The organism is Edaphobacter paludis (assembly GCF_039993895.1).
In the GTDB taxonomy this organism is placed as follows: domain Bacteria; phylum Acidobacteriota; class Terriglobia; order Terriglobales; family Acidobacteriaceae; genus Edaphobacter; species Edaphobacter paludis.
The window spans coordinates 3,909,965-3,967,635 of the sequence record NZ_CP121194.1; the positions used below are offsets into that span (position 1 = coordinate 3,909,965).

The window sequence follows — 57,671 nt, forward strand, 5'->3', positions numbered from 1 at the left end:
CCTTCGGGATTCGCGGACATCGGTGCTGGGAGGGCTTTGATTTCCTGTGGAGTCGATGGCAACGACGCGGTAGGAGTAAGTTTGGCCCGTTGTGGCGGTCAGGTCGCTGAAGGCCGGGGCAGGGATTGGTGTCGGAGTCAGGCGGCTGGGCGCAGCAGTAAGCGTGCCGTCAGAGGCAACCGGCTGGCGGAAGACGATGTAACCGGCAAGGTCGGGCTCGGTGTTCGGCTCCCACGAGAGATCGATGGATGCGGTACCGGGAACGGCCGCAAGGCCAGTGGGAGCTGCAGGGGGGAAGGTGTCACGCATCAGGGTGGTGATGGTTGGAGATGGGACGCTGCGTATCTCCAGCGCGTGGCCGCCGAGGGTGACAGCACGGACTCGCTGCGCGGTGTAGCGGTAGGTCTCGCCTCTTTGAGCGGTAGGGTCGATGGTGCCGCCGGGATCGGCGGTTTGTCTGCCGGCTTGCAGATGGACTTCGGCAGGCGTGGCCACAGTGAGTTGGCGTGGTTGCCTGGTCGAGGGCTTTTTGGGCGCGGTGGCCTGGACAAGGTTCCGGTCGAGGTCGATGAAAGATGAAATGGATTGCGGCTTCCACTCGACCATGGCACCGTCGCGGATTGGCGTAATCTTCACATCTTCGACGGGTGGCGGAGCTGCGCCTCCGGCGGCGAAAGCGGGATTGGAGAGACCTGCGGAATGGCCATTGGTATTGAAGATCTGGACGCGGTAGGTAAGCAGCGTAGCCGGATCGGCGGTCAGGGAGGAAGGCAGAGCGTCGGTCGCTCCGCTGGGGCCGGGATGGACAGGGAGATGTTTAACCGGAGTGCAGGTGGCAGGCTGGGTGGCGAGTTTGCGGCAAATCTCCGCAGTCAGAGGAGGCTGAATGTTGAGGCCGTCGGTGGTCTTGTCCGGAGTTGTCCAACGCAGGGCGACTTCATTGCCGGTGCGCGTGGCACTGAGATCAGTGACGACGTGGGGCAGATGCAAAGAAGGCGGACGGGCCGGGCCGGGACTGGCGCAACCGGACGCAAATGCGATGAGGCAAGCAAAGCTCAGAATGGTCACGCTGCGTTGGTCAGGTTGGCTGGGAAACTCCATTGGTCACAGGCTAGCATTTCGAGCATTGGAACTGAGAGAAGAAGAGAGAACTGCAATGCCGGACATCTTTTGATGCGATTTAAACATCTGGTTACGTGACGAAAGTTTCCTGAAAGGGGTGAACCGTGAAGCGTACTTCGGCGATAGCGATGGCGATGAGTGGGGATGCGCCGGCTCTGGCCGCTTCCGATGGAAGCGCGAACACGCCTCTGGAGATACAGAATGTCCAGATAGACGGCGGGGTTGCGGAGTCGGTTATCGCGGAGAAGAAGATCGGCGAGCGGATCAAGCATCTGCGACTAAAGAAATCGATGGGGCTGGTGGAACTGGGGCGCCACACCGGGCTCTCGGCGAGCTTTCTGTCGCAACTGGAAACGGGCCGGGTCGTGCCAACGCTGCGTAATCTTGCGCGGATCGCCATGGTGTTCTCAAAAGATCTCAGCTATTTCTTCGAGGCAGAGCCGCAGACGCTATTCCGAGTGCATCGCCGCAAGGAACGGGTGCGGATGCCGCAGACGGGAGTGGATGACCCGACCTACTTCTTTGAAAGTTTGGGATATCTCGTCCCTGACCGGCAGCTTGACCCTTACTTTGCCGAGTTCCTTCCAGCAAAGCCGGGCCGGGTTCCACGGGCGCACCAGCATGAAGGGTGCGAGTTTCTTTACCTGCTTTCGGGAATGCTCGATGTAAAGCATGGAGAGACGACGCACCGGATCGAGGCGGGCGATGCGCTCTACTTCGACGCGAATACGAAGCATAGCTACGTTTGCCCAGGAGATGTTCCGGCACAGGCCGTCATTGTTTCCCTGCAACATCCTTTGAGCCACCAGCTGGTAAATAGCATGCGGCCTGTCAGCTCAACCAACGGACGGCCGCGCGGCGAAGCGCCCGTGGCGATGCACGGAAAGATTGCGCGAAGCGGCTGAGTCGCAGGTATAGCAGAGAAGTTACACCCAAAACATTGTCATCCTTCGCCGCTGGCGAGGACCTGCTTTTTATCTCCGGTTCGCCTTGCCTAGCGGTTTTCTTGTTCGGCAGGCGGCGGTCCGGTGAAGGGCGAGCAACAGATGGGGCCAGAGGGTTTGAACTCCATGTATTCGACCCGGGTGAGATCGGGATCGAAGAGGTTAAGCTGGATCTTGCCGTCGCGGCCCATCTGAGTCTTGCGGCACTCGGGACCGCTGCAGCCGTTGCGGGCGAGGGCCTGAACGGCGTCGCTCATCTGGGCTACGCCGAGCGAGAAGTGATTCATGCTGCCCAGCGAATGTGGGTTGGGGTTGGGACTGCGGTTGAGCATGTACTCGATCCAGTCGGTTCCGTCGGGAACCTGGCTGCTGACGTAGTCGATCTCGCCGTCGTGCTGGCCACCGAACCAGAGCGGGCGAAAGCCGAGGATATCGCGCCAGAAGTGGTCCTCGGCAGCGCGGTCATGCACCCAGAAGCCAGTGTGAATGATGCGACGCGCGGTGGCGTGAGGCGAGACTTCTTTGGACGAGGCAGCGGGCTGCTGCACGAAGATGACGAGTTGGCCTTCGGGATCGTGGACGGCGAAGCTGCCGTTGTGGAGCGGCTTGTCGATGGCGACGGAATGAGCCTTAAGGTAGCTCTGGAGCGCAGCTGCGTTGCGAGTGGTGAAGGCAATGGCAGCGATGCGGGATTGCGGCGCAGGCGTCGGCAGCGGAGCGACTTCGAGCCATTGCGAGTCACTGACGGCGTAGCGCGCAACGCCGTTTTCTGCCGTCCGGTCGAAGCCTAGTTTGCCCTGATAGAAGGCTGTGGAGGCCGCTGGATCTGCCGTAAACATGCGGACGAAGGCAATGCCTGTGATGGCGGGACGCTTCTGCGCGCAGGCGAAGGAGGCGAGGAGACAAAGCAGAACAGCGGCTTTTTTCATGTCAGCGCCACCTTATTGGGGTGACGGATGAATGTCAATGGGACACCTCTCCCAGGCCGCATAGGCAGGCGGAAGAATTCAGACGCGCTTTGCACCCATGAACAGGTAGTCCATCGGCCAGTCGGGCGCTACACCGTGTTGTCGCACCAAGGTAGCCAGTTGCGCATAGTGGCGGATGCTGTGCATCAGCGCGTGGATCAGTATCGTCTTTCGCGACGCCCGCAGCGTGCCCATGCGACGGGTGGCGAATTCGAGCTCTTGCGTCCAGTCATAGGCAGGGTCGGCCAATAATCCGCGAAACATCTCGATCCCTTGCACGTGGGTTGCGAACAGCGCTGGCACGGTGTCGTATGCGATCGACTCGTATGAAGTTTCCGGCAGTCCGGCAAGCCGCTCGGCGTAGCGCAGTTGGACCGCGACGATATGCTGCATGAGCTCGCCTATGCTCTTTACCCCGGCGATATCGCAGGAGACCGTTAACAGATCCTCATGCGCTTCGAGCAGCTTCTGCCAATGCTGTGCTGTCGTGTCGATCCACGCCAGCAGTTCTTCTCCGGTGAGTGTGACCATGATTTACCTCGGATTTATTTCGGCTCCAATGCGCGATGTCCAATGTCGCGGCGGAATTGCATGCCATCAAACGAGATCTTTGCCAATTGCGCGTACGCAAGATCGAGGGCATCGCGGAGGTCGGGCGCCATCGACGTGATGGCGAGGACGCGGCCTCCGGCGGTGACGAGCTGGCCGTCTTTAATTGCCGTGCCGGAGTGGAAGACGACCACGTTCTCGCTGGGCTGCGCGGGGAGGCCCTGGATGAGCTTGCCTGAGGCGTATTTGCCAGGATAGCCGCCGCTGGCGGCGATGACGCAGACGCTGGCTCCGGGATGCATCTTGATGTCGAGGGCGTCGGCCGTGCCGTCGATGGAGGCGTTGCAGAGGTCGAGGACATCGGTCTCCATGCGGAGGAGGATGGCCTGAGTTTCAGGATCGCCGAAGCGGGTGTTGAACTCGAGCACCATCGGGCCGCGCGGCGTCATCATGATGCCGCAGAAGAGGATGCCTTTGAATGGCGTCCCTTCAGAGGCCATGCCGTCGACGACTTTTTGCGCGACGCTTTCGGTGAGCCAGTCGCGCATGGCGGTTGTGGTGAGGCCGTCGGTGGAGTAGGCTCCCATGCCGCCGGTATTGGGGCCGGTGTCACCCTCGCCGACGCGCTTGTGGTCTTGCGCGGACGCGATGGCGGCGGCGTGCTTTCCGTCGCAGAGGGCGAAGAAGGAGAGCTCTTCGCCGGTGAGGAACTCTTCGAGGACGATCTCGGTCTCGGTGGTGCCGAGGAGCGCTCCGCTGAACATCTCGGCGGCAGCGGTTTCGGCCTCGAGACGGGTCTCGCAGATGACGACGCCTTTGCCGGCGGCGAGGCCATCGGCCTTGACTACGACCGGTAAGGTGAAGTGGCTGAGCTGGTTGCGCACCTCGTCGAGGCTGGTGCAGACGGCATAAGCGGCGGTGGGAATGCCGTGGCGCTGCATGAACTCTTTGGCAAAGGCCTTGCTCGATTCGAGCCGGGCGGCTGCCTGCGTGGGGCCGAAGACGCGGAGGTTACGGCGGGTCAGCTCGTCGACGATGCCGAGGGAGAGCGGGACTTCGGGGCCGATGACGGTTAGCGCCGGGCGTTCAGCCTCAACGACTTGCACCATGGAATCGAGGTTGTTGACGTCGACCGGGATGCAGCGGGCGATCTGGGCGATGCCGCCGTTGCCGGGAGCGCAGACGACCTGATCGACCTGCGGGGATTTGAGGAGCGACCAGACGAGGGCGTGCTCGCGGCCGCCGCCGCCGATTACCAGAACTTTCATTTGCAGATGTATCTCCGTTCTCTCACTTTGAGCGTAGGCAACCGAGTTCGCGGAGTCAACCGAGGGGCGAGCTGGGAAGCGGCTCTCTTCTCCGATCTCATCTGGCTTGCGTATTCTCGATGTCCGGAAGGTACCCCCGGGTGTACTCAAGTAGGTAAAGTATTGGAAATAAAAGACTTAGCTTTCAAAGTCTTCATTCTAAATGACTTATCTGTGAGGTACTCAATCGAGACTAGTTAGCTCGTCGCTACTCTGGATTGTTTTCTGGCTATTTCTATTTTAGCGGGTGGAGCGAAACTCTTTTGCAATCGCTATTTGGTTTGTTTTGTGGGAGTTGATGGGTTTTGGGGCTTGACAAGATTTTTGCCGGGGTTTTCTGAGGGACGAGGAGTAAACAATTGAATATAGGCAGGATGTGGCAGAAAACGCAAAAGCAAATACAGGGGTCTCTCCATGCGGCGGCAAAAGCGCCGCCTTCGGTCGAGATGACGGGGGTTTCGGGAAAAGAACAACGACAAAAGCGATGGCTGAGGTTTTACACTCCCACTCATCGCGATGAAACTGCGATGAGTGGGGCACCCGAGCATCTGTTTGTGGGCAATAACTGGTCGGTGCGGATTACTTTGCGCTGGGGTGAAGCAGGATGCCACCTGCGGCTTCGGTCGAGAGATCGAAGGCGGCGGAGGAGCGGCCGATGCTAACGGAGTACCCCTCGGAGGAGGCTTTCTTTCTGACGCGGAGCCGTGCGCCGGGCTTGATGCCGCTGGCCTTGAACTGCTGCAGGGTGCGGGAGTCGCGGTCGGAGACGCTGTCGATGGTAAAGACTCCCTCCTGCTGCACCGCGGTGAGAGGGATGGAGTTCTGCTCGGTCATCTCGCCTTCCATCGTGGGGATGGAGTGGCCGTGGGGGTCGATGCGGGGATGGCCCAGCTTTGCAGCGATGCGCTCTTCGAAGCGCTCGGAGATGAAGTGTTCGAGCCGCTCGGCCTCCTCGTGAACCTCTTCGATCGGGTAATCGAGGATCTGGTAGAGGAAGGTCTCGATGAGGCGATGGTGACGCAGGACTTCGAGGGCGCGGCGCTTGCCCGACGCCGACAATTGCACGCCGCGATGGCGCTCGTATTCGACCAAAGGCGTGGGAGCGGCGGCCAGCTTTTGCAGCATGTTGGTCACAGAGGCGGGGGCGACACTGAGATGGTCGGCGAGCGAGGTGCTGGTGACGCGGCGATGCTCGGGGCCGCCGAGTGAAAGGATCGCCTTGAGGTAATTGTCGACAGATTCGGTATTGCCGTTTGCCCGGCGGGGTGACATGAAATTGACTCCAGAACCAGTTTGACGCATTTCGACGATTTAGGTATACCTAAATGTTAGGGAAACCTAAATATTTTTGGCATCTCATGGAGTGGCATGGAGGAGTTTCGATCATCGTCGTATGCCGAAACTGAGGCCGAGCAAGTCGCCGATTCAGGGGCTGTGCTGACTGCTGCGAACGGCAAGGACCCTGAGCCGCGTTGGTTCAGATTCCGGCGACATGAGTTGTGGACGTACTTCGGGCCGGCCTTTGTGGCTTCGGTCGCGTATATCGATCCGGGAAACTTTGCGACCAATATCGAGGGCGGCAGCCGGTTCGGCTATCGGCTGCTCTGGGTGCTGCTGTGGTCGAATGCGATGGCCATCCTGGTTCAGTATCTTTCGGCCAAGCTGGGGATTGTGACCGGGCTGACGCTGCCGCAGAACTGCCGGAAGCATTTTTCGCGGCCGATGACGATTTTCCTTTGGCTGGCGGCGGAGGTATCGGCCATTTCGACGGACCTGGCGGAGTTTCTGGGTGCCGCGCTGGGACTTTATCTGCTGGCCGGGCCAGCGATGCTGGCGCATGGGTGGACGCGCACGGAGACGATGTTTGCAGCGGCGCTGGTGTCGGCGGTCGCGGTGTTTCTGATTCTGGCGCTGGACCTGGCGGGGTATCAATGGCTGGAGTGGGGCATCATGGCGTTTGTCGGCGTGATCGGGCTCTGCTATGGCTTTGAAGTCTTTCTGGTGCATCCCGACTGGAAGCTGGCGGCGTACCGGACATTACTGCCGACGCTCGATCCGAAGAATCTTCATGCCAGCATTTATGTCGCGGTGAGTATGCTGGGCGCGACGGTGATGCCGCATGTGATCTATCTGCACTCGGCGCTGGTGCAGCCGCGGGTGGCGGAGTTGAAGAAGAAGCCTCTGGTAGCGGGGTTTTCGCGACGGCGAAAGTATCTGCGGTTTGAGCTGATCGATGTCTTTGTGGCGATGAATGGGGCATGGCTGATCAATTCGGCGATGATCCTGATGGCGGCGGTGGCGTTTTCGCATCTGCCAAACCCGGTGACGACAATCGAGCAGGCGCACGAGACGCTGGGGCCGCTGCTGGGGCCGGTCTCGGCGGTGATCTTTGCGGTGGCGCTGCTCTGTTCGGGGCTATCGTCTTCGACCGTGGGTGTGATGGCGGGCCAGGTGATTATCGAAGGGTTTCTCGATATCAAATTTTCCATCTTTCTGCGGCGGCTGATCACGATTATTCCGGCGCTGATCGTGATTGGCGTGGGGCTCGATCCGCTGAGGATACTGATTCTTTCGCAGGTAATTCTGAGCTTCACGCTGCCGTTCGCGCTGATTCCTCTGCTGATTCTGACCAATCGGCACTCGGTGATGGATACATTTGTCAGCGCGCGGCGCACGCGGATTGCGGGATGGGTGACGGTTGGCATCATTCTCACGCTGAATGTGGTGCTGTTGGAACAGATGGCCTTCGGCGGCTGAGGGCCATCATCTTTCAGGCTCAGCGCCTGTCTCCGGGGTATAGAATTCCGCGAACTACAGACTTGAGTCTGGAGTGAAGGGAAGGCCTGCGGGATGAACAGAAAGAGACGTCTTGAAGTGTGGGTAGGCGCGTTGACCTTACTGGCCGGGGCGATGGGTTCGCCCGTCGCGTTTGGAGCAGGTCCGGTTGCGATTGCGCCCTCGACGATGCCGCGCGTTGGCACGATAAGTGACCGGTATCAATCGTTCAATATCGAGATGGTAGAGGTTACGGGAGGCCGCTTCTGGGCTCCTTACAAGCAACGGAGTGCAGCGCCTGTGCCTGCACCTGCTGGAGCAAAATCGTCGGTGCCAGCCGGGATGGATCCATCGTTGTATCGCTACCGAAGCCCGATTGATCTGGCGAATCCGCGTTTGCGCAAACTTGCTGCGGCGCTGGGGCCAGCTTATGTACGGGTGAGCGGGACTTGGGCGAACTCCACTTATTTTCAGGACTCCGATGGGCCAGCGCCAGCCCAGGCGCCGGAGGGCTTTGGCGGCGTGCTGACGAGGCAGCAATGGCACGGCGTCGTCGATTTCTCGAAGGCTGTCGATGCGAAGATCGTCACTTCGTTCGCCGTCAGTGCGGGAGTACGCGATGCGAACGGGGTGTGGACGCCAGTGGAAGCGAAGAAGATTCTGGCGTATACGACGAGCATTGGCGGAAGCATCGCGGCGGCTGAGATGTTCAACGAGCCGACCTTTGCGGCGATGGGCGGTGCGCCGAAGGGCTATGACGCGGCGGCGTATGGACGCGATTTCCGCGCGTTTCAGCCCTTCGTTAAAGCGGCTGCTCCGGAGATGCTGATTCTGGGGCCGGGATCGGTGGGTGAGGGGAGACCGCTGGGGGACATGCCGGGGATGCACATGATCCGGACGGAAGACATGCTGACGGCAGAAGGGCCGGGGCTCGATGTCTTTTCGTATCACTTTTATCCTGCGGTCTCCGAACGGTGTGCACAGGTTGGGTCGGTGGCACAGACGACGCCTGCGGCGGCGCTCTCCGAAGACTGGCTGTCGCGCCCGGACCGGGATGAGGCTTTTTATGCCGCGCTTCGCGACCGGTTTGCTCCGGGCAAGGAGATGTGGCTGACCGAGACCGGTGAGGCGGCGTGCGGCGGGAATCCCTGGGCGGCTGACTTTATCGACAGCTTCCGCTATCTCGACCAGCTTGGGCGGCTGGCCAAACGCGGCGTTCAGGTGGTGATGCACAATACGCTGGCGTCCAGCGACTATGGGCTGCTGGATGAAGATACGCTGGCTCCGCGGCCGAACTACTGGTCGGCCCTGCTGTGGCGCAAGATGATGGGAACCACTGTTCTGGACGCGGGAACTTCGCCTTCGGCCAGCCTGCATCTGTACGCGCACTGCCTGCGCGGACAGCCGGGTGGAGTGGCGCTGCTGGCCATCAATGCAGACCGTACGGCTTCGCATGAGATTGAGGTGCCTGCGGCGGCGGAGATCTACACGCTGACGGCGAAGGATTTGATGGGGACGACTGTTGAGCTGAATGGAAGCGAACTGAAGCTGGGAGCCGATGATGCGTTGCCGCCGATGACAGGCAAGCCCACCAAGGCTGGACAGGTCGAGTTCGCACCGGCAAGCATTTCGTTTCTTACATTTCCCGCCGCCGGGAATGCAAGCTGCCAGTAATTCGCACGGAGGAGAGAGCCGGGCATTGGCGATATACTGAGGAGTGCCCATGAAGCGTTCTTTATCGTCTGTTGCCCCCTTGAAAGCTGCCTCCGTTAGCCTTGCCCACCCGCTCGACCTCGGTGAGGGGCGGCGTATCCGCTCGACTACCGTGATTTGCGTGCGCCGGGGCGATTCTGTCGTCATGGCCGCCGATGGGCAGGTGTCGCTGGGCGCCACGGTGATGAAAGCGTCGGCGAAGAAGATTCGGCGGCTCTATCAGGACAAGGTGCTGGCGGGCTTTGCCGGATCGACAGCGGACGCGTTCTCTCTGTTTGCGCGGTTTGAGACCAAGCTGGAGCAGTATGCCGGAAACCTGGGCCGCGCGGCGGTCGAGCTGGCCAAGGACTGGCGCACCGACAAGATGCTGCGACAGCTTGAGGCTTTATTGATTGTGGCCGATCCGAAGCAGACGTTCCTGCTGAGCGGGACCGGCGATGTGATCGACCCGGATGAGGGGATTGCCACCATTGGCAGCGGAGGCAGCTATGCTCTGGCCTCAGCGCGGGCGCTCATGGAAAATACAGATTTGTCGGCGCGGGAGATCGCGGTGAAGAGTCTAAAGATTGCCGGACAGATTTGTATCTACACGAATGACCAGATGACGATTGAAGAATTGAAGGCGGAGTAAGGGAAGTCTATGGCAATTTTTCTACCGGGAACTGCGGACGATCAGGCGCTGGCGCTGGATGAGATGACTCCGCGCGAGATTGTTGCTGAGTTGGATAAGTATGTCGTTGGGCAACATGCCGCGAAGCGAGCGGTCGCCATTGCGCTGCGGAACCGGATGCGGCGGCAGAAGCTTCCGCCGGAGCTGGCCGACGAGATCATGCCCAAGAACATCATCATGATCGGACCGACGGGCGTGGGCAAGACCGAGATTGCGCGGCGGCTGGCGAAGCTGACGAACTCGCCGTTCTTGAAGGTGGAAGCCAGCAAATTTACCGAGGTCGGCTACGTAGGCCGCGACGTCGAGTCGATTGTGCGCGATCTGGTGGAGATCGCCATCGACATGGTGCGCGAAGAGAAGATGGACGAGGTGGAGGACAAGGCTGAGCTTGCCGCTGAAGACCGGCTGCTCGATCTGCTGCTGCCGCCTACGCCTGTCGCTGTGACTCCGGCGGCTACGACTGCCGCTGCGGCTACGCACGAGGCGGGGAGCAATGTGATTCAGTTGCCCGCGGCTACTCCGGCGAATGACGAGGAAGAAAAGCCCGGAGACCGGGAGCATCGGACGAGAGAGAAGCTGCGTCAGCAGTTCCGCGAGGGCAAGCTGGATGAGCGGATGGTCGAGCTGGATGTGCGCGACCGCAACCAGCCCAGCTTCGAGATCTTTTCGAACCAGGGTTCGGAAGAGATGGACATCAACCTGAAGGACATGCTGCCCGGGTTGTTTGGAAACCGCACTAAGAAGCGCAAGATGAAGGTCTCCGAAGCCTTCGAGTACCTGGTACAGGAGGAAGAGAACCGCCTGATCGACATGGACCAGGTGAACCGGTTGGCAGTGGAGCGGGTGGAAGATTCGGGGATGGTCTTTCTCGATGAGATCGACAAGATTGCCGGACGCGAAGGCGCGCATGGGCCTGATGTTTCGCGCGAAGGCGTGCAGCGGGACATCCTGCCCATTGTTGAAGGGACTACGGTCAACACCAAGTATGGGATGGTCTCCACCGACCACATTCTCTTCATCGCTGCCGGTGCGTTTCATGTTTCAAAGCCCAGCGATCTGATTCCTGAGTTGCAGGGGCGGTTTCCCATTCGCGTGGAGTTGCAGTCTTTGACGGTGGATGACTTTGTGCGGATTCTGACCGAGCCGAAGTCGTCGCTGGTGAAGCAGGCTACGGCGCTGCTGGAGACCGAGGGCCTGAAGCTGGAGTTTACGAAGGAAGCGATTCAGGAGATGGCGCAGTTTTCCTTCAAGGTAAATGAGACCACTGAAAACATCGGTGCCCGGCGATTGCATACGATTCTCGAGCGAGTGCTGGATGAGATCAGCTTTCAGGCTCCCGATTTGTTCAAGAGCCCGCGTACCGAGGTGACGGAAGAGGGTGTGGTGGGTGAGATCAACTCGTCGGTTACGCTGAAAGGCGAACTGAAGCCGGCAGCACCGCTACCTGTGATCGAGCGGCAGACAGCGGATGGAGTGGAGAAGGTGATTGTGGTCGATCCGGAATATGTGCGGCAACAGGTTGCTTCGATTGTGAAGGATCAGGACCTGTCGCGGTATATCTTGTAAAGAAAATAAAGCAGGAGTTGGTAGCTCAGCTTAAGTTGCGGTTGTCTGGTTTCCAGATGAGGCGATGTCTCCGATGGGGTCTAGATCGGATTTGCTGTTGGCGTGGAGGAAAGCAACCGCAGATTCCCTTCGGGAATGACAACCAAGAGGCACGTCGACTCTACGCGAATTGCTACTTTGCTCTAGGTACTCCAAACCGCAGCTTCCTCCGCTTCGCTGCGGAATGACAACCAAAAAGCAAGGCATTCTGCTCTAAAAGCTGTAACGCGCGCCGATCTCTATGCGGCGTCCGTTGTCGGCGGCGTAGGGCCGGTTGAAGAGTGGGGAACCGAGCACGCCGCCTACGCTGGTGACATTGAGGTGGTTCAGCATGTTCGAGCTGCGCACATTGAAGGTCAGCGTCTGCGGATGATCGGCCTTGGGGTTGCTCAACTCGAACTTGCGCTCGAGGTTGGTGTCCATGTGGACCGTCCACGGGGTTCGTCCAACGTTGCGAGGCAATGCGCCGATGCCGCCGCTGGGCACCAGCAGACCGAACTGGGTTGGGATCGCGTTGGGGTCGCCAGCTACCGCGTATTGTGGACGGTCGTTGAAGTTGCCGTCGCCATTATTGTCGAAGCCTGTGGTGATGTTGTAAGGCGCTCCGCTCTGGGCCTGCAGGTCTGTGCTCAGCTCCAGCTTCTCCGGCAGCTTCAGCGACCCATTACCGAAGAGCTGCCAGCGGCCCTGTCCGTTTCGCGGCGCGAACTCACCTGCATCGGTGCGCGAGCTCTGCGGCGTGAAGAAGGTATTGTCGTTGGTGTCATCGACCAGGTTGACGCGCACCGCGCCAAAGAAGAATTGCAGGTGCTTCAACTCATGCTGGTTGATGCCGAAGAACTCTACGTTAGCCCGGCCCTGGCCGCTGTTGTTTGCCTGCAGGATGTTCAGGTTCGGCGCGCCGGGGCGCGGGCCTGTGGGGTTATCGTTGAGCGGCGAATTGATATTCAGCGTTCGCGTGTAGTTCCAGATGCGACCCCAGTAGACATCGGTGTTGACGCTCCAGCCATGGGGGAAGGAATGAGTGCCGCCCAGGTTGTCGATCACGTAGGTGATGTTTTGCAGATGTGGTGAGGCCTGGCGAATGGAGTGGATAGTGGTTGCGCCGTCGCCGAAGGGATCGCCGTAGACCGGGTTGTAGACCGTGCTGGTGATGCGATGCACGCCGTCTTCGCGTTGGAGTTCGGCGTAGTCCGCCGTTCCATACTGGCCTGTGAAGAGACCGATGTGCGCGTGCAATTGCCACTTCTCTTTTTTGTCCGGCGACCATGCGATGCCGAGCCGCGGGGTCGCTCCATTCATCGCAAGCGGAACGTTCTGCAGGTAGTAGCGGAAGCCCATGGCGAGCTGCAGGTTGGGCCGCAGCTTCCACATGTCCTGAATGTAGAGCGCATTGCGTACCTGGGTGAAGTTCACATGAGGCGTTCCGGTTACGTTGTTGAATGCGGTCGCTGCTCCACCAGCGAGACCAAGCTTGGCGCGGCGGTATTGCTCGAGGCCTGTGATTGTCTCAGTCTTGCCGGGGATGGGGTTTCCATTGGCATCAAGCACGGGAGCGGTACCACCACCGAAGGTGTAGACGCCGTTGAAGTTTGTCGTCAACTGATCGTTCACGTTGTAGAGCTTGAACTGTGTGCCGATCTTCAGCAGGTGCTTCGCGGTGCTGATGACTACGTCGTCGTCCGCCTCTATTTCGAAGCCGTGCATCCGTTGCTGTCCAATCGTGGCTCCGCCGCTGGTGAAGGCACCGGCGACCTGTAACTGCGGCGCGGTGGAGGTGGGCACGTCGGTTTCGCCGGTCCAGTCCAGCGCTACTCGCGCCTCGTGCATCATCCCGGGCGAAGCTGTAGTGATGTTCAACAGGCGCAGCGTATGGTCGTAGCTTCCGCCGCTGTAACCGGTCTCGGGCAGCGCGGTTCCACCGACGCCTACATTCTGCGAGTGGTTTACGTTGCCGTTGTACGATGCCGTAAAGGTGTTCTTCGGGCCGAGCTGCCACCCCATCCGAGCGGTCGCCAGCCAGAGCTGTTGCGGCGCTGCGACGTTGGCTACCGTGCGTTGCTGGTTACCCTTGTCGTCGAGCGTGATGGCGTTGACTACGGCGAAATCGTCGATGGTGCGATGCTCCAGCGTCAGTGCGAAGTCGCTGCCCTTCTTACGCACAGGGCCGCTCAACTCGAAGCCGTAACGTTGCTTTCCGAGTGCGGCCTTACTGGTCGAGAATGGATCGCGCGCGTTCATCCAGGGGCTGCCGTTGGTGGTAAATAATGCGCCATGGAATGAACTCTGCCCGGGTTTGGTGTACACCTCGACGCGACCGCCATCGAAGGGCGGCTGACGGTACTCAGCTGAGAACAGGTCAGGGTTGACCTTGATGTATGCGATGGAACTCTTGGGCGGCATTGGAGAAGAGCTTTGGAATCCATCGACCGTAATGGTGGTGTTGGTTGCCAAGCCGCCGCTGGTTGCGGCCAACTGTTGCAGCTCGCGCTTCAGGTCGTCAGGATCGTCGGCGAGAGTGCTTAACTGATCGCCCGAAATCGTGCGGGAGGTCCCGTTTGCGGCGGCGTCTGTTTCATTGCCGCTCTCTTCGCCGACGTTGACTGAGGTGGTTACGTCTTCGGGATGCAACACGACGATAAGGTCGGCCTTCGATTGCGGGCTGCGGACTTTGATCTCTTTGGATGCGAAGCTGTCTGCGCTGACGCGTAGATCGTGCTGCCCGGCTGCGGCGCAGGCAAACCGAAACTGACCGGCGTTACCACTCTGTACGGTCTCTGTGCCATCCAACACTACGCTGGCTCCGGGGATGATCGCACCCGTAGAATCGTGCACGATACCAGTTACTTTGGAACCGCTGCATGGTGCCTGTGCGGACATGGTTCCGCACAGCAGCGCAGCACACGCCGCCGCATAAAAGATCTTCATATACACCTTTCAATCAGGGGCGAGATGCCCATTCATTGCACATGAGTCGATACGCATCTATGCGCGTCCCGGTTCCGAGAAACTGCTGTGGAAATTGATCGGGGCTATGAGCGGGGTCGCATTGATAGACGAGCGCGCGCGGATTTTAACGTTGGACGCGGCCGTTCATTTCCATGCTCGTGATACGGTGAGCACCATTGACGGTTACGGTGCCTGAGAGGGGAGGAGCTTCACGGCCATGCAGGAACGAGACGTCATACATGAAACGAAGGTCGCGGAAGGTCACGATAGTTAGTCCAGTAGTCGCATCGGTGTCGGACTGGGTGACGAGAGGGATTCTGGACCAGTCGAGATAGACATGGCCGAGCCAGCTTTGTTTGGCGGCGAGCGTCGCGGCAGTCTCAGCAGGCTTGTAAAAGATATCGGAGTGCTGGTTGGTGGCGACGGTGTTGTTGAAGGTGTCGATGGTGGCGAGTTGATAGAAGTCCGGCGTTTCGACGATGACCTGCCAGCGGAATGGATTCATGGGATAGGGTTCGGCAGTGACGTGGAGTATCTCGACGTTATTGGGTGCGGGGCCGAAGTCGCCGCTGTTGAGGGCGAGTTGAATGGCCTGTTGCTGCTCGACTGCACGCCATCCCCACAGAGCGACGATGGCGATGAGGGCGGCGATGGCCCAGCCGCGTCCGCGAAACGCAGGCTTGCGTGCGCCTACTTCGCTGTTGATGAGGCCAAAGAGAACGGGCGCGAGGAGTGCGATGAGAAGCAGAGCAAACATGACTGGCTCGAAGATGAAGACGAGCGAGCCGGCATACCAACGCGGGTTGAAGGGAAAGAAAGGACGGAGACCGTAGCTGTTCGTCCAGTCGAGCAGGAGATGACTCAACAGCGCAATGAGCGCAAAACAATAGAGCAAACCCCAGCGGATGGGAGCGGCTTGCTTTACGGGTTTGTCGCGCTTGAGACGCCAGCGGTGGAAGAGGTAGATGCCTCCGACGACGACGGCGGCTTCGAGAGGAACACCGAGAAAAGTGTGGGTCCATCCGCGATGGTGCTGGAGTGCGGCGATCGGGCCACGGATGGACCAGAGCGTGTCGAGGTCGGGGATCTCGGCGGCCAGCGTCATGGCCACGGTGGCGTAGGCGGCCTTGCGATTGAAGCCGCTGCGGGCGAGGACGGCTCCGGTCATCAGATGGGTTATCGGGTCCATGGGCTTCCAGCATATCGTGGCTGGGTACGTTGCTGGTCAACACACGCAGGTTACTGGCGAAAGACGATGCGGCCTTCGCTGACAGTCGCGTGGACTCGTCCCAGCATGGATGCTCCGTCGAAGGGCGTGTTCTTCGACTTCGAGCGTGAGTCTTTTGCAGCGAAGTTCCACTGCGCTGCCGGATCGAAGACAACGACATCCGCAATGCTGCCGACGGCCAGTGAACCTCTGTCCGCCAGAGAGACGATTGCTGCCGGAGACGTGCTCATCAGCGAAAGAATTTTGCTCAACGATAATCCTTGAGCGCGATGCAGGACTCGCAAGGCCAGCCCCAGTGCGGTCTCGAGACCGGTGATGCCGTTCGGAGCGCGCTCAAACTCCTGCTCCTTTTCGTGGGCGGCGTGGGGGGCGTGATCGGTGGCAATGCAATCGACGGTGCCGTCGGCCAGCCCGGCGAGAACAGCCTGACGGTCAGCCTCGGCGCGCAGCGGAGGATTCATCTTTGCATTGGTGTCGTAGTCGCCGATGGCCTCATCGGTCAGCGTGAAGTGGTGCGGCGCAGCCTCGCAGGTAACGTGCAGGCCTTGACGCTTCGCCTCGCGTATCGCCTCCAGCGCGCGGCCTGTCGAGATGTGCTGCACATGCAGATGAGGGCGCAGATGCTCGGACTTTTCAATCTCTCGCAGCAGGCGGATATCGCGCTCAACGATTCGCGACTCGGCTTCGATCGTCATTCCGCGAAGGCCGAGTCGAAACGCTACCGGCCCCGCATTCATGCTGCAACCGCCGGTGAGGTGGGTGTCTTCGGCGTGCTGCGAGATGGGCACGCCCAGACGCGCCGCAGCGATGAGCGCCTCGCGCATGATGGCGTCTTCGAGAATAGGCTTTCCATCGTCGGTGAAGCCGAGGGCTCCGGCCTTATGCAGCGCAGCGAAGTCCGTCAGCGTAGCGCCCATGCTGCCCATAGTGGCGGCGGGCATGGCGAAGAGCTTCACGACAGCTCCGCGTTGAGGCGAAAGCATCCACTCCAACCCGGCGACGGAGTCATTTACAGGCATAGTGTTGGGCATGGCCACGACTGTAGTGAAGCCGCCTGCTGCCGCCGCTGCCGTTCCTGTGGCAATCGTTTCTTTGTACGTCTGACCCGGCTCGCGGAGATGCACATGAACGTCCACCAAACCAGGCGCAACCACCAGTCCGGAGGCGTCGATTGTCTCTGCCGCTTCTATATTCTTCAGGCTGCCGGGCTTGTCGAGCGCGGCGATCTTTCCATCGCGCAGCAAAAGGTCACGGGCTTCGTCGATGCCACTCGCTGGATCTACGACACGGCCGTTCAGAATCAATACGTCACTCATACAGTTACACTCTCGAATCCACCCGTGTACAGCGCGCGAAGCAGCAACGCCGAACGCACGGAGAGGCCATTGCTCACCTGCAGTTCAATCGCCGAGTTGGGGCCGTCCGCCACGTCGCCTGAGATCTCCAGGCCTCGAATCATCGGGCCGGGATGCATTACGAGCGCATCGGGTGCGCGGGCGGCCAGACGCTCGCCGTTCAACTGGTATCGCTCAATGTAGTTTGCAAGGTCAAGCTCAAGCCCGGCCAGACGCTCTTTTTGAATGCGCAGCATCATGACGACTTGAGCACGCCTGAGCGCCGCGTCGAAGTCGCGCACAATCTCTACGCCGGCACCGAGGTGCAGCGCGACTTCGGGCAGCAACGGCTCCGGCCCGCAGAGCAGCACCTTCGCGCCGAGACGCGGCAGCAGCAGAGCGTTCGACCGCGCGACGCGGCTATGCAGAATGTCTCCCGTAATCACAACGGTCACGCCATCGAGACTCTTCGCAGTCGCCGTTGAAGCGTCGCGACCCGGCAGGCGCATGAGCATCGTCCGTACATCGAGCAGGGCTTGTGAAGGATGCTCGTGCATTCCATCGCCCGCGTTCAGAACGGGCACGCCCGTCTCTCGCGCCAAGACAAACGGCGCACCCGACGACGGATGGCGAAGGATAATGCACTCCGCCCCCAGTGCGCGGAGAGTAAGGCCGGTGTCCTTCAGGCTCTCGCCTTTTTCGATGGAGGATGATTTGTCGCTGACCAGCGTCGTCGTCGCGCCGAGCGACTTTGCCGCCAGCTCGAATGAAGTGCGCGTTCGCGTGCTCGACTCATAGAAGAGGAGAGCGATACGCCGCCCTGCCAGAAGGCGCGCCCGCTCCGCAGTGGGCCTCCGCTCTAACTGCGAAGCTACGGACAGTATTGCGGAAACGTCTTCCACCGACAGGTCGGCCACACTCAACAGTGAACCGGCAGCGTAACTAAACTTTTTGGGGCGTTGCGATTCCTGCGTCATCAATTCGATCAATCCACCAGCTCGACCAGCAGCACCTGCTCCTGCTCGTCGATCTCATTGAGCTTTACCTCGATAATCTCTCGCTTCGAGGTGGGAATCGTGCGGCCCACGAACGTAGCCTGGATCGGCAGCTCGCGGTGGCCGCGATCGATCAGCGTCAGCAGTTGAACGCTCCTGGGCCGGCCATGGTCGAACAGCGCGTCGAGCGCCGCCCGAATGGTTCGCCCGGTGTAGAGCACGTCATCCACCAGCACGATGTCCCGTCCGGTCACATCGAACCCGATGTCGCATGGAGCAACCTTCGGCCGTGCATCATCGGTCGAGAGGTCGTCGCGATAGAAACTGATATCGAGCACACCTGTGTCTACAGGACATTTCTCGATCTTCGAAATCAGCGTGCCCAGCCGCTGGGCCAGCGGAACGCCGCGCCGCTTGATGCCGACCAGACCGATGTTCTCGCAGCCATCGTGCTTTTCGACGATCTCGTGGGCCAGGCGTACCAGCGTCCGCTCGATCTCGGAGGCCGACATGAGGCGGCCCTTTTCGCGTATCTTCGGGTTTTGCATTTCCGTAATGTCACTCATAGCGATTGCGCTTGATGATATCAGCAGCCCTTAGCCATTTGAAGAACCTGCGGACCGTCTGAAGACCGCACATCACAGCGAAACCTTGTGCCGCGTCCGCAGGAGACCGCCCACCGCGCCGCCGACCGTCGAAAGCACCAACAGAATGCCCGAGATCAGGCCGAACCCGGCGAGCATCATGCCAGCGCGAAACTCCGGCGAATAGAGATAGCCCTGCAGCGATTTCGTCTCAGGGTTCGTCGCCAGCGCATGTTGAATCTGCATATGGAGCTGTTGCGTCAACTGTGCGTCGAAGCCGGCCATATTGTGCAGCAGATAGCGCGCTACCAGCCCGCCTGCCGCCATCGCAACCGCAAGGCTGCCCACCAGCACAAAGCCGACGACCACCCCGATGCGCGCCCCGATGCCTGCATCCATCCATGCCTTCGGACGGCGCTTTTGATAGAGCGCCAACGTAATCAGCGAGCCGCTTACCGTCCACAGCCAGCTCAACGGCGACACGGATTCGAACCGCGCCGCAATCAGCGTCAACACAGCAGAAACGGCAGCTACCAGCAAGGCACAGCGAATCGCGGTCTTCCACTCCACCTGCCGTGGCGCAGGGGGAGGCGCGGTCCCGGTCGTGTCCGTGGCCGTAAGCTCCGCCGGTAGATCATGGTCCAGAAGAAAGATCTGCGGAGCGCCGCAGTGCGGGCAGAAGGGCGACGAGCCGCCACTATCCAAAAGCTCTCCCCCGCAGCGGTGGCAAAATTCATGCATATCTATGAAGCTACCGCAGCCGGTAGGGCGCGGCAAGCTTTACCGGCTGCCCCATCCTGGCGAAAACTACTGCTCACTCTGCTTCGCACTCGAAGAGTGACCCGGCAGATCGAGCGCGACAAGCCCAATCTTCGTCCCCGCTCCATTGGGATCGACCGCGACGATATGCTGGTGCTGCCTCGATCCGGCCTTCAATTCCATCTTGCGGGATACGTCGTCATCGATCACGACGTGCTTGTTATCGTTGTCGCAGGTCAGCCCCTCGGAGGTGCGTGTCGGCTCGCCCACGGACTTGCCGTTCGAGCATTCAATCACGTCTCCATACACCCCAAGGGCCTTGCGATAGAACGCCTGCACCTTGTCCGGGCTGTCGGACGTCTGGTAACTCGCCGCCTTCACGCGGAGATGAAAGTTGCCGAAGTTCATGTTAACGTCTGCGGCCCCGTGGTCCTTGTCCTTTTTGATCAGCGTCGCTCCCGGATACGCCGGCAATCCCATTCCCTCAAGCACCGTGGCATCGTTAGTCTTCACCTGCATGCCGCCAAACGGCGTAGCGATCCTCACATTGTTGTCGCCGTCCTGTTTATTGGATTCGACCCGGCAGCCGCTCATCAGCACTGTTGCCACCACCACTGCCGCTGCCGTTATCTGTGTCACGCGCATATCCAATTCTCCTCTGTCCAGAAAACAATACGCCAGTTCCCCACTTTGAGTTCCCGAAATCGGCATGACGAAGGCTTGCCACCTCGGAAGAAATGCTGCAATTTTGCCCACAAATCTCTCGCCAAGTCCTATACTTGCAGCAAGCCGGAAGTGTCGGCCATTCGGGAGCTTTGGCATGGCGCAGCACCAGCCAATCCGCAGAACGCCCCCTTCCTCCGGGTCTGAGATCCCGGACAAGCTGTACTTCCGCATCGGCGAAGTCTCTAAACTCTGCGACCTCCCCGCTTACGTCCTGCGCTTTTGGGAGAGCGAGTTCCCCAGCCTCAGGCCGCATAAAGGCGGCACCGGCCAGCGGCTCTATCGCCGCCGTGATGTCGAGATGGTTCTGCGCATCAAGAGTCTTCTCTATGACGAGGGCTACACCATTCCCGGCGCGCGCCAAATCTTCAAGGCCGAACTTCGCCACAAGGAGCCACAGCTCAGCCTGGAGATTGACGAAGCCTCCACGGCATCTGGCCCATCGAAGCAGCTCCGCAAGCTTCAGAAAGAGCTTCGCGATCTGCACACGCTGCTCTCAAAGCCGGTAACCCGCGCTGCCGTCCATCCCATCCGCGCGCCGCGCCATGCCGCTGCCCCCCGCCAGGCCACACCGAAGCTCTTCGATCTCTCGCAAAACTCCGAAGGCGCGGACTAAAGCGCGATCCATCCCAGATGGATAGCCCAAAGCGAAAGACCCGCCACCACAATCCACAACGTCACTCCCTGAATCAACGGCCTCACGCCGACCTCTTTCAGCGTGGTGCATGTAATCCCTGTGCCGATCAAAAATAGCACCACCGTCAGCGCCGACTTCCCCAACCGGTTCAGCCCGGCAAAGACTGCTGCCATCTGCGGCAGATAATGCGGAACATAGCTTGCCAGCACGGCAGCCGCGCAGAAGTAGAGAATGAACCACGGCCAGTAAATTTTTGCCTTGTTTTTTCGCAGCGTCGCCGTGGCAATCGCGAGCGGGACGATCCACAAGGCCCGTGCCAGCTTCACCGTCGTTCCAACGGCCAACGCCGTTGCGCCATACTTCGCGCCTGCGCCCACCACTGAGCTGGTGTCATGAATCGCCAGTGCGGCCCACAGTCCAAACTGCGTCTGCGTGAGATGCATGTACCACCCGATCAGCGGAAAGAGCAGCAGCGCCACAGAGTTCAGCACGAAGACCGTGCCCAGCGAAACGCCCATCTCCTCCTCGCCCGCATCGAGCACTGGCCCCATCGCGGCAATCGCGCTGCCGCCGCAGATCGCCGTGCCAATGGCGATCAGCAGCGATTGCGTCTTCTCCACCTTCAGCATCCTGCCCAGCAGGATCCCAAGGCTAAGCACAAACGTAATGCTAATCGCGGTATACATAAAACCCGACCGCCCCGCATGAACAACCTCTTTGAGATTCATGCCAAACCCCAGGCATACGACTGCTGCCTGCAGCAGAAATTTGGAGAGCTGCCTGCTCTCAACGTGGAAGTGATGCACCGTCGTCAGTCCAAACGCCAGCCCCGCAGCCAACGCAAAGGGCGGCCCAATCAATCCGCTCGCCGAAATAATGATCCCGATATAGAAGAGGTTGCGTACCATGTCTTCCAGCATGGTCCTGCGCCCAGGCCTGGTCGAGACGTACTTTTGAATTGCCGATAAGCTTTACTTATCGCCCTAATCAGAACCAAGGGAACACAAATCTATCCCGCGTGCGAACTCCCCATCGCGAACCGCTGAAACGCAGCCACCGCCCCCGTAGCGTCCGTCCCGGCGAGCCGGATAAAGCTGAAGTCACGCACAATCTCCAGCCCGTTCACCTGCACCGTGCGAATCGTTCCCAGCCGCAATGCTTTGCCGATCGCACAGCGTGAAACAAATCCCACCCCAAGCTCAGCCTCTACACCCGAGATGATGGCTTCCGTCGAATCCAGCTCCATCACCACGCGCAGCAAGCGCAGCGGAATGCCCGCTTTTTTCAGCGCCCGCTCGACCACCCGCCGCGAGCCCGAACCACGCTCCCGCAGCAGCATCGGTGCCTTCTCCAACTCCGCGGGAGCAATCGCTCCAGCTCGTGCCCACGCATGACCGGGCGCCACGATCAGCACCATCTCATCCTGCACCATTCGTTCCGTCTTTACGTCGCGCCGCATCGCCGGCCCTTCGATAATTCCCAGCGCCACCTGCTCTTCAGCCACCGCCTCGGCAATTCGCTCGGTGTTTCCGCTCACCACAGAGAGATGGACGTGGGGATACTGCCGCAGAAACGCCCCCAGAATCCTTGGCAGCACATATTGGGCTATCGTCGTCGAAGCCCCCAGCCGCAACTCACCGGTCACATCGTCGTTCAACGCTGCGAGCGCGCGCTGTGCCTCTGCCATGGTCTCCGCCGCCGCGGTCGCATATTCCAGCAGTACACGACCGGCCTCGGTGAGCACGATCTGGCTCCCATGGCCATCGCTATTGCCGCGATCGAACAGGCGAGCCCCAGCCTCCTCTTCCAGCGAGCGCACCTGCTGGCTTACGGCAGGTTGGCTGAGATGCAGCACCTCCGCCGCTTTGCGAAAGCTCATCTCCGCAGCCACCGCTCGAAAGACCTTCAGCCGAAAATTCTCCACACCCTCATCCCCTTACATCGCAGGCGAACCAGCCCCGCCACCCCACAAGCATAAGCCCGGCACGCATGCCCGATAGAATCAACCTAGTCCTAAAAACCTGAACTCAAAGAGACTTCGCACCCATTGGCTGACAACAACAATCCCAATCCGATCTCGCAGTCTGAACCGATCTCCGAGCTGGCGCCCGAACTCACTCCCGAGCCGACCCCCGAAGCTACCATTCAGGCGATTCCCACTCCCAGCCAGGGACTCTTCGCATGGCTTCGCCCCTCTGCCTCTCACTCGGCCTTCTCCGCCACGCTCCTGCTCATGCTCTCGACGCTGCTCTCCGGCGTCCTCGCGCTCGTCCGCACCAAGTACATCAACCACATCTTCGGGGCCGGCCCGCAGACCGATGCTTACTATGCTGCCTTCGAACTGCCCGACATGCTGGCCTACTTCCTCGTCGGCGGAGTGGCCTCCATCTCGCTGGTCACCATCCTGAACCGCTATCAGGCTGCGGGCGACGAAGAGGGCGGCGACCGCGCCATCTCGATCATTCTCAACGCCATGGTGATCGTCCTTGGGCTGGCCATCGTGCTTGCGGAGATCTTCGCCCCCTACTACGTCCACTGGAAGTTCCACGGCTTTACCCCCGCCAATGCAGCGCTCGCTACCTCACTGACCCGGCTGCTGCTTCCGGCGCAGCTCTTCTTCTTCATCGGCGGAGTCATCGGCTCAAAGCTTCTCGTCCACAAAATCTTCATCTATCAGGCGATCACGCCGCTGATCTATAACCTCGGTATCATCTTCGGAGCTGTCTTCCTCTCGCAGCGATACGGAATCTATTCGCTGGTCATCGGCGTTCTCGCTGGCGTCATCCTCGGCCCCGCCGCCCTCAATGCCTTCGGAGCGGCGCGCCAGGGCCTCCGCTATCACCCCATCTTCAACGTCCGCCATCCCGCCTTCATCGAATGGCTGCGGCTCTCTCTTCCGCTGATGATCGGTGTCTCGCTGGTCACCGCCGACAAATGGATTCTCAGCTTCTTCGCTTCGTATGATCCCGGCGGCATCTCCCACCTCACCGTGGCCAAAACGCTCTTCAACGCCCCGATGGGCATCCTCGGACAGGCTGCGGGAGCAGCGTCTCTCCCCTTCTTCTCCTCTCTCTTCAGCCAGCACCGCTTGGGAGACTTCGCCGCCGCCGTCAACCGTGCCGTATCGCGCGTCTTCGCGGCCTCTCTGATCGCCGCCGCGTGGATGATCGCTCTCGCGCCGCCTATCGTTGATCTCTTCCGCGGAGGCTCCTTCAACCGCACCGACGCGACCGAGACTGCGCAGTACTTCGCCATCTTCGCCATCTCGCTCGCTCTGTGGACCGCGCAGGGTATTTACGCACGCGCCTTCTATGCAGCGCGCAATACGCTCACCCCGGCGGTGGCGGGAAGCATCATTACGCTGCTCTCCATCCCCGTCTATCGCCTCTTCTTCCATTCCATCGGCATGGCCGGGCTGGCCGTGGCATCGGACGCGGGTATCCTCACCCATACCCTTACCCTCGCGATCCTTCTGCATCGCCGCAAGCTCGTTTCCATCACCGGCCTCGAAGGCGGCGAGCTCGCCCGCTCCCTGTTGGCCGCCTGCATCAGCTTCGCCGGAGCCTACGCCTGTGTCCGGTTCTTGCACTTCGGTCGCGGCCATGCGGGAGACCTGGGCGTGATCGCCATCGCCTCCTGCGTATGGGCGTTCCTCTGCTGGATTACCCTCAACGTGACGGGCTCCACGCTGCCCAGCCAGCTCCGCTCTCGCCGCGCCTGATTCTTCGCGCTGACTTCATGGACGGTTATAGTAGCCATCATGCACCTCCGTGCCGCCGTCGTCGCCGTTCTCTGCCTCCCCGCTGCTCTGGTCTATGCCCTTCCCGCTGCTCTGGTCTATGCCCTTCCCGCTGCGCGAGCCTACGCTCAGAACGCGCCTATACCCGCATCGCCGATCCCGACCATCAGCACGCAGTCCACGCTGGTCCTCGTCCCTACGCTGGTGAAGACTAAAAAGGGCGACCTCGTCTTCACGCTTACCGCCAACGACTTCACCATCACCGACAACAATGTCGAACAGAAGGTCCATCTCGAAGAGGACACGGGCGACCAGCCCCTGGCGCTGGTTGTCGCGATTGAGACCGGAGGCGGCGGAGCGAGTCAGTTCGACAAATACCGCAAGCTGGCGACCATGATCGAATCGATCGTAGGGCAGGTTCCCCGTCGCGTCGCCGTCGTCACCTTCGACAGCGAGCCTCAGTTATTCCAGGACTTCACACCGAACCTCGCGCTGATGGAAGATGCCATTCAGAACCTCGACGCCGGAGACAGTGGGGCCGCCACTCTCGACGCTGTCGCGTACTCCGTCGATCTATTGCGCAAGCAGCCTCCTCAGTATCGCCGCGCCATTCTGCTCATCAGCGAAACCGTCGATCATGGCAGCAAGGTCAGGCTCGACGATGCTCTCCGCGCCGTCAGCGACACCAACACCTCTATCTACAGCGTGGCCTTTTCCTCCTCGCGAAGCGCCGTCGGGCATGAGGCCTCGAAGCTCAACGACCCAACCCCGGGCCCGGAGCACGGCTGTTTCTCGCACGATCCTAAGACCGATCCCACGGTCAGAGACGATGGCAGCAAAGGCGTTCCTGAAGAGTCCAGGAGCACGCAGTACTACGACTGCCTCGCCGAGCTTCTGCCGCCGCTGCGTCTCGCCAAGATGGCCGCAATCCTCGGCATGAACGGCCTGCGCAAGAACGCGCCAGAGACGGTGGCCAAGCTGACTGGCGGCGAGTACTTCCACTTCAGCAGCGAGCGCGATCTGGAGCGCGGTCTGGCGACCATCTCCAACCACGTTCCCAATCGCTACGTTCTGAGCTTTCAACCACAATCGCCACAGCCGGGTTTACATGCCATTGCAGTCACGATGAAGGACCACCCCGACCTCGTCATCACCGCGAGAAGCAGCTACTGGGCAGGGGACGCGACTACAACTCAACCTCAGCCCTGATGCGTGGCTCGCCCTTCGCGTCTTCAATCCCCGCAAAGATATGCTCGGGGATAAAATTGCGCGTCGATTCCAGAGTTAACTTCGCTTCACGCAACAGGTTGCGACCTGGTCGGGCTATTCGGTCCAGCGCTTGAAGACGAGCGAGCCGTTCGTGCCGCCGAAGCCGAAAGAGTTCGACAACGTGTAGTCGATCTTTGCAGCCTGGGGCTTGTTAGGGACGTAGTTCAGGCGGCACTGGGGATCCAACTCGACGATGTTCATCGTGGGCGGGGCCGTCTGATTGAGCATGGCGAGAATCGTGATACCCGCCTCCAGTCCGCCAGCACCGCCGAGCAGATGCCCGGTCATGGATTTGGTGGAGCTGACGAGCAGCGTGTGATTCTTGGCGCGCTCGCCGAAGACGTTTTCGATGGCCTGAGACTCGAGCGCGTCGCCCAGCGGTGTGCTGGTTGCATGGGCGTTGACGTAGTCGATCTTGTCCGGAGAGATACCTGCGACCTTCAGCGCCGCGGACATCGCGCGGAAGCAGCCCTCGCCCTCGGGGGCCATGCCGGTCATGTGGAAGGCGTCCGCCGACATGCCGTAGCCGATAACCTCGGCCAGAATCTTTGCCCCGCGAGCCTTGGCGAACTCCAACTCTTCCATGATGAGGATGCCTGCGCCTTCGCCGACGACGAAGCCGTCGCGGTCCTTGTCAAAGGGACGGCAGGCATGTTCGGGGTCATCGTTGCGGGTCGACAGCGCCTTCATGGCGGCGAATCCGCCGACGCCCATGGGGGTAATCGCGGCTTCGGTGCCTCCGGCGATCATGGCATCGGCATCGCCGCGCTGGATGATGCGGAAGGCATCGCCGATGGAGTGCGCGCTTGAGGTGCAGGCGGTCGCCGTGGCCTCGTTGGGGCCCCGGGCGTTGTAGCGGATGCTGACGTGCCCCGCCGCGAGGTTGACGATGGAACCCGGGATGAAGAAGGGCGAGATCTTACGCGGGCCACCGGCTAGCATGGCCGAGTGCTCCCGTTCGATCACATCGAAACCACCAATGCCGGAGCCGATGTGGACGCCGAAGCGGTCACGGTTGCTCTCGTCGATGACGAGGCCCGAGTGCTTCATCGCCTCGTCGGCGGCGGCAATGGCGAAGTGAATAAAGCGGCCCATCTTGCGGGCCTCTTTTTTATCGATGAAGAGCAGGGGATCGAAGTCTTTAACCTCGGCGGCGAAGCGGACGGGATGGCCGGTGAGATCGAATGCCTTGATCTCAGCCATGCCGCTCTTACCCGCAAGCAGCCCAGCCCAGACTTCGGGGGCGGTTTTGCCGACCCCGCAGACGAGGCCCAAGCCGGTGACGACGACGCGACGCTGCTCCATACTTTACTTGGCCGCCTTCTGGTTCTTTTCGATGTAGTCGACAGCGTCCTTGACGGTCTTGATCTTCTCGGCATCTTCGTCGGGGATCTGAATATCGAAGGCTTCTTCGAACTGCATGACAAGCTCGACAACGTCGAGGGAATCCGCACCGAGGTCTTCCTGGAAGCTGGCGCCGGGGGTGACTTCGGCTTCATCCACTTGTAGTTGCTCGACGATAATCTGCTTTACTTTTTCATCTACTGCGGCCATTTCTTTCTCCTGTATACGTCTGCAATCAAATTCTGGATGTGGGTGCGAGTGGTCGACACCGCCATGCTCAAGAATACTGAGCGCCTAACAGAGTGTAAAGCACAGCAGGCCCGAGCTTCTTGGAATGCGAATCTTTTGTTCCCTCTGGGTAACTTTTAAAGTTCACCTCAATATCGCCACAATATGATCAGGACGGCTCGATGACGCATGGGATGCCAGCGCCTGTGATCGGCGCAGACCTGGTTTGGCAGAAGTTTATTGCTGAACCCACATGCAAAGAATTGCCGTTCATGGTCGGGCGTGGACGTCGTTTTATCAGGGAATCATTGACCTAGCGTGGATTACCCACCTATCGCCATTTGGACTGAAGATTGCACAGTAAAGGCCGATCAATCCTGCATTTGGGCCCTCGCCGGAGAGCGCTTATGGAAAAGCTCTGTGGCTATTCAGTCGTAAAGGATTGAATTCTGTTTTCAATTTGCCAAAAAAGGAAAACTCCAATGAAGAAGATCATGCTCGTTTTGTGTCTTTTTTTGCTCGCGGGTACGAGCCGCGCAAAGGCTGACAACATTCAAACCCTCGGAGAATACAACGGCACGGGAGTATTCAATGACCCGGGTCCGTACCAGCCTCCAACCGTCGTTGGAACGTTCAATATCCTTCCCGGGGATACTGCAATCACTATCTCTGGAACCTTTGGCAATTCGGTTGTTGGCAGCTCGGCAGGAGTGGATTTATTTCTGGGAAGCCTGCTGGTAGGCCAATGCGTAGAGTTCGCTCCTTGTTACAACAATGGCGCACCGTGGAGCGATACCCTGACGGCAGCCCAGATTGCCTCTCTCGGTACGGGAATCGTCGCCTTTACTGCGGATCAGACGTCCCAATTCACTATTCGGCTGGGCACAACGACGCTCGATCAGTCTGCGGTTCCGGAACCATCAAGCGTTGCTCTGCTCGGAACCGGATTGCTTGGAGTGGTCGGTCTCATCCGCCGCAGACTGAGTTGCTGACGAGTAAAACCGTTCGGAGACTTGGCAGCAGTTGAAACCAGATTTGATGGCGCAGGCAGGAGCAGGCCCCCTCACGGCCTGTCTTCTGCCTGTTGCTGTCAGTCTTCCTCGTTGCTGGCGGCGAGAAAGGGAACGATGCCGTTGCCCTCTTCGAAGCCGATGAGGCTGGAAGCCGGGGCGCTGCCATCCGATTCGCCCACCTCGCGCAGGGTGCGATTGATGGCACGGGTGCGGACGCCAAGCTTCTGAATGGTGTTCTGCACGGTGCCGACCTGGGACTCCATCTTGCTCATCAGGGTTTCAAATGTGTTAAATTCGCGCTTCGTTCCTTCAAGAACCTTCCACACCTCGTCACCTTTTTCCTGAATGGCCAGCATGTGGAAACCCATCTGGAAGCTGGTAAGGATGGCGGACAGGGTGCTGGGCCCGGCAATCGTGACATGGCATTTGGATTGAATCTCCGCCTGCAACGCGTCGCGCCGCATCACCTCGGCGTACAGACCCTCGGTGGGCAGGAACATAATGGCATGGGGCGTAGTAACCGGGGGATTGATGTACTTCTTGCAGATGCGCTCGCCCTCGGTGCGGATTGCAGCCTCAAACGCCTTGCTGGCGACGGCAACATTCTCGGGAACATTGCTCTCATACGCATTTTCAAGGCGCTCCCAATCTTCGCGGGGGAACTTGGCGTCGATGGGAAGCAGCGTCTCGCCCGCATGGCCGGGAAAGCGGACGGCAAACTCGACGACCTCCTGCGTACCTTCCTTGACCTTGGCGTTGCGCACGAACTGACTGGGCGCGAGCATCTGCTCGAGCAACATCCCAAGCTGCACCTCGGCAAAGCCTCCGCGAGCCTTGACGTTGGTGAAGATGCGGCTGAGGTCGTTGACGCCATCGGAGAGCTTGGTCATCTCGCCGAGGCCGGTGTGCACCTTGTTGAGCTGGTCAGTGACCTGACCGAAGGACTCGGTAAGCCGCGTCTGGAGGGTGGCGTTGAGCTTCTCATCGACCGTCTGACGCATCTTTTCGAGCTCTTTGGAGTTGTCGTCGTTCAGCTTGGTGAGGCGCTCTTCGACAGCAGTGCGGAGCTGGTTCTGGAGGGTGGTGTTGCTGGCCATCAGCTCATTGAGCTTGGTATTGAGAGATTCGCGAAGACTGGTGTGCCGCTCGTTGGTGTCGCTGGTGAACTCAGAGATGCGCCGGGTAATGCTATCCATCTGGTTTTGCACGGCGTTGCGGAGTTGCTCGTCGGAGGTCTTGTTGTCGGACCGGAAGGCGGCGAGACCGGTATTCAGCGTCGCGCCGAGGGTGGCGATGCTGCCGGCGATCTCGGTGCGGAGGGATGCGAACGCCGCCTCGCTGGCTTCGCGGGTGCGCTGAGCCTCTGTAGCGATGTCCGTGCGCATCTGGGCGAAGGAGGTGCGGATGTGCTCGTCGAGCGCCTGATTGCGGGCATCGAGCCGGGTGAGCTGATCAGGAATCTGGGTGAGCCGTGAATCCTGCCCGGAAGTCGGCTGCTTGCGGAGAAGCAGAAAGATGACGGCGAGAAGAGTGACGATCTGGAGGACAAGGAGAGGCGCTGGCATTCGTTTTTCCTTCGCCTAAGAGTATCACTATGGGGGATTGTGGATTCGTTTTGAGGAATGAGCTTCTCACTGCAGCTGAGAGGCTGCGGAAAAGCATGTATGCACGAAAAGCGTACCTCAGGGCGGAAGCCCCATTACAAACAAAGAGCTTACGACACGGCTGATGCCCCCTTAAGCACACCGGCCTTTCCCGAAGTCTGTGAAGCCGCAAGGACTTGGCTATGGTTACGGCCTGACTGACATCCAGCCCCTTCAAAACCAATACTCAGAGGTTCGTTAAACACTAAAATGGAGAAACCGTGACTCGCCCCCGCCCTGCCTATATCGCCATCGCTGGCATCGTGGTCGTCCTCTGTCTCTGCTGGTTCTTCTGGCATTTGGGGTCGAAGACATCCGTTCCAGCGCCATCCTCCTCTGCCGCAGCTCAAGGCCCTGTCAATGCAACGGCCTCTCCCTCCGCAGATGACCTCGCACCCACGCAGGTCTACGCGCACAATATACTGCTGCGCAAAGGCCCCAACTTCCGTATCTATATCCTTTGGATTAGCGGGCTGATGGAACGCACCCATCCGAAGGAGAATCCTTCCTTCGATGACCCGGACTCCTTCGTCTTTCAAATTCAGAAGGGCGTCATTCACGCCAACATCGGAGACATCAGCAATTACCTGAACTCCGCGTCTCCGGCGAACGCTCCGCTGAAGAACATCTCCATCCAACCCGACGGCGACCAGATCAAGTTGCACGGTACCGTTCACAAGATCGTTCCTCTTCCCATTGAGCTCGTCGGCACTCTCTCCTCTGTTCCGGACGGTCGCGTGAAGTTTCACGTCACAAAACTCAGCGTATTAAAGGTTCCTTTGAAGAGTCTGCTCCGCAGCTTCCATATCGAACTGTCCGATCTGGTCCACGCGACCAACATGCCCGGCGTTCAGATCGCAGATAACGACATCTTCTTCGACACCCAGAAGCTGCTACCCCCGCCGCACATCCGCGGTCAGCTTACGAAGGTGCGAGTCCGACCGCCGGACATTGAGGTGATCTACGGCAACGCCCCCGACGATGAGACGCGCCTGGCGCAGTGGCACAACTTTCTTCGCCTGACCGGGGGCACGCTCGACTTTGGAAAGCTCACCATGCACGACGCCGACCTCACCATGATCGACGCCTCAAAGGACGCCTGGTTCGACCTCGACCTCGTCAACTACCAGGCCCAGCTCATCAATGGCTACACTCGTATGACCGCACAGGCTGGCCTCGAGATCTATATGCCCGACCTCGATGAAATGACCACCAAAAAGAAGGCCGGCCAGAAGGTGACGATCGAATGGCTCAAAGACCGCAACCGCTCGGTTCCGTCCGACGTTCCCGTCAAGTAGCTCGTCCGTGTCTGCGGGTTGAGTTTGCTCTGCGGTCTGAGTAGGGTGGATGGAGCTGGGAGCTTTTCCAAGGAGACTCTATGCCGATTACGAACTACAGTGTGCTGGCGGGCGATCCGGTCTCGGGCAAGGTCGTGACCGGGGCGAGTACGCATTATCAGATCACCATGAATGCGCCGGGTGGCCCGTTTACCGTGGCGGTAAATATTCAGTCGATGGACGGGTCCGAGGTTCTGTACGCAATTGAAGAGGGATTTACGCCTCCGGATGAGGCCGGGCTGCTGGCGCTTCCCATGGGAATGACTGCATTACAGAGCGCTCCGGGCGGATTGGCGCTGGACTTTGTGCGGTCACAGGTCAATGGCAAGCCGATGATTACCCGCCCGCAGATGACGCTGTTGCCCCAGATGCGTTCCAAAGGCAGCGAAGAGGAGAGGCTGCTGGCTCGCGCGCGGTCGAGCGCGTTGCAGAACGCCGTCGTAACGCTGCTGAATATGACCATCGCGGACAAGGATGGCGTGATCTACGCCTTTGGCAGCGCGTATGCCGACAAAGGAAAGGTCGATGGAATTCACGATATCCACATGAACCAGGGGAATCCTGTAAATAACCATGGTGGCGATAACGGCATCTGGCAGGATGGTGCACTGTTGATTCATCTACCGTCGAAGGCGACCTGGACAGCCGTGTTTATCGCGTTTCAGACCCAGTCGTGGACGACGGACGGGGCCGGGAATCCGGCTTAGGATCGCGGAAACTGGGACGTGCTGGCGTGAACAGCTTATGCGCGACAATGTAACTACAAATGTAGTACATTGAACCTATATGGAGTTTGAGTGGGACCCGGACAAGGCCGATACGAACCTGCGCAAACATCGCGTCAGCTTCGAGGATGCTGCCCTGGTCTTCCTCGACCCGCAGCGTATCGAGACCTGCGATGATCGGACAAACTATGGGGAAGATCGCTGGAAGACCGTTGGCCTGGTCGCACCCGCTTTACTGGCTGTCGTCTATACCGTTCGCGGCAAAGACGACAATCTCATCCGATTAATCTCCGCAAGAAAGGCAGATGCCCATGAGCGCGCACAATACCGTGAAGTTCAAACTTGATCCGAACCATCCAACGTCCGCGACCGCGCCACAGCGCAAGCGGCTGAAGCGGATCGCCGCCATGCCGGATGCCGAGATCGACTATAGCGATATCCCGCGCCAGACCGAAGCGGTGCAATGGACACGACCCGGCGCGCTCGTTCCCTCAGAAAACAAGCAGCAGGTTACTCTGCGTCTCGACGCCGATGTTCTGACCTTCTTCAAAGGAACGGGCAAACGCTACCAGAGCCGCATTAATGCTGCTCTCAGAGAGTACGTTCAGGCACACAGAAAATCTGCCTGAGGAACAACGAATCGCTTAAAGCGCAGCGAGGATACGATCGGCGATGGCAGCAGCTTCGACAGCAGCCCGGACATCGTGGGTGCGCACGATATGCGCGCCATTGAGGATCGCGGCCACATTCGCCGCAGTCGTGGCGTGGAGGCGGAATTCTGGTGGCGGCAGGCTCTCGTCGTAGAGCGGCGCAAGCGCCTGAGCGAGGAAGCCCTTGCGGGAGACGCCGGCGAGAATGGGCAGATTGAGCTGCTGAAGCTGATCGAAATGAGCCAGCAATGGATAGTTTTCATCGAGCCGCTTGCCGAAACCGAAGCCAGGATCGAGAACGATTCTGTTGCGCGGGATTCCGGCGGCGGTGGCCACTTTGATCCGCTCGCTCAGCCCGGCTAGAACAAGCGGAAGGATATCTTCGGAAGGGAGCGGAGCCTGCGTCGCCCAGTCCTGCGGACGGCCCCGTGTGTGCATCAGGACCGTACCGCAGCCTAGCTGAGCGCAATTTTTGGTCATGGCTGCGTCCCAGAGATGGCCGCTGACATCATTGACGATCTCGACCCCGGCATCGACAGCGCACACCGCAGTGGATGCGTGGTGAGTGTCGATGGAGAGAACGGTCCCGGGCTTCTGGATAAGGATCGCCTCGATTACGGGCAGGACGCGGGCCTGCTCTTCGTTGGCCGTGAGCGGAATTGCGTTGGGGCGGGTAGATTCGCCGCCGATATCGAGGATCTGGGCGCCGTCGTCGAGCATCTGGAATGCCTGGGTAAGGGCGCGTTCCGGTGCATGCTCGGGCGAATAGAAGTGGCCGCCATCAGAGAAGCTGTCAGGCGTGACATTGAGAATGCCCATGATCAATGTGTGCTGGCCGAGCGCGAGGGTTCTACTGCGCATTTGCCAGTCGAAATGAGTGCGGCGGACGAAGGACATAGTTGAAGGTTAGACGCAGACTGCCGAACAGGGATGCTAGACTGCGCGGATGCTCAGGTTTGCTGGACGTTGTGCTGTGATTTTGTTGAGTGGGATGATGTTCTGCGTGCCTGCCGGGGGCCAGACACATCACCAGACGCACCATAAAAGGCATCGGGCGAAGCCGCTCAAGGTGCAGATTGCGAAGCTGCTGGATGATCCGACAGTGGAACGCGCGCACTGGGGCATCGCCGTGGCGAAGATGGATGGCAAGCCCATCTATAGGCTGAATGCGGGACAGTTCTTTCAACCTGCCAGCAATGCGAAGTTATTCACCACGGCTGCTGCTCTGGACTTGCTTGGAGCGGACAGGACATTCGAGACCACCGTCGTGGGTGAGGGCGTCTTTACGGGAGCGGAGCTGCTGAAGGGAACGCTGACCATCGTTGGCAGCGGCGATGCGAATCTTTCGGGGCGGGAGTTGCCCTACATCGCGCCAGCGGAGAGACCGAAGCACGCTCCCCCTGCTGCCGATCCGCTGCGCTATCTGGAGGCAATGGCGGACCAGGTGGCGGCAACCGGGTTGAAGCGTCTGGATGGGGACGTAGTGGGAGACGATCGGCTGTTTGCCAATGAAGGGTATCCGCAGGACTGGGCGATCGACGACGCCGTTTGGGGATATGGTGCTCCGGTGAGCGCGCTGACGGTGAATGATAACCAGATCAAGGTGACCGTCACTCCGGGCGCCTCTCCGACGATGCAGGCCGTGGTGACGATGAATCCACCTTTCCCTTACTACACTGTGGACGCTTCGGGTCTGGCCACCGGGGCGGCGGGGAGCGGAAGCCATGTGCAGATGGTGCGCATGCCAGGATCGATGGTGCTGCAGGTGTTTGGGTCGATCGCGGTGGACGCGCACCCAGTAGTGGAAGAGGTGGCGATAGCAGATCCGGCAGAGTATGCGGCGATGGCCTTCAAGAAAATGCTCGAAGCGCGGGGAATCGTGGTGACGGGAAGGGCGCGCGCGGAGCACCAGCTGCAACGATATTCGAGGGACATGGTTGAATGGTCGACCGAAATTGGGGCGCAGTTGGGCAGCAAGTTTGCTGACGGAGAAGAGATTGGAGAATGCGGCGCGGTCTCTTCGGGGGCAAGCGTCAGTGGCGTGCGGTCGGTAGTTTTGGCGAGACATCAATCACCCGCGCTGCTTGAGGATATTGTGGTCACCAATAAGGTGAGTGAGAATTTGCACGCAGAGTTGCTCTTGCGCCACCTCGCCAGGCGTTATGCGTGCGATGGATATGCAGCGCAGGGGGTCGGTGCAGTGCGGGCGTTTCTCACCGCAAAGGTGGGAATCGACCCGAACGATTTTGTCTTCTTCGATGGCTCGGGACTAAGTGGGCATGACCTGGTAACGCCGCGGGCCACGGTGCGGCTCTTGCAGTATGCAAGCATGCAGCCCTGGTTTGCGGGGTGGAAGACCTCGCTGCCGGTGGGCGGGGAGGATGGGACGCTGGCGTTTCGGTTTGCCAAAGCTCCGCTGAAGGACCACGTCTTTGCCAAGACAGGGACGCTCGGAGAGGCGCGGGCTCTCTCGGGCTATATCGAATGCGCCAGTGGACGCACCGTGATCTTTTCGATCATGGTGGATCAGCACGCTCCCCACAACCATGCGGATGAGGGTGTGATGGACAGGATTGTAGCGGCGATTGCAGCGACGAATTAATGCCTTTCCGTCGGAGAACATGCTGGAACGCACTCGTAGAATAGAGAGATGGAGCGTGGCCAGTTGTCCGTCTTTTTAGACACGAACGTGTTGGGCAATTGATGGATGCCGCTACTTCGCAGGTGCTGGTCGTGGTATTCCTGGCCACGTTCATCCGGTCGGCGTTCGGGTTCGGCGAGGCGCTGTTTGCCGTGCCGTTGCTGGCTCTTTTTATTCCACTGAAAGTTGCCGCGCCGCTGGCGGTGTTGGTATCCATTACGATTGCGGCTGTCGTCGTTGCACAGGACTGGCGCAAAATCCATGTGCGCAGCACGGGATGGTTAGTAGGCGCGACGCTGTTTGGGATTCCCATAGGCCTGCTGCTGCTGACGAGCAGCCATCAACAAGCAGTGCGGGTAACGCTGGCGATTTTTATCATGGCGTTCGCAGTGTATTCGTTGCTGGGCAGCAAACCACCCGAGTTGAAGCACGACAGCAAGGCGTGGCTTCTGGGCTGCGGGTTTATCGCAGGCGTCTTCGGCGGAGCGTATGGGATGAACGGGCCACCGCTGGTGATCTATGGAGCGATGCGGCGCTGGTCGGCCCAGCATTTTCGCGCGACCCTGCAGGGATACTTTCTGCCCGCGAGCATCATCGGCATGGGCGGATATTGGCTGGCGGGGCTCTGGGTTCCGGCGGTGACGCATTACTACCTGCTGAGCTTGCCTGTGCTGCTGCCGGCGATCTGGCTGGGCCGGGTGGTGAATCATCGCCTGCACGGAGATATTTTTCTGCGATACGTTTACGTCGGTCTGGCAGGCATCGGCGTCGTGCTGCTCGCGCAGTCCGTACACAGGTAGGGTGAGAGAATAAATTCATGGTTCGAGCTTCTTTTTTGCTGATGCTGGCCTGTGCGCTGGCAGGCTGTAAGTCTGTACCGCCTCCCACACCACTTTCGCAGTTGAACGAGCAGCAGATGCATGGACATGCTGTCTTTCAGACACACTGCGGATCCTGCCACTATGACCGGCGGGATGCTGCTCTGCATGGACCTTCGCTGCTCGGTGTCTACAAAAGGCCCTATCTGCCGAGCGGGGCGCCAGCCAATGATGAACGGGTGACGGCGACAATTCTGCACGGGCACGGGTTGATGCCAGCGGCGGGAAACTCAATGGATCAGCAGGATTTGGACGATCTGCTGGCATATCTGCACACGCTTTAGGAAACAGGAGCAGCAACGATGGCGGATGAACCGAAGGCTCGAGGACAGATGCTGCCAGGCGTGGCGGGAATCTGCCTGTTTATGCTCTTTCTGACGTTGATGAACGTGTTTGGGGCAATGCGGAACACCTTTGGCATGGGCGTGGCGAAGTACGGTGTGCTGGCGCTTTGCACGCTTCTGGTCGCGGGCATCTTTGGTCTGCTGCGCATGCGACGCTGGGGATGGGCGCTGGTGCTGGCCGGATGCGTCATGCTGTTCACCGGCGATTTCTTCTTTTTCGAAAAGACCCGCAGCGGCTTTTTTCTGATTCGCGGAATGTTTTCGCTGGTCTTCTTTCTTTATCTGGTGCGGGACGAAGTGCGCAGCCGATTACGCTGAAATGCGCTAGCTGAACGCGGCCGCCGAGGCTACGCTGATGATGAGAATCAGCACCCACCACCCTACGATGACCGCCGCTGCCTTGCCGCGACTTACCCTCGCCACGATGGACGTCCCAATCACCAGCAGTACCAGCGTCCATATCCCAATGATGTCAAAGAAGCCGAGCGCCGCCTTGAGGCCCGCTCCGGCATCGGGAAAGTAGTAGCCGAGATTGGTTCCCACCGGGTTTTTCAGGTCGAACGCCTCGGCATTGCCGCCGAAAAAGAGCGTCAGGATCGTCAGCAGCCCTATCAGCAGCTTGGGCAGCCCGCAATACATCCATAGACAGAACATCTCGCCGAAGGTCGTACTTGCTCCCAGCACGAAGTTGAACGTAGCCCAGAGCCCCAGCGCCGCAATCGCCGAGAAGAGCAGGATCAGCAGCGGAAAGGCATAAGACGTGTACATGTATCCGACCGTCATTCCATGCATTCTTGCTGCATGCTGCTCCGGGGTCAGGCTCGCCATCGCGTCCTGCTGCTTTGGACTGGCCTGAATCTGATTCTCCACCACCCGTTCCCACCCTACTTTAGAGGTGACCGTGGCAGTTACACCCAGCGAGATAATCACCGTCAACAGAAACGGCAGCCACCAGCTCCTGTTGCGCAGAATGTCGGTAAACGTCTTTGTGGGCGCGATAAACGTGTCCACGACACGCTCCACCTGGCTCAGTCCGGGTTCCGCCGCCTGTCCCTCCGCCACCACTACGCCATCGCTCATAGAGTCGCTCTCAATCAGCTGTATTAAGTTCGAAAGGAATTGTAGCCCCGAAGACGAGAATTGGCATTGAGATTCGCAGGGAGAAAGACCGAAGGTCTCGCCTTGCTTCTTTGACACCTCCCACGCCCTCTACTCGACTACCACCAGCACATCGCCTGCCCCGACCGTATCTTCTACCGCTACGGCCACGCGAATCACTCTGCCTGCCTTCGGAGACTTCAGCTCGTTCTGCATCTTCATCGCCTCGATCACGACGACGCCCTGTTGCTCGGCGACATCGCCGCCCACAGCAACCAGTACCCGCACTACGCGTCCCGGCATAGGAGCTTTCACCGTACGGGGTCCCGCCGCGCCCTCGCCCACACCACGCCGCCCTTGCAGCGAACGGGGATCGCTCACCTCGAACGCGAACCGTTTGCCGTCGATCAGCACCGCATCCCCATCCAGAACGCAGCGGTATTGACGGCCCTCCACCACGAGGGACATCACCCCAGGCTGCAACGTCTGCGCATCCACGGTGACGGCTTTGCCGTCGACGACACACTCCAGCGCTCCAGCGGCGCCAGCGGACGGCAGCTCCACTCGTCGCTTCTTGCCTCCGATCTCGATCCAGACGGTCACGTACGCAGCCCCTCCTGCCGCCCAGCCGTGGCCCACCTGCTCTGCTGAACGCTGTCCGCCACCGCTGGCGTTCTTTCGCAGCCGGACACAGCCAGCAACGCCGCGGCAATCGCTACAACCTCGTCAGCGACCGTCGCCTCGTCCACCGAAGCAGCGCGAGCCAGTAGTCGTTCCAGATAGCCTGTATCGATGCGTGCGGCACGAAAATCAGGATCGTTCAGAATCCGGCGGAACAACCCGATGTTCGTCTTGATCCCGCCAATCACATACTCGTCGAGCGCCCTCAGCATCCGGTCGATTGCCAGCTCGCGCGTCTCGGCAAACGCCACCAGCTTGGACAGCATGGGATCGTACTCCAGCGGCACAGTCCAGCCCGCATAGACGCCGCAGTCCTCGCGAATGCCCGCGCCGCCCGGCTGCACCAGCCGCGTAATCAGGCCGGGCGATGGAAAGAAGCTATTCTCCGGGTCTTCGGCGTAGATGCGGCACTCGATCGCGTGGCCGCGCAACTGCACGTCCTCCTGCTTCAAACCGAGCGGCTCGCCCATCGCCACCCGAATCTGCATCCGCACCAGATCGAGCCCCGTGACCAGCTCGGTCACGGGATGCTCCACCTGCAGGCGGGTGTTCATCTCCAGAAAGTAGAAGTTCTGGTCGCTATCCACCAGAAACTCCACCGTCCCCGCGTTTACGTACCCCGCGGAAAGCGCCAGCCGCACCGCAGCCTCGCCCATTCGCCGACGAAGGTCTTCCCCGACAACTGCGGACGGAGCCTCCTCGATGACCTTCTGATGCCGCCGCTGCACCGAGCACTCCCGCTCGCCCAGGTACAGGCACCTGCCATACTGGTCCGCCATTAACTGGATCTCGATATGGCGTGGCTGCTCAATGAGCTTTTCGATGTAGACCTCACCCGAACCAAAGCTGCGCTCAGCCTCGCTGCTGGCCGCCGCGTAGGCCGCAGCTAACTCTTCCCGCGCGGCCACGGCCCGCATCCCCTTGCCACCGCCACCAGCAGCCGCCTTGAGCATAACCGGAAAGCCAATACCCTCCGCCACCTTCAGCGCCTCCTCAGCCGACGTCAGCCCAGTCACGCTGCCCGGCACCCGAGGTATCCCTGCCGCGTCGGCTGTCTGCCGCGCCCGCGTCTTCGAGCCCAGCACGCGCATGGCGTTTGCCGGGGGGCCAATGAACGTCACTCCGGCCGTCGCACAAGCCTCTGCAAATTCTGCATTCTCCGATAGGAAGCCGTAGCCGGGATGCACGGCGTCGGCACCGCAATGTCGTGCCGCTTCGAGAATGAGGTCGCCACGCAGATAGCTCTCAGACGCAGGAGCAGGACCTAGCCGGTAGGCCTCATCCGCATGAAGGACATGCAGCGCCGCGCGATCGGCGTCGGAGTAGACGGCTACCGTCCGCAATCCCATCTCCCGGCAGGCGCGAATCACCCGCAGCGCGATCTCGCCGCGATTCGCAATCAGGACTTTTTGGATGGTCCGTCGCAAGTGGCAATTTTACCCTAGCTGGAACAGCATCCGGGCGGTGCTCGCAAGAGCGTTTCACAGGTGTCACGGTCTTCTGTTAACCAACGAAGCTCTCCATCTCCTCGAGAAATATTGCGAACGCTCAGCACATTTGTATCCACGTACGAGAAGAAGAGCCCGACCTCCCGCATTGGAGAAGCTTCTCTAGTCGTCCTACCTTTCAGACGGTGGATCTATATCAGCATGGCATTCAGCAAAGGGAAGAGCCTCTCCATGATAGAGAGGCTCTTCCGATACTTCTAAATCAGCGAAGCAGCGACTACATCGTTACGCCACCAGGAGTCTTCGCTTCCTTCTTCTTCTCGTTGATCTTGCGCGCGCCCAGGGCCTTGTCATTCCACTGATCAGCCTCTGCCAGATCAGCCTTCCGGGCCGCATCGTCGCCGCACTCCATTTGTGCCTTAATGCGGTTGGTCAGATTGAGATAAGACATTGCCTCGTCGTAGGTCGGGTTGATTTCAACGGCCTTATGCAGGTTCTGCAATCCGTCGTTGACGAGGTCCGTATTCTGCTCCTTCATCTTCTGGCATGCTGCCTTGCTCTTCTTCACATTGCCATTGGCATCATCGGTGAGCCCATCGGCCGCGAGAATGCTAATCATGTTCTTATACGACTGCATCCAATCCACGACGCCGATGGTGTAATACGCCTCGGCATCATTCGGATCCAGCGCAATCACTTTTTTCTCATACTCTTTCGCAGGCTCAAACCGCTTGATATTGCGGTTGATGGAGGCCATCTGCCGCAGGGCCGTCAGATTGTTCGGGTCCTTCTGGAGGGTCGCCTGGAAGCCGTCAAGGGCCTTCTGAGCAATCGCGATGTTCTCGGGAGTGTCGAGATTGGGCACCACCTGATACGAGTAAGCGGTGGCAAGATAGAGCTTCGCATCCTCGTAGTTTGGATCAAGCGCGATGGAGTTCTGGAAGTGATTGACCGCTTCTTCGTATTGAGCGTTCTTGAATGCCTGTACACCCTTGGTGAGCTGGTCGCGTGCCTTCAGGCGGTTGCATCCAGTTACAGAACCAAGCAGCAGCGCCAGCAGAGCTGCAGTAACCGGAATCCGTGCGGTTAATTTCATGGGGTGTATCGTCTCCTTCAAAATAGGCGCGTTGATCTCTGGGACAAATAAATTGATAAATCGAATTCTTCAGCTTGCCCGCTTGATTGTAATGGTATACGCCCCAGCGTGGCTAGAGGACAAACCATTTATCCTACGAAACACAATTTTGACAAGACTGGCAGACAAGCAACGGGCGGTAGCCGGATAGCCACCGCCCTCTGCCCGAGTCTCAGCACGAGCCACTCACTGGCCCGCTTCAATCCTTGGGGTAATGATTCCAATATTGTCTACCCCGGCCTGATGACCGAAATCGACCACCTCCGCAATCTTCGCGAAGTCAAGGTTCTTATCCCCCTTGATGAACATCACTTTCTCCTGACGAGTCGCAAAGATTGTTTCCAACTGCGATTCGATCTGAGATTTATTGAAGTCGGTCTCGTTGATCTTGTAAGCAGGTGCACCGGCCCCGTTCGACAGGACCTGGACAACGATGGTCCGGTCGTTCTGCTGGTCCTGCGTCTTGTTCTTCGGCGGTTGGGGCACCAGCGTCTGCAAGCCCTTGGGGGTTACCGGCACGATCACCATAAAGATGATCAGCAATACCAGAAGAACGTCGATAAGCGGGGTTACATTGATCTCGGAAACCGATCCGCCCGAAGTTCCAGCGCTCATTCCCATAGCAAATCTCCTTGTCTACTTCGACTGCCCGAGATGAATCGAGCGCGCCGCCTTACAGATGTGTGGCCTACTTGCCCGTCATTACGTTCGTTTCGCTATCGTTCTTCTCCGTGAGAAGCCCGAGCTGGTTGACGCCTGCCGATCGGATCCCGTCAATGGCATCCATGACCTTACCGTAGTTGGCGCGTTGATCTGCGCGCATGAAGACCTCTTTATCGGTCTTCTTTTCGAGCAACGCCGAGATCTTGGTGCCGAGGTCGTCGGTGTTGACCTGATTGGCGCCGAGGAACGTTCTGCCATCCCGAGTCACCGCCACGGTAACGGCATCTTCCTTGTTGGCGTTCTCCATCACGATTGCCGAAGCGGCAGTCGGCAGATCCACATTCACCTTGTTGTTCAGCATGGGGGTGATAACCATGAAGATGATCAGCAGCACCAGCATCACGTCCACCATCGGCGTTACGTTGATGTTTGAGTTGACCTTCTTGCCTTCATCCCGCTTATTGATGCCCATAACGTCGGCTCCGTCCGGTTCGTCCGGCTTACTATTTCCTTGCGGTCCCTGCGGTAGCACTCTGCCCTTCGGACGCCGTTCGCTGGCGGCGTCCGAAGGGCCTCGGCTGAGGCGTGATTCTCGCAGGTTATTGCTTTGCAGCTTGTCTGTACAAATACAACGCTTGCTACTTTTTAGCGATGGCTCTGCTTGATGAAGTAATCAACCAGTTCGCTGGAGCTGTTATCCATTTCAACGTCGAACGCTTCCACCTTGCCGGTGAAGTAGTTGAACGTCATAACGGCGGGGATCGCGACGAGCAGACCCATGGCGGTCGTCACCAGAGCTTCCGAGATACCACCGGCGACCGCGCCGATACCCGAGGTCTTCTGGGTGGCGATCTGCTGGAAGGCGTTTAGGATTCCGACGACGGTTCCGAAGAGGCCGATAAAGGGGGCTGTCGAACCGATGGTCGCCAGACCGCCAAGGCCGCGCTTCAGCTTCGCATGGACGATAGCTTCAGAACGCTCGAGAGCGCGCTTGGAGCTTTCTACCTGCTGCTCGGTGATGCTGCCGCCGGAACCGAAGCTGCGGAACTCCTGCAGGCCAGCCGTGACAACCTCTGCCAGATGGGACTTCTTGGAACGGTCTGCAACCTTGATCGCCTCATCGAGACGGCCGTCCTTCAACGCGCCGGCAACCTTCGGCGCGAACTCGCGCGACTGCTTACGGGCTGCGGAGAAGTACAGAGCACGATCGATGATGACAGCCAGCGACCAGATCGACATGATGAAAAGAATGATGACGACGCAGCGGGCGAGCCAGCCCATGTTGCTCCAGAGACCGAGGACACTGAAGCTGACCTGGGCTTCCTGGAAAAACAAGCCGAGCGAAGTAGGTACGTGAGCGAAATTTGCGAGATGAGCGAGAATCACTTGGATATTTCCTCCTGGTGTAAATCTATTCTTCTGAAGCTTGACCCGTGAATACCCCGAACGTACGACAAAGCTTCAGGGAGGCTCACGGATAGACGGTGCTGAGCCTGCAAAGGTTGTTCTAGCCGCCCATATTGAAGTTGACGGACACGGTCGTATCGACTTCCGTGGGTTCGCCATTCAGGATATACGGCTTGTAGCGCCAGGTGCGAACGGCATCGACCGCACTTGCCCGCAACATCTCTGGCCCGCTGATTACCTGCAAGTTCGTAATACTCCCGGTCTTGGAGATAATGGCGTGCAGAACGACTGTGCCCGAAACGTGCGCTGCGCGTGCAATCGGAGGATAGGTCGGGTTAACCCCCCCAATCTTGTTACCAGCGACAACGCCGCTCGATACGCGGACGACCTTTGGCTTCTCCACGCGAACCACAGGAGCGGGAGCTGAACCGATACCGCCCATGACACCACCGGGGACGCCGCTGCCACTACCCATGCCGCTCATTCCGGCGACACCCGCAACTTGCGGGGGAGGGGCAGCATCTTCCTTCAGCATCTTGATGTCTTTGGGGATCTTGGTCGGCGCATGAAGGCCCTGATCGATCTCAGAGACCATCTTGATGGGCTTGACGATCTGCTGCGGCGGTGGCGGTGGAGGCGGGGGTGGAGGCGGCGGGGGCGCCGTCAACATCGCCGTCAACGCGGTATGGGGCAGCGCTTCAGGATACAGCAGTGGAATCAAGATCATGGTCGCCACGATCAGACCATTGAAGACGAGCGTAACGATCATCCAATACTTGGATTTGCTCTTGATCTTTCCACCGGACTCGATAATTGAATCTTCAAACATAATATGCAGCCTCTTTACTGTGAAGAAGAGCTATGTTTCTTAGACACCGCGCCGTCCGAATTTGTTCCCAGTCGAGATCTAACTCCTGATGCCACCCAACCGATTATGTTCTGGCCCGCTTTGCCGCAGGCAGAACAGCCGTCTTGCCCCGCTTTGCCCGCCACTCCTGGTACGCCACCAGCATCGGTGCCGCCACAGCAATAGAGGAGTACGTCCCAATCAAAATACCGACCACCAACGCGAAGGAGAAGCCATTCAGCACCTCACCGCCAAACAAATACAGGCAGAGCACCGTCATAAATGTCAGACCCGATGAGATCACGGTTCTGCTCAGTGTCTGGTTAATGCTCCGGTTTACCAGATCGCCCAGGGGTTCCCTCCGCGAGAGCGCGAGGTTCTCGCGTATGCGGTCGAAGACGACGATAGTGTCGTTCATCGAGTAACCGATCAAGGTAAGAATTGCAGCGATAACCGTAAGCGTAATTTCTTTGTTCGTCAAACTGAAAGCGCCGATGGTGATGAGCGTATCGTGAAACACCGCGGCAACCGCAGCCACGCCGTAGATCAGCTCAAACCGAAACCACAGGTAGATGAGCATTCCCAGCAGTGAGTACAGCGTTGCCTCGATGGCCTGCTCCTGCAACTGCTTACCGGCGGTAGGACCTACAATCTGGACCTGCTCGATAGTGAAGGCGGAGTCGTGGTAGTTCGCCGACAAGGCATGTTCGACGGCCTCACGCCCCGCATCATGCGCCGTATCGGTCGCGGTGGACTCAGGCAGCGAAATGATGACCTTGTTCGCCGCATGGCCGCTGGGGTCGCTGACGCGCTGAATGGTAAAGTCGCGCACGCCAGCCTGGTCCATGGCATGACGGACGTGCTCTTCATTCGGCATCTGGGTGAAGTCGACGCGGATCTGCGTGCCGCCCTTGAAGTCCACGCCTAGCGGAACATGGTGCCAGAACGCCATGCTCAAAATGCCGGCGATTGAAAAAACCAGAGAAAACCCCAGGAAATACCACTTCTTCCCGAGCCAGTCGATATTCGGATTATGAAACAGTTCCACGCTCTTACGCCCTCAGCGGCAGCCCATCGGGTCCCGCAATCTCTCAAACAAAAAATCTAAATCGGCACTGCCGCGAGCTAAATCGACAGCGTTGCGCCGCGTTCTTTTCTCTCCAGAATCGCATCGAAGATAACCCTCGACACGTAGACCGCAGTAAACAAATTGGCCAGAAGACCGAACACTAGCGTCACCGCAAAACCCTGCACCGGCCCCGATCCGAAAAGGAACAGGATCGCTGCCGACACGATGGTCGTGACGTGGGTATCGAAGATGGTGGTCCAGGCATGGGCAAAGCCCTGCTGCACGGCGACGGGAGTGCTCTTGCCATTACGCAGCTCTTCACGAATACGCTCGAAGATCAGCACGTTCGAGTCGACGCCCATACCAATGGTCAAGATGACGCCGGCAATACCCGGCAGCGTCAGCGTCGCCCCTGCAAATCCCATGAAGCCCAGCAGAATCACCAGGTTCAGGATCAGCGCCAGGTCCGCATTGATACCCGCGCCCTTGTAGTAGATCAGCATGAAGATCATGACTGCCAACATGCCGGCGACGGCTGCAATGACACCCTGACGGATGGAGGCCGCACCCAGACTCGGGCCGACGACCCTGGTTTCAAGGTAAGAGATCGACGCAGGCAGCGCGCCCGTGCGAAGCATCAACGAAAGGTCTGATGCCTGCTGCTTGGTGAAGCCACCTGTGATCTCGCCGTTATCGCGAATGGCACCATCGATTGAAGCAACCTCGCGGACCTTGTTGTCCAGCAGGATAGCCATCGAACCCGGCGTTGCACTGCTTTTACTGTGCGTCGAGGTGTACTTGTAGAAGCGGTCGCCCGCCTCGGTCGTGAGGGTGAAATGGATGTTCGGGCGGCCGTTCTGGTCGGTCGACGGCTGCGCGTCACGGAAGTCCGTGCCTTCTACCTCGCTGTTACGCTTCAGCAGCCAGACCTGGTCGGGCATCCCGGCAGAACCCGAGCCATGCATCAGCATGGAGTCCGGAGGAATCGCTCCATTGTTGGCCTGCAAGGCTTCCGCATCGGTGCCGTAGGGTCCGCCCACAACTGCATGAATCGACAGCTTCGCGGTGGACTGAATTACATCTTCCACTTCGGCTGGATCTTTGACGCCGGGTAGTTCGACGAGAATCTCGTTTTCGCCAAGGCCATACTTCTGAATCTGCGGCTCGGTTACACCCAGCTTGTCGATACGCTCGCGGATCGTGTCGATCGATGTATTGAGCGTCCGCAGGTTCAGATCGGCGATCGCCGACGGCTTCATCGTCAGCGTCGAATTGCCGGCGGAGTTAGTCGCCACATCGTAATTGGCGTAGTCGTTACCCTCGAGCACGCCTCGTGCATCGGCCAGCTTCGTCGGCGGAATTCCGCTGACGACGATGGTCTCGGGATTCGCCGGATCGGTCTTGCCCACGGTCGCCCCGGTAATGCCCGCCTTCTGCAGATCGGCTTCGAGCCGCGCGACGTCGTGATCGGTGGTCGAGGTCACCGCCTCGGCCACGTGCACCTGCAGCACAAGGTGGACGCCACCTTTGAGGTCAAGCCCAAGATTGATATGCCTCAGAATCGACTGCTTCAGGCCACCATGCGGTATGCCAAGGAAGCCGAAGACGAAGACCAACAATATCCCTACGATGAATGCCGCCTTAGCGGTCAGATTCTTGCCCATGATCTTTATTGAAGGAACGACCGGCAGCACCAGATTGCGGCACAGCGATCGTCATCCTTACTTCTTCCTCGTCCGTAAATTAACGGTTGTATCTCAGCTTGCTAAAAATGTCTGTATCGAATGCCCTGCAGATTCTATGCTGCCGGCGTATCGGTCGTCACTGCGGCGACGGCCTGCTTGGCGAACTCCAGCTTCACTCCGTCCGGCTGGACGCGCAGAATGAGGCCATCTTCCTTCACTGTGATAATGGTTCCCTTAATGCCGCCATTGGTCGTGACACGGTCGCCGGGCTTCAACTCCGACAACATGGTCTGCCACTTTTTCTGCTTCCTCTGGTTCGGCACGATCATCAAAAAGTAAAGCGCAACAAAGAACAGGATCGGCAGCGCCAGTCCGCCCAAATTGCCCAGCCCAAATCCGCCTGCCGCACTCTGCAACCACATTGCCAGCATCAATAAAACTCCGTTCCACCGCTTAAACTCACTGCAGCCCGCGCAGCTTTGAAACATGCGCAATTGAAGCGCTCAAACCGACGCGGCTTCGCTATCAGGCCGTAAAAGGGTGCCTAGCCCCTAAGCATCGCGTAACCGTCACGCCATGTCAAGGCGATGCCATGCTGGCGCCCCGTTGCTGCGACTTATTCCACCAGAAGCCGCCGCGAAAGCTGCTCCACCGTCTGGCCCAGCGTCAGCTTCGGACCCTCGCACAATCCGCTATGCACCGGCGAGACCTGAATGATCGTACTGCGCGGCGAAACCAGCCAGTGAAACCGCTCGCGCTGGCTCAGTCGCGCAATCGGTCCAGCCGATGGATCACCCGCGCAGATCTTCGGAATCGCCTCCAAGTGCTTTCGTACCAGTTCGATATCCACCTCAGGCCAAAGCGCCTTCAGCCGCGCCTCGTCCACCTGCACGCGGGCCTCAAGAAAGCGGTGCTCCAGGCAGAACACGATGACGCCCGCATTGATAAACTCTCCTCGCTCGACGCGCGGCACCACACGCACAACGGCGTAATCAAACGAGCTCGGCACGGGCACGGATCGCCTCCTCAACAAATTTTGATGAACCCTTCAGCCGCCGTGTGAAGAAGTCGAGATACACCGCTCGTTTCTCCTCCGCACTCAAATCCTTCGCCTCGGGCAGCAGCCAAGCGTCGGGCACATCCTCCAGAATCGCCGCAAAAACCTCTGGATTGAGTTTTTTATGAGCCACAGCATCGGCCTCTTCGAGGGCACTCGCCCAGGGCAGAAGAATATGCTGCTTCACCTGTCCGAACGGACTCTCGGCCTTGTCGGCCATGCTCTTCCAGTCGTGATGAAAGTACAGCGCCGCTCCGTGATCGATGAAGTGAAGCTCCCGGTGCCAGCACAGCAGGTTCGCATTCCGCGCCGTGCGGTCCACATTGGCAACAAACGCATCGAACCAAACGGCCAGCGATGCCGTCTCCGCGTCTGCGGTATCTCCGGCTGCCGGGTCGAACATTGACGATCCCGGCAGATAATCCAGCGCCAGATTCAACCCCACGCTCGCACGCAGCAGGTCGCGAATCTCCTCATCCGGCTCGTTCCGTCCCAGCGCCGCGTCCACATCTACCAACACCAGCTCAGGAACCCGCAGTCCCAGCGCTCGGCCTATCTCGCCAGCAACCAACTCCGCCACCAGCGCCAGCGGCCCCTGTCCCGCGCCACGAAACTTCAGCACATACAGGCCCAGATCGTCGGTCTCGATAATCGCAGGCAGCGATCCGCCCTCGCGGAGCGCTGTAACGTACTGTGTCGCCCGAACCGTTCGAATCATCCCTCACAGTGTAGCGATTCGAACCTACTTGCCGCCCGCAGCCGTCTCCTTTGGCGCTGGCTGAAACTCCACCATCATCCATGTCTTCAACGCATCGATACTCTGCGGTCGTCCCAAAAAGTCCTTCACCAGCACCGCCGCGGGCCTGGTCGCACCCTGCTCCAGCACGGTCCTGCGGTAGCGCATCGCCGTCGGCCCATCCAGCAGATTTGCCTTGTCGAACTGCGCGAAGAAGTCCACCGCAATCACCTTATCGAGCACATAGGTGTAGTAGTTCGACGCGTATCCGGTCAGGTGCGTGAAACTCGTATACATGCGGTCGCCATCAACAAACGTGAACGGCGAAAACCGCTTCGTATCCTCCTGCAGCAGAGCGTCAAAGTCCACATCGGCCGGCGGGCGGTCATGCAGTTGCAGCGAATAGTTCGCATACAGCAACTGCCGCTGCACCCAGCGTCCACGCCCGTAGGCGTCGGCGGCATTCATCCGCTCAAACAGGTCCGCCGGAATCGTCGCGCCCGTCTTATAGTTCTTGGCAAACGAAGAGATGATCGTCTTGTCGCGGAACATCTCTTCGAGCATCTGCGAGGGAGCCTCGACAAAATCTCCCTCGACGTTGAAGCCGCCCTGTCCCGACCACTGCCCCTGCCCGCCAAGAACGTGATGCATCAGGTGGCCGAACTCGTGAAAGAACGTCACCACCTCGCTGTACTCCATCAGCCCCGGATCGCCCGCCGTTCCACCGGAGAAGTTGCAGATCAGCGCACCCTCAGGAAGCTGACGCCCGCGAATCCCCGGGACCATCGGCGCGCTCGAGAACCACTTGTCTTTACCCTCGCGTGGGTGCATGTCAAGATAGATCCGGCCCAGCTTCTTCCCCTTGTTCGCGCCCCCTGTATCGAACACGTCGAAGACCGCCACCGAGGCGTCCCACGTCTTTGCGTCCGTTACCGGCCTGAACTCGACATGGAACAGCCGTGCAGCCGTCTTCAAGATTCCCGCCTGCACCTCGTTATAAGGAAAGTAGGGGCGCACGCTCTGCGCATCAAAGTTGTACTTCGAGCGGCGGTACTGCTCCGACCAGTACCCGGCGTCCGCATCGGAGATGCTGCTCAACCCGGGCTGCTGTTTCTGCGCAAAGGCCAGCAGCTCCCCATACTCACGCTTGCCGATCTCCCGCGATGCATCGTCCACCTGATTCAGAAAAGCCTTCAGATTGCTGGCCGAGCCGATCATCTGATCCGCCGTCGCCAGGTCCGCATAGGTGGCATAGCCAAGTGTCGTCGCCAACTCCTGCCGCGCCATCAGAATGTCCTTCAGAACCGCCACATTCTTCGGATAAGCCCGGTCCGTATAAGCGAGAAACATGCGTTTGCGCAGGTCAGCGTCCTTGGCAAAACTCATCACCGGCGTGCTGTCCGGCGAGTCGGTCGTCAGCGTGTACGTCCCATCGGCGGCGGGTTTATGCCGTGCAATATAGTCGGCGGGCAGACCATCCAACTGGGCCTTCGTCGCCGTCACCTTGCGCACATCATCGGCGATATTTCTGCCGAAGACCAGTGACTGCGCGGTAATCCTGTCCTGCAACTGGCGAATCTTCGCCCGCGTTGCATCGTCCTTATCCACACCCGAAAGCCTGTACTCCAGCAGCGTCCGCTCCAGATAGTGTTTCGTCGCCGCGTCGTTGGCGGGCAGCGGAACCGCCGCCAGCGCTTTGTAGACTTTCTGGTTCAGGCTCAGATCGGTCGCAGCAGAAGCGACCGCTGCCACCATCGCCTGTCCCTTATTGCGCACCTCCGCCGAGTCGCCCACCGCAAACATCAGGTACGACTCATTGCCCGCGATCGCCAACTCATTCTGCGCGTCATCGAAGGGCCGCAGCGTGTTCTCCACCGTATGCGCGCCCGTCACCGCGATCACCTTATCGATGTTCGCCTGCGCCGCCGCCAGCCGGTGCTGCGCCCACGCATCGAGCGACGCCGGATCGCTCCCCTCATTCCACACGTGTAGCGGATCTTGGGTATTCGCCTGTGCCTGCGCTGCAATCGAGAGGGCCACGATCAGCGCCCCCGCTCCGACTCGGACTCCGGCGCCCCATAAACCGGCACGAACGATTCCCTTGGACCGCGACAAGAAATTGATGGCCACATAGGCTCCTCATGTAAAAAGGTTGAAGCTGCAAATACTTTCGTTCCGCGAGTATATCGCTGCGAAGCAGCCGAAAAGGAACAAATTCAATGGCCCTCACCGACACCTCGGAAGACCTCGCCGCCATCGCCCGACAGGAAGCCAAGCTCATCTTTCCCACCTTTGACGCCGAAACCGCATGGCGCCTCGGCACCTCCCTCCGCGAACTCGCCGTCGCCCGCGGCCACGCCATCGTCATCGATATCCGCCGCTTCGGTCACCCGCATCAGCCGCTCTTCTACACCGCGCTCGCAGGAACTACTCCCGACAACGCCCGTTGGGTCGAACACAAATCGAACGTGGTCGCCCGCTTCCACCGCAGCTCCTATCAGGTAGGCCTCTACCTCAAACACAACAACACCACGCTCGTCGAAAAATATTCCCTGTCCGACTCTGAATATGCCACTCACGGGGGCAGCTTCCCCATCCACGTCGCCGGAGCAGGCATCATCGGCAGTGTCACCGTCTCCGGCCTGCCGCAGCGCGAAGACCACAACCTCGTCGTCGAAGCGCTCTGCCACGAACTCCGCCTCGACCACGATAAACTCCGCCTCCCCGGCTAGAAGCCTATCAATCGACCACGGATCAACACGGATCATCGCGGATAAAGACCGGAACGCAAAAATCTCTGTGGTCTTTAAAAATCAGCGCAAATCCGCGTTCATCCGTGGTCGTTCTGTTTTTAAATCGGTGTGATCGGCGCCTACCGGTGTTAAGTTTTCCCAGAATCCCGAAGCGCCTGCACCGCCGCCAGATGGCCGCACATCCCATGCACCCCGCCCCCCGGCGGCGTTGAAGCCGAGCACAGATACAGCCCCTTCGCCCCCGTCCGGTACAGCGACAGCGCAGGCCGCGCCACCATCTGCCCAACCGTCATTGCACCGCCCGAAATATCCCCACCAATGAGGTTCGCATCCCAGTCTTCGAGCGCCTGCGTCCCCATCACATGCCGCGCCAGCACACACTCCCGAAAGCCGGGGGCAAACCGTTCCATCTGCGCCTCGATTGCCTCCACCGCCGACCCCTCCCACCCATTCGGCACATGACAATATCCCCACGCCGTATGCTTCCCCGCAGGCGCACGCGTCGCGTCGAACAGACTCGGCTGCGTCACCAGCACAAAAGGCCGCGCCGCAATCTCCCCCCGCCAGGGCGCACTCTCCGCAGCCGCAATCTCTTCCATCGTTCCGCCGACATGCACCGTCGCCGCGCGTAGACACTCCTTTGCCCGCCACGGAATCGCCTCGCTCAGCGCCCAATCCACCTTGAACGCCCCCGGCCCATAGGCAAACCGCTCCATCTTCTTCGCATAGCCCTGCGACAGCCGCGCTCCGGCAATCTGCCGTAACTGCTGCGGCGAAACATCACACAAGATCGCGTCCACCTCTCCCAACTCACGCAGATCCGAGATCTTTGCTCCCGTCCGAATCTCCCCACCAAGGCTCACAAAATAAGCCGCCAGCGCATCCGAGATTGCCTGCGCGCCGCCCTCGGCGATCGGCCAGCCAAACGCGTGTCCCGCCGCGCCCAGCACCAGCCCAACCGCCGCGCTCATCACACTCTCCAGCGGCCTCACCGAATGCGCCGCGCACCCGGCAAACAAGGCCCGCGCCCGCTCGCCGCGAAACAACATCTTCCCCAAAGCAGTAGCGGGCAGCATCGCGAACACGCCAAACCGAGCCAGCAACAAAGGATGCCGAGGCACGTGCAGCACCGGCCCCAGCAACTCGCCGCATAACTCTGTCCAACTCTCGACAAGCGGCTCCATCAGCCGCCGCCAGGCCGCCGCATCCTCACCAAGCCCCGCCGCCGTCGCCTCGAGGCTATGCTCAAGCATGACCGCCGAACCATCAGCCAGAGGATGCGCCATCGCCGCCGCAGGTTCAATCCACCGCAGCCCAAACTGCTCCAGCGGAAGCTGTCGGAAGAACGGCGAAGCCACGCCCAGCGGATAGACCGAAGATCCCACATCGTGTCGAAACCCCGGTAGCGTCAACTCCGCCGTCCGCGCCGCCCCACCCACAGTCTCCGCAGCCTCAAAGACGGTCGTCGCCACGCCCGCCCGAGCCAAAGTAATCGCCGCGCTCAAACCATTTGGCCCCGCCCCGACAATCGCCGCCCGCTTCATCTCAAGCAAAGCATAGCGTAGTCAGGCAGCGCTCATCGGTCCAGCTTGGCCGAAGCCAGCACCGCCTCCGCAAAAGAAACAGGCTGGCGGTCCGCCTACAAAGTTGACTGGGAACCCACAGCAGCAACCATCTCGGAACGCACCCGCTCCATCGTCGCCAGATAGAAGTGCAGGTTATGCACCGAGTTCAACGTAAGCCCCAGCGCCTCCCCCGACACATACAAGTGCCGTAAATAAGCCCGCGAATACCTCCGGCAAACCATGCAACCGCACGTTTCATCGATCGGCCGGGCATCCTCGGCATACTCCTTGCGCTTGATGTTCATACGCACCACCGGACCACCAGCCTCCTCGCGCATAAACACCAGCCCATGCCGCCCCGCCCGCGTCGGCAGCACGCAGTCCATCATGTCCACGCCCATTCGCGCATACTCTTCAATCTCGTCGGGATAGCCCACGCCCATCACATAACGCGGCTTGTCCTTTGGCAACCACTCCAACGTCCGCGCAATCATCTCTCGCGTCACCTCGCGTGGCTCGCCTACCGCCAGCCCGCCAATCGCATAGCCCGGCAGCTCCATCTCTACCAGCCGCTCGGCTGACTCCTTCCGCAAATCCGCATACATCCCACCCTGCACGATGCCAAACAGGCTCTGCGTCTTCCCCCCGCGCTCTTCAAACCACGGCACGCGCTCTTTATTCGCTTCAAAATGATCCTTCGACCGCTGCGCCCACGCATGCGTCAGCCCCATCGAGTCCCGCGTCCGCTCATAGGTCGCCGGATGCTCCACGCACTCATCGAAGACCATCATCACATCCGCGCCCAGCGCAATCTGCACGTCCATCGAGTGCTCCGGCGAGAAGAAGTGCTTGCTCCCATCGAGATGCGACCGAAACTCCACGCCATCCGCCGTCACCTTGCGCAGGCTGCTCAGGCTGAATACCTGAAACCCGCCTGAGTCCGTCAGCATGGGCCGCTCCCAGCTCATGAAGCGGTGCACGCCGCCCATCCGCGCAATCAACTCATGTCCCGGCCGCAAATAGAGATGATAGGTATTCGCCAGAATAATCTGCGCCCCCATGCCATCCGCGCCAATCTCCTCAAGCACCCCCTGCTCGACGGCCTTCACACTGGCCGCAGTCCCCACCGGCATAAACACCGGCGTCTCCACCACCCCATGCGGCAGCACCAACCGCCCGCGCCGTCCCCCACCGACATCCGTCCCATCAACCTGAAACTCAAGACCCATCTCAAGATTGTAGAAGCAACAGTACGTAGCTTACGGCTGCGCCTCGAGCCAGTAGTTCCTCCGCGCCGAAACCAGCAGCTCCGGATGATGCACCAGCCGCACCGCGATCGTATGCAGCCCTGTCGTCTGCGAGGTCGGATAGAAGCTCAAAATATAGCGATTGCGAATATGGTTGTTCAGCACGTTCAGGTCATCGCCCAGCTCAACCGCATTATCGAAGCTGCTCGTCTCCCCACCCGACAGCGCAGCGATCTCCGCGGACATGTTCTTATGCATCGCCCCAATCGCTGCATTCAGAGGAACGCTAAGGTCGTAATACCCCAGAAATGATCCCGCCGCTGGATTAATCGTAATCGGAGGATGCGGATGCGACGAATGTCGGAACTCCTGCCGGAGCGTCGTCTTCTCCGCTGAAAACGTCATGCTGTAGACCGCCGTATTCGTCTCGCCCAGATCGCGAACAACGTCCTTCGCCTTCGCATGACTGCCGTCATCATGCTCCTGGCTGATCAGCAGAATCGCCCGCCGCATATTCGCCGGTTGCTGCTTCAACAACCCAATCGCATACTCAAGACCATCGAAGACCGCAGCCCCGCTATTGCCCGCATCCGGATGATCGATAGCATCCTTCCACTGCGCCACGTCCGACGTAAACGGCGAAGCCGCCTCCGGTCTGCTGTCGAAGTTCACAACCGAGACCTTGTTGGGAGTGACATCGCCGGGTGCAGGCCCAAGAATGGAAGCGATCATGGTGTCAAGATTGGCAAAGCTCGGAAACTGGCCACGAGCCGCGCCACCTGTCTGCATCAGCAGCACCAGCGACAGCGGACGGCTGCTCGCATCCTCCAGCATCACCTTCTGCGGAACGCCGTTATCGGTCAGCACAAAGTCGTCGGCCTTAAGCGAAAAGACCAGCTCCTTGCCCGCAGTCTCAACCAGCGTAGGCACAACCACCAGGGTGGTCGTCGTATGCAGCGTCGTCTGCGCAAACGCCGCGCCACTCAACACCGCAGCCAGAACGCCTGATTTGAGAACAGCAGCCTTCGTCATTTAGAAACCCCGAATCAATGAGCCTCCGACATGGAAAAAGGTCTCGAAGCAGTAGACGTAGCCCACGTCTTATTCGGCTTATCGCCCATCACAAAGCGCAACTCGCCTCCACCCATAATCTCCTCATGCTTTAGAAAACTGCGTATCAATGGCTTGCCATTCAAACTCACACTCTCCACATAAGGATGGTTCGCACTCAGCCTCTCCGCTACCACAGAGAACTTCTTCCCATTCGGCAGATTCATCGTCGCCCGCTCCACAAATGGCCGCCCAATCACATACTCATTCGATGCAGGCGCAACCGGATAAAACCCAAGCCCAGTGAAGATCAGCCACGCCGACATCTGCCCAAGGTCGTCATTGCCCACCAGCCCGTCCGGAGCAGGCTTGTACTGGCTCTCAACAATCTGGCCCAGCCTCTCCTGCGTCCGCCACGGCTCGCCCGCATAGTCGTAAAGATACGCAAGATGATGGCTCGGCTCGTTGCCATGAACATACTGCCCGATCATGCCAGCCATATCTTCCACATCCGCATAGTCCTTCGGATCGACCTTCGCGTCGAACATCGCATCCAACTTCGCGATCAGCTTCGCATCGCCGCCCAGCAACCGAATCATCCCCGCCTCATCCTGCGGCTGATACCACGAGTATTGCCACGCGTTGCCCTCGGTAAAGCCGCTATCCGCGCCAGCCCGCGCCGGATTGAAGGGCTCGCGATAGCTTCCATCCGCGAGCCGCGGACGCGCAAACCCAACTGAAGTATCGAAGACATTCCGCCAGTTGCCGGCACGTTTCTCAAATCGCTCGGCGACATCGTTCCGCCCCAGCTTGCGCGCCATCTGCGCAATCGTCCAGTCGTCGAACGCATACTCAATCGTCTGCGAGACCGCCTCTCCATGCGAACCCGGCTTGCCCCCATCGACCGGCACATAGCCCAGCTTCATGTACTCCCCCAGATGCCCATAGGGAGCGTAATCAGCCGTCGCCACCATCGCATCCAGCGCCTTATTTGCGTCGAAGCCGCCGATGCCCTTCATATACGCATCCGCAATCTCCGGCACTGCGTGATAGCCGATCATGCACCACGTCTCGATCCCCTGGAACTGCCACACCGGCAGCATCCCAAATGGGCTCTCCTGCTGCGAGGCCAGCATCGACCGCACCAGATCGCTGGTGCGCGTCTGCGGCTCAATCAGCGTCATCAGCGGCTGTTCCGCGCGATAGGTATCCCACAGCGAGAGGCTCGAAACAAACTGAAATCCCTGCGCACGATGCACCTGATTATCCGGCCCGCGATAGCTTCCATCCACATCCATCGCCAGGCTGGGAGCCAGCAGCGAATGATACAGCGCCGTGTAAAGATTCTGCCGCATGGCTGGCTCGGCATCGAAGCTCACCGCTCGAAGCGCCTTCTCCCACGCACTTCGCGCCGCAGCACGCACCGCATCGAAATCAAACCCCGGAACCTCCGCATCGAGATTCGCAATCGCGCCCTCTTCGCTCACCGGAGAGATAGCAACCTTCACCACAAGCGGCGCACTCAACCTGCCGAAATCGAACGTGGCAATCAACCCACGCCCCTCCATCGCTTGCGTATCCTCGGGCGTATTGCCCGGGGTCTTGAAACCTTTGTAGTCAATCGGCAGCGGCTCGCGGTCGACCAACTGGTGCCCGGTCACAGGCCGCGAAAAGCGCATGGCAAAGTAAAGCTGCCGTCCCGGAGCCCATCCCCGCGTCTCGCGCATCCCCGTCACCGTCCCATCCTGCCGAATGCGAACACGCGACCAAAGTACCTTGCCCGGATAGTTATAGATCGACGACCGCATATCCAGCAGCAGGTGCGCCTCTTTGTCTGCGGGAAAGGTATAACGATGCACGCCCACCCGCGCCGTCGCCGTCAACTCCGCGCGAACACCGTAGTCGCTCAGCGTCACCGCATAGTATCCCGGCGCAGCCTTCTCCGTTGCATGACTAAACCGCGACCGATACCCCGACAGCGGCTTGTCCGCATCGCCCGGCTCCAACCGAACCTCTCCGGCAATAGGCTGAATCAAAAAGTCGCCAAGGTCCGAGTGGCCCGCCCCGGAAAAATGCGTCTCCGAAAACCCAAGAATGGTCGAGTCCTCGTAGCGGTATCCGGCAGCCCACTTGTAGCTGTGCTTGAAATTGTTGATCTGCGTATCCGGACTAAGCTGCACCATCCCAAACGGCACCGTAGCGCCCGGAAAGGTATGCCCATCGGCACCGGTTCCAATAAAAGGATTGACCGAGTCATACGCGCCCGGCTGACGCAGCGTCTGCGCGCAGGCCGGTCCCGCAAAAATTCCAATCGTAAGAGCAAAAAGACAGACTGAGCGCAGAGACGAGCAGACGAGTATAGAAGCAGGCATAATCACGATTGTCTCAGCACAGCCCTCAAGTCAGAATCATCGAGGACAAAAAACTTACGTCATTTAAAGCCCCGTCCGCTCCGCATGGGCGGCAATCGCACGATTTATCTCCAGCGCCAGCGCCAGCGCGGCGCGGCCATCCTCACCTGAGACGACCGGAGCCGAACGCTCATGCACGGCCTTCA

At 59.6% G+C, this 57,671-nt stretch carries 54 protein-coding genes and 1 pseudogene (2 of these 55 running past the window's edge); 18 read left to right on the top strand and 37 right to left on the bottom strand.

Annotated elements, in window-relative coordinates:
- A protein-coding gene (locus P4G45_RS16295) for a fibronectin type III domain-containing protein (RefSeq protein WP_348267528.1) crosses the window boundary here: on the bottom strand, positions 1-1,101 show its 5' portion. It extends 9 nt beyond the left edge of the window; 1,101 of the gene's 1,110 nt are visible here — the first part of the coding sequence; the start codon lies at positions 1,099-1,101; its stop codon lies beyond the left edge, outside the window.
- A gap of 125 nt (positions 1,102-1,226) precedes the next feature.
- Between P4G45_RS16295 and P4G45_RS16300 the strand changes: the two genes are divergently transcribed.
- Positions 1,227-2,027 carry an XRE family transcriptional regulator gene (locus P4G45_RS16300; protein WP_348267529.1) on the top strand — a complete coding sequence of 267 codons (801 nt, stop codon included), beginning with the start codon at positions 1,227-1,229 and terminating at the stop codon, positions 2,025-2,027.
- 89 nt (positions 2,028-2,116) lie between these two features.
- Here the strand turns inward: P4G45_RS16300 and P4G45_RS16305 are convergent, their stop codons facing one another.
- The 4 genes from P4G45_RS16305 to P4G45_RS16320 all read right to left on the bottom strand — a co-directional run bounded on the left by P4G45_RS16305 (position 2,117) and on the right by P4G45_RS16320 (position 6,162).
- Positions 2,117-2,995: a VOC family protein gene (locus P4G45_RS16305; RefSeq protein ID WP_348267530.1), complete on the bottom strand. Its 879-nt coding sequence runs from the start codon at positions 2,993-2,995 to the stop codon at positions 2,117-2,119.
- A 78-nt stretch (positions 2,996-3,073) separates the two neighbouring features.
- Complete coding sequence (locus P4G45_RS16310) at positions 3,074-3,565, bottom strand: DinB family protein (RefSeq protein ID WP_348267531.1); 492 nt, start codon at positions 3,563-3,565, stop codon at positions 3,074-3,076.
- Positions 3,566-3,579: 14 nt separating this feature from the next.
- Entirely contained in the window at positions 3,580-4,851 is a 1,272-nt protein-coding gene (purD, locus tag P4G45_RS16315) for a phosphoribosylamine--glycine ligase (protein WP_348267532.1), read from the bottom strand.
- Positions 4,852-5,469: 618 nt separating this feature from the next.
- The gene (locus tag P4G45_RS16320) at positions 5,470-6,162 is read right to left on the bottom strand and encodes a metal-dependent transcriptional regulator (protein WP_348267533.1); all 693 of its coding nucleotides are present in this window, start codon (positions 6,160-6,162) and stop codon (positions 5,470-5,472) included.
- Between the two features lie 96 nt (positions 6,163-6,258).
- Between P4G45_RS16320 and P4G45_RS16325 the strand changes: the two genes are divergently transcribed.
- From P4G45_RS16325 to hslU, 4 genes are all read left to right on the top strand, one after another.
- On the top strand, positions 6,259-7,647 hold the full coding sequence (locus P4G45_RS16325; RefSeq protein ID WP_348267534.1) for an Nramp family divalent metal transporter: 1,389 nt from the start codon (positions 6,259-6,261) through the stop codon (positions 7,645-7,647).
- Between the two features lie 93 nt (positions 7,648-7,740).
- Positions 7,741-9,339 carry a hypothetical protein gene (locus P4G45_RS16330; RefSeq protein ID WP_348267535.1) on the top strand — a complete coding sequence of 533 codons (1,599 nt, stop codon included), beginning with the start codon at positions 7,741-7,743 and terminating at the stop codon, positions 9,337-9,339.
- Positions 9,340-9,523: 184 nt separating this feature from the next.
- Positions 9,524-10,009 (top strand): ATP-dependent protease subunit HslV, encoded by a 486-nt coding sequence (gene hslV, locus P4G45_RS16335; protein ID WP_373694210.1) that lies wholly within the window; start codon positions 9,524-9,526, stop codon positions 10,007-10,009.
- Positions 10,010-10,018: 9 nt separating this feature from the next.
- On the top strand, positions 10,019-11,614 hold the full coding sequence (hslU, locus tag P4G45_RS16340) for an ATP-dependent protease ATPase subunit HslU (protein WP_348267537.1): 1,596 nt from the start codon (positions 10,019-10,021) through the stop codon (positions 11,612-11,614).
- A 252-nt stretch (positions 11,615-11,866) separates the two neighbouring features.
- On the opposite strand, the gene P4G45_RS16345 is transcribed toward hslU, so the two are convergent.
- The 7 genes from P4G45_RS16345 to P4G45_RS16375 form a co-directional block, all read right to left on the bottom strand.
- Entirely contained in the window at positions 11,867-14,581 is a 2,715-nt protein-coding gene (locus P4G45_RS16345) for a TonB-dependent receptor (protein WP_348267538.1), read from the bottom strand.
- A 145-nt stretch (positions 14,582-14,726) separates the two neighbouring features.
- The gene (locus P4G45_RS16350; RefSeq protein ID WP_348267539.1) at positions 14,727-15,791 is read right to left on the bottom strand and encodes a metal-dependent hydrolase; all 1,065 of its coding nucleotides are present in this window, start codon (positions 15,789-15,791) and stop codon (positions 14,727-14,729) included.
- Between the two features lie 50 nt (positions 15,792-15,841).
- Complete coding sequence (locus P4G45_RS16355) at positions 15,842-17,146, bottom strand: dihydroorotase (protein WP_348267540.1); 1,305 nt, start codon at positions 17,144-17,146, stop codon at positions 15,842-15,844.
- Entirely contained in the window at positions 17,143-18,141 is a 999-nt protein-coding gene (locus P4G45_RS16360; RefSeq protein ID WP_348267541.1) for an aspartate carbamoyltransferase catalytic subunit, read from the bottom strand. The genes P4G45_RS16355 and P4G45_RS16360 overlap by 4 nt, the downstream gene beginning before the upstream one ends.
- 8 nt (positions 18,142-18,149) lie before the next feature.
- Positions 18,150-18,725 carry a bifunctional pyr operon transcriptional regulator/uracil phosphoribosyltransferase PyrR gene (pyrR, locus tag P4G45_RS16365; protein ID WP_348267542.1) on the bottom strand — a complete coding sequence of 192 codons (576 nt, stop codon included), beginning with the start codon at positions 18,723-18,725 and terminating at the stop codon, positions 18,150-18,152.
- Positions 18,726-18,797: 72 nt separating this feature from the next.
- Positions 18,798-19,448 (bottom strand): hypothetical protein, encoded by a 651-nt coding sequence (locus tag P4G45_RS16370; RefSeq protein WP_348267543.1) that lies wholly within the window; start codon positions 19,446-19,448, stop codon positions 18,798-18,800.
- A gap of 102 nt (positions 19,449-19,550) precedes the next feature.
- Positions 19,551-20,147 (bottom strand): hypothetical protein, encoded by a 597-nt coding sequence (locus tag P4G45_RS16375; protein WP_348267544.1) that lies wholly within the window; start codon positions 20,145-20,147, stop codon positions 19,551-19,553.
- Between the two features lie 175 nt (positions 20,148-20,322).
- Between P4G45_RS16375 and P4G45_RS16380 the strand changes: the two are divergent.
- Positions 20,323-20,727 (top strand): annotated as a pseudogene (locus P4G45_RS16380) (MerR family transcriptional regulator); the annotation flags it as partial.
- A gap of 110 nt (positions 20,728-20,837) precedes the next feature.
- Here the strand turns inward: P4G45_RS16380 and P4G45_RS16385 are convergent.
- Complete coding sequence (locus P4G45_RS16385) at positions 20,838-21,782, bottom strand: putative sulfate exporter family transporter (RefSeq protein ID WP_348267545.1); 945 nt, start codon at positions 21,780-21,782, stop codon at positions 20,838-20,840.
- 89 nt (positions 21,783-21,871) lie between these two features.
- Entirely contained in the window at positions 21,872-22,786 is a 915-nt protein-coding gene (locus P4G45_RS16390; protein WP_348267546.1) for a LysR family transcriptional regulator, read from the bottom strand.
- Positions 22,787-22,909: 123 nt separating this feature from the next.
- Between P4G45_RS16390 and murJ the strand changes: the two genes are divergently transcribed.
- Positions 22,910-24,583: a murein biosynthesis integral membrane protein MurJ gene (gene murJ / locus P4G45_RS16395; RefSeq protein ID WP_348267547.1), complete on the top strand. Its 1,674-nt coding sequence runs from the start codon at positions 22,910-22,912 to the stop codon at positions 24,581-24,583.
- Positions 24,584-24,622: 39 nt separating this feature from the next.
- Entirely contained in the window at positions 24,623-25,810 is a 1,188-nt protein-coding gene (locus tag P4G45_RS16400) for a VWA domain-containing protein (protein ID WP_348267548.1), read from the top strand.
- Between the two features lie 114 nt (positions 25,811-25,924).
- Here the strand turns inward: P4G45_RS16400 and fabF are convergent, their stop codons facing one another.
- Positions 25,925-27,175, bottom strand: a complete 1,251-nt coding sequence (fabF, locus tag P4G45_RS16405) for a beta-ketoacyl-ACP synthase II (RefSeq protein ID WP_348267549.1) — start codon at positions 27,173-27,175, stop codon at positions 25,925-25,927.
- Between the two features lie 3 nt (positions 27,176-27,178).
- The gene (locus P4G45_RS16410) at positions 27,179-27,424 is read right to left on the bottom strand and encodes an acyl carrier protein (RefSeq protein ID WP_020715918.1); all 246 of its coding nucleotides are present in this window, start codon (positions 27,422-27,424) and stop codon (positions 27,179-27,181) included.
- Positions 27,425-27,924: 500 nt separating this feature from the next.
- On the opposite strand from P4G45_RS16410, the gene P4G45_RS16415 reads away from it, so the two are divergent.
- Positions 27,925-28,434 carry a PEP-CTERM sorting domain-containing protein gene (locus P4G45_RS16415; protein WP_348267550.1) on the top strand — a complete coding sequence of 170 codons (510 nt, stop codon included), beginning with the start codon at positions 27,925-27,927 and terminating at the stop codon, positions 28,432-28,434.
- 98 nt (positions 28,435-28,532) lie between these two features.
- On the opposite strand, the gene rmuC is transcribed toward P4G45_RS16415, so the two are convergent.
- On the bottom strand, positions 28,533-30,020 hold the full coding sequence (gene rmuC, locus P4G45_RS16420; protein WP_348267551.1) for a DNA recombination protein RmuC: 1,488 nt from the start codon (positions 30,018-30,020) through the stop codon (positions 28,533-28,535).
- A 299-nt stretch (positions 30,021-30,319) separates the two neighbouring features.
- On the opposite strand from rmuC, the gene P4G45_RS16425 reads away from it, so the two are divergent.
- From P4G45_RS16425 to P4G45_RS16440, 4 genes are all read left to right on the top strand, one after another.
- The gene (locus P4G45_RS16425; RefSeq protein WP_348267552.1) at positions 30,320-31,396 is read left to right on the top strand and encodes a hypothetical protein; all 1,077 of its coding nucleotides are present in this window, start codon (positions 30,320-30,322) and stop codon (positions 31,394-31,396) included.
- An 80-nt stretch (positions 31,397-31,476) separates the two neighbouring features.
- Complete coding sequence (locus tag P4G45_RS16430; protein WP_348267553.1) at positions 31,477-32,142, top strand: YukJ family protein; 666 nt, start codon at positions 31,477-31,479, stop codon at positions 32,140-32,142.
- A 79-nt stretch (positions 32,143-32,221) separates the two neighbouring features.
- Complete coding sequence (locus P4G45_RS16435; RefSeq protein WP_348267554.1) at positions 32,222-32,506, top strand: BrnT family toxin; 285 nt, start codon at positions 32,222-32,224, stop codon at positions 32,504-32,506.
- A complete protein-coding gene (locus P4G45_RS16440; RefSeq protein ID WP_348267555.1) occupies positions 32,472-32,789 on the top strand; it encodes a BrnA antitoxin family protein in 318 nt (105 codons plus the stop codon). The genes P4G45_RS16435 and P4G45_RS16440 overlap by 35 nt, the downstream gene beginning before the upstream one ends.
- A 15-nt stretch (positions 32,790-32,804) precedes the next feature.
- Here the strand turns inward: P4G45_RS16440 and folP are convergent, their stop codons facing one another.
- Entirely contained in the window at positions 32,805-33,671 is an 867-nt protein-coding gene (gene folP, locus P4G45_RS16445; RefSeq protein ID WP_348267556.1) for a dihydropteroate synthase, read from the bottom strand.
- An 85-nt stretch (positions 33,672-33,756) separates the two neighbouring features.
- Between folP and dacB the strand changes: the two genes are divergently transcribed.
- From dacB to P4G45_RS16465, 4 genes are all read left to right on the top strand, one after another.
- The gene (dacB, locus tag P4G45_RS16450) at positions 33,757-35,412 is read left to right on the top strand and encodes a D-alanyl-D-alanine carboxypeptidase/D-alanyl-D-alanine-endopeptidase (protein ID WP_348267557.1); all 1,656 of its coding nucleotides are present in this window, start codon (positions 33,757-33,759) and stop codon (positions 35,410-35,412) included.
- Between the two features lie 101 nt (positions 35,413-35,513).
- On the top strand, positions 35,514-36,251 hold the full coding sequence (locus tag P4G45_RS16455) for a sulfite exporter TauE/SafE family protein (RefSeq protein WP_348267558.1): 738 nt from the start codon (positions 35,514-35,516) through the stop codon (positions 36,249-36,251).
- Positions 36,252-36,268: 17 nt separating this feature from the next.
- Positions 36,269-36,613: a cytochrome c gene (locus P4G45_RS16460; RefSeq protein WP_348267559.1), complete on the top strand. Its 345-nt coding sequence runs from the start codon at positions 36,269-36,271 to the stop codon at positions 36,611-36,613.
- An 18-nt stretch (positions 36,614-36,631) separates the two neighbouring features.
- Positions 36,632-36,991, top strand: coding sequence for a hypothetical protein (locus P4G45_RS16465; RefSeq protein ID WP_348267560.1), 360 nt, complete (start codon positions 36,632-36,634; stop codon positions 36,989-36,991).
- A gap of 6 nt (positions 36,992-36,997) precedes the next feature.
- On the opposite strand, the gene P4G45_RS16470 is transcribed toward P4G45_RS16465, so the two are convergent.
- The 14 genes from P4G45_RS16470 to P4G45_RS16535 all read right to left on the bottom strand — a co-directional run bounded on the left by P4G45_RS16470 (position 36,998) and on the right by P4G45_RS16535 (position 50,629).
- Positions 36,998-37,753, bottom strand: a complete 756-nt coding sequence (locus tag P4G45_RS16470; protein WP_348267561.1) for a YIP1 family protein — start codon at positions 37,751-37,753, stop codon at positions 36,998-37,000.
- 129 nt (positions 37,754-37,882) lie between these two features.
- Positions 37,883-38,374: a biotin/lipoyl-containing protein gene (locus P4G45_RS16475; RefSeq protein WP_348267562.1), complete on the bottom strand. Its 492-nt coding sequence runs from the start codon at positions 38,372-38,374 to the stop codon at positions 37,883-37,885.
- Positions 38,371-39,879, bottom strand: coding sequence for an acetyl-CoA carboxylase biotin carboxylase subunit (accC, locus tag P4G45_RS16480; protein WP_348267563.1), 1,509 nt, complete (start codon positions 39,877-39,879; stop codon positions 38,371-38,373). The genes P4G45_RS16475 and accC overlap by 4 nt, the downstream gene beginning before the upstream one ends.
- 298 nt (positions 39,880-40,177) lie before the next feature.
- Complete coding sequence (locus tag P4G45_RS16485; protein ID WP_348267564.1) at positions 40,178-40,996, bottom strand: hypothetical protein; 819 nt, start codon at positions 40,994-40,996, stop codon at positions 40,178-40,180.
- A gap of 225 nt (positions 40,997-41,221) precedes the next feature.
- Positions 41,222-41,656, bottom strand: coding sequence for a biopolymer transporter ExbD (locus tag P4G45_RS16490; RefSeq protein WP_348267565.1), 435 nt, complete (start codon positions 41,654-41,656; stop codon positions 41,222-41,224).
- 67 nt (positions 41,657-41,723) lie between these two features.
- Positions 41,724-42,170, bottom strand: coding sequence for an ExbD/TolR family protein (locus tag P4G45_RS16495; RefSeq protein WP_348267566.1), 447 nt, complete (start codon positions 42,168-42,170; stop codon positions 41,724-41,726).
- Positions 42,171-42,343: 173 nt separating this feature from the next.
- Positions 42,344-43,084 (bottom strand): MotA/TolQ/ExbB proton channel family protein, encoded by a 741-nt coding sequence (locus P4G45_RS16500; protein ID WP_348267567.1) that lies wholly within the window; start codon positions 43,082-43,084, stop codon positions 42,344-42,346.
- Positions 43,085-43,205: 121 nt separating this feature from the next.
- The gene (locus tag P4G45_RS16505; protein ID WP_348267568.1) at positions 43,206-43,934 is read right to left on the bottom strand and encodes a TonB family protein; all 729 of its coding nucleotides are present in this window, start codon (positions 43,932-43,934) and stop codon (positions 43,206-43,208) included.
- A 103-nt stretch (positions 43,935-44,037) separates the two neighbouring features.
- The gene (secF, locus tag P4G45_RS16510) at positions 44,038-45,000 is read right to left on the bottom strand and encodes a protein translocase subunit SecF (RefSeq protein WP_348267569.1); all 963 of its coding nucleotides are present in this window, start codon (positions 44,998-45,000) and stop codon (positions 44,038-44,040) included.
- A gap of 77 nt (positions 45,001-45,077) precedes the next feature.
- The gene (gene secD / locus P4G45_RS16515) at positions 45,078-46,685 is read right to left on the bottom strand and encodes a protein translocase subunit SecD (RefSeq protein ID WP_348267570.1); all 1,608 of its coding nucleotides are present in this window, start codon (positions 46,683-46,685) and stop codon (positions 45,078-45,080) included.
- 134 nt (positions 46,686-46,819) lie between these two features.
- Positions 46,820-47,137: a preprotein translocase subunit YajC gene (gene yajC, locus P4G45_RS16520; RefSeq protein WP_348267571.1), complete on the bottom strand. Its 318-nt coding sequence runs from the start codon at positions 47,135-47,137 to the stop codon at positions 46,820-46,822.
- 185 nt (positions 47,138-47,322) lie between these two features.
- A complete protein-coding gene (locus tag P4G45_RS16525; RefSeq protein WP_348267572.1) occupies positions 47,323-47,715 on the bottom strand; it encodes a DUF3037 domain-containing protein in 393 nt (130 codons plus the stop codon).
- Positions 47,699-48,481, bottom strand: coding sequence for a HipA family kinase (locus P4G45_RS16530; RefSeq protein ID WP_348267573.1), 783 nt, complete (start codon positions 48,479-48,481; stop codon positions 47,699-47,701). Before P4G45_RS16530 ends, P4G45_RS16525 begins: the two co-directional genes overlap by 17 nt.
- Before the next feature lie 24 nt (positions 48,482-48,505).
- Entirely contained in the window at positions 48,506-50,629 is a 2,124-nt protein-coding gene (locus P4G45_RS16535) for a M3 family metallopeptidase (RefSeq protein WP_348267574.1), read from the bottom strand.
- A gap of 89 nt (positions 50,630-50,718) precedes the next feature.
- On the opposite strand from P4G45_RS16535, the gene P4G45_RS16540 reads away from it, so the two are divergent.
- Entirely contained in the window at positions 50,719-51,231 is a 513-nt protein-coding gene (locus P4G45_RS16540) for a heme-degrading domain-containing protein (RefSeq protein ID WP_348267575.1), read from the top strand.
- Positions 51,232-51,380: 149 nt separating this feature from the next.
- Here the strand turns inward: P4G45_RS16540 and P4G45_RS16545 are convergent, their stop codons facing one another.
- The 5 genes from P4G45_RS16545 to P4G45_RS16565 all read right to left on the bottom strand — a co-directional run.
- Entirely contained in the window at positions 51,381-52,796 is a 1,416-nt protein-coding gene (locus P4G45_RS16545; RefSeq protein ID WP_348269278.1) for an NAD(P)/FAD-dependent oxidoreductase, read from the bottom strand.
- Between the two features lie 95 nt (positions 52,797-52,891).
- Entirely contained in the window at positions 52,892-54,046 is a 1,155-nt protein-coding gene (gene tgt, locus P4G45_RS16550) for a tRNA guanosine(34) transglycosylase Tgt (protein ID WP_348267576.1), read from the bottom strand.
- A 30-nt stretch (positions 54,047-54,076) separates the two neighbouring features.
- A complete protein-coding gene (locus P4G45_RS16555; RefSeq protein ID WP_348267577.1) occupies positions 54,077-55,096 on the bottom strand; it encodes a VWA domain-containing protein in 1,020 nt (339 codons plus the stop codon).
- Positions 55,097-55,110: 14 nt separating this feature from the next.
- A complete protein-coding gene (locus P4G45_RS16560; protein ID WP_348267578.1) occupies positions 55,111-57,486 on the bottom strand; it encodes a GH92 family glycosyl hydrolase in 2,376 nt (791 codons plus the stop codon).
- Between the two features lie 63 nt (positions 57,487-57,549).
- Positions 57,550-57,671, bottom strand: partial view of a Gfo/Idh/MocA family oxidoreductase gene (locus tag P4G45_RS16565; RefSeq protein ID WP_348267579.1) — the 3' portion only. Its footprint extends 916 nt past the window's final position; the window shows 122 of its 1,038 coding nt (coding positions 917-1,038); its start codon lies beyond the right edge, outside the window; it ends in the stop codon at positions 57,550-57,552.

Bases quoted from the DNA above. Each gene is read 5' to 3' on its own strand.
- P4G45_RS16310 (WP_348267531.1), bottom strand. From the start codon at position 3,565: ATGGTCACACTCACCGGAGAAGAACTGCTGGCGTGGATCGACACGACA.
- P4G45_RS16485 (WP_348267564.1), bottom strand. From the start codon at position 40,996: ATGAAATTAACCGCACGGATTCCGGTTACTGCAGCTCTGCTGGCGCTG.
- purD (WP_348267532.1), bottom strand. From the start codon at position 4,851: ATGAAAGTTCTGGTAATCGGCGGCGGCGGCCGCGAGCACGCCCTCGTC.
- P4G45_RS16385 (WP_348267545.1), bottom strand. From the start codon at position 21,782: ATGCTGGAAGACATGGTACGCAACCTCTTCTATATCGGGATCATTATT.
- P4G45_RS16375 (WP_348267544.1), bottom strand. From the start codon at position 20,147: ATGCGCGTGACACAGATAACGGCAGCGGCAGTGGTGGTGGCAACAGTG.
- P4G45_RS16560 (WP_348267578.1), bottom strand. From the start codon at position 57,486: ATGCCTGCTTCTATACTCGTCTGCTCGTCTCTGCGCTCAGTCTGTCTT.
- P4G45_RS16490 (WP_348267565.1), bottom strand. From the start codon at position 41,656: ATGGGAATGAGCGCTGGAACTTCGGGCGGATCGGTTTCCGAGATCAAT.
- rmuC (WP_348267551.1), bottom strand. From the start codon at position 30,020: ATGCCAGCGCCTCTCCTTGTCCTCCAGATCGTCACTCTTCTCGCCGTC.
- P4G45_RS16460 (WP_348267559.1), top strand. From the start codon at position 36,269: ATGGTTCGAGCTTCTTTTTTGCTGATGCTGGCCTGTGCGCTGGCAGGC.
- P4G45_RS16330 (WP_348267535.1), top strand. From the start codon at position 7,741: ATGAACAGAAAGAGACGTCTTGAAGTGTGGGTAGGCGCGTTGACCTTA.
- P4G45_RS16355 (WP_348267540.1), bottom strand. From the start codon at position 17,146: ATGAGTGACGTATTGATTCTGAACGGCCGTGTCGTAGATCCAGCGAGT.
- P4G45_RS16470 (WP_348267561.1), bottom strand. From the start codon at position 37,753: ATGAGCGATGGCGTAGTGGTGGCGGAGGGACAGGCGGCGGAACCCGGA.
- yajC (WP_348267571.1), bottom strand. From the start codon at position 47,137: ATGCTGGCAATGTGGTTGCAGAGTGCGGCAGGCGGATTTGGGCTGGGC.
- hslU (WP_348267537.1), top strand. From the start codon at position 10,019: ATGGCAATTTTTCTACCGGGAACTGCGGACGATCAGGCGCTGGCGCTG.
- P4G45_RS16325 (WP_348267534.1), top strand. From the start codon at position 6,259: ATGGAGGAGTTTCGATCATCGTCGTATGCCGAAACTGAGGCCGAGCAA.
- secD (WP_348267570.1), bottom strand. From the start codon at position 46,685: ATGGGCAAGAATCTGACCGCTAAGGCGGCATTCATCGTAGGGATATTG.
- P4G45_RS16400 (WP_348267548.1), top strand. From the start codon at position 24,623: ATGCACCTCCGTGCCGCCGTCGTCGCCGTTCTCTGCCTCCCCGCTGCT.
- P4G45_RS16320 (WP_348267533.1), bottom strand. From the start codon at position 6,162: ATGTCACCCCGCCGGGCAAACGGCAATACCGAATCTGTCGACAATTAC.
- P4G45_RS16305 (WP_348267530.1), bottom strand. From the start codon at position 2,995: ATGAAAAAAGCCGCTGTTCTGCTTTGTCTCCTCGCCTCCTTCGCCTGC.
- P4G45_RS16415 (WP_348267550.1), top strand. From the start codon at position 27,925: ATGAAGAAGATCATGCTCGTTTTGTGTCTTTTTTTGCTCGCGGGTACG.
- folP (WP_348267556.1), bottom strand. From the start codon at position 33,671: ATGCGCAGTAGAACCCTCGCGCTCGGCCAGCACACATTGATCATGGGC.
- pyrR (WP_348267542.1), bottom strand. From the start codon at position 18,725: ATGAGTGACATTACGGAAATGCAAAACCCGAAGATACGCGAAAAGGGC.
- P4G45_RS16350 (WP_348267539.1), bottom strand. From the start codon at position 15,791: ATGGACCCGATAACCCATCTGATGACCGGAGCCGTCCTCGCCCGCAGC.
- P4G45_RS16465 (WP_348267560.1), top strand. From the start codon at position 36,632: ATGGCGGATGAACCGAAGGCTCGAGGACAGATGCTGCCAGGCGTGGCG.
- P4G45_RS16430 (WP_348267553.1), top strand. From the start codon at position 31,477: ATGCCGATTACGAACTACAGTGTGCTGGCGGGCGATCCGGTCTCGGGC.
- P4G45_RS16495 (WP_348267566.1), bottom strand. From the start codon at position 42,170: ATGGGCATCAATAAGCGGGATGAAGGCAAGAAGGTCAACTCAAACATC.
- P4G45_RS16505 (WP_348267568.1), bottom strand. From the start codon at position 43,934: ATGTTTGAAGATTCAATTATCGAGTCCGGTGGAAAGATCAAGAGCAAA.
- P4G45_RS16440 (WP_348267555.1), top strand. From the start codon at position 32,472: ATGAGCGCGCACAATACCGTGAAGTTCAAACTTGATCCGAACCATCCA.
- P4G45_RS16345 (WP_348267538.1), bottom strand. From the start codon at position 14,581: ATGAAGATCTTTTATGCGGCGGCGTGTGCTGCGCTGCTGTGCGGAACC.
- hslV (WP_373694210.1), top strand. From the start codon at position 9,524: ATGGCCGCCGATGGGCAGGTGTCGCTGGGCGCCACGGTGATGAAAGCG.
- P4G45_RS16555 (WP_348267577.1), bottom strand. From the start codon at position 55,096: ATGACGAAGGCTGCTGTTCTCAAATCAGGCGTTCTGGCTGCGGTGTTG.
- P4G45_RS16540 (WP_348267575.1), top strand. From the start codon at position 50,719: ATGGCCCTCACCGACACCTCGGAAGACCTCGCCGCCATCGCCCGACAG.
- tgt (WP_348267576.1), bottom strand. From the start codon at position 54,046: ATGGGTCTTGAGTTTCAGGTTGATGGGACGGATGTCGGTGGGGGACGG.
- P4G45_RS16435 (WP_348267554.1), top strand. From the start codon at position 32,222: ATGGAGTTTGAGTGGGACCCGGACAAGGCCGATACGAACCTGCGCAAA.
- P4G45_RS16455 (WP_348267558.1), top strand. From the start codon at position 35,514: ATGGATGCCGCTACTTCGCAGGTGCTGGTCGTGGTATTCCTGGCCACG.
- P4G45_RS16545 (WP_348269278.1), bottom strand. From the start codon at position 52,796: ATGAAGCGGGCGGCGATTGTCGGGGCGGGGCCAAATGGTTTGAGCGCG.
- P4G45_RS16530 (WP_348267573.1), bottom strand. From the start codon at position 48,481: ATGATTCGAACGGTTCGGGCGACACAGTACGTTACAGCGCTCCGCGAG.
- P4G45_RS16360 (WP_348267541.1), bottom strand. From the start codon at position 18,141: ATGACGCAGGAATCGCAACGCCCCAAAAAGTTTAGTTACGCTGCCGGT.
- P4G45_RS16410 (WP_020715918.1), bottom strand. From the start codon at position 27,424: ATGGCCGCAGTAGATGAAAAAGTAAAGCAGATTATCGTCGAGCAACTA.
- dacB (WP_348267557.1), top strand. From the start codon at position 33,757: ATGCTCAGGTTTGCTGGACGTTGTGCTGTGATTTTGTTGAGTGGGATG.
- fabF (WP_348267549.1), bottom strand. From the start codon at position 27,175: ATGGAGCAGCGTCGCGTCGTCGTCACCGGCTTGGGCCTCGTCTGCGGG.